The sequence below is a fragment of the Undibacterium sp. genome (genome assembly GCF_030683615.1).
In the GTDB taxonomy this organism is placed as follows: domain Bacteria; phylum Pseudomonadota; class Gammaproteobacteria; order Burkholderiales; family Burkholderiaceae_D; genus Undibacterium; species Undibacterium umbellatum.
Genome location: NZ_JAUXQE010000021.1, coordinates 403,700 through 450,094 on the forward strand (window position 1 = coordinate 403,700; position 46,395 = coordinate 450,094).

A 46,395-nucleotide genomic window follows, 5' to 3' on the forward strand; every position below is an offset into this window, starting at 1 on the left:
CACCAATTTTTGCCAGGATATAGCGAAGAAGATGGAGAAGAAGTCTTGATGAGTGAAACAACAGAACCAGCGGACGCCATCTTCCATCAGCAACTGACTGAACATGTGCGGCATGCAGTAGCGGTACTACGCCCTCATTATCGTGACGTGATTATTTTGTATGAATTGCAGGAACTGTCGTACGCAGAGATAGCCGTGATTTGCGACATAGATATAGGAACAGTTCGCTCACGGCTGTCACGGGCGCGGGCAGCGATACTGCAATACAGCGAAAGACTGGGCTGGCGACCCAACGTAGCGGCAAAAACCGGAACACAAAGATGAAAGACCTTATGAATACCCCACAGGACGCCAGCAATGGAGATGCCTTGCTGGATCAGCAGTTCAGTCTTTTGCGCAAAGATTTGCAGGAGCTGAATACGCCAATGGCTATAGAGCAGACTTTATTGCAAGCTTTTGCCAAACAACAGGCCAAGGATAAAAAGCAGGCACGCAGCAAACGCCTGCGCCCGTGGCTGGCAGGTTTGCTGACGCTGAGTGGCAGCTTTGGCCTAGTCATGCTGACGGTCATGTTTCCAGTATCGCAGCGTCAATTGACGCCGGACAGTACCACTGTTTCGACTACAGAGCTTCCTCCTTTCGTCGCTCTGGTGCCGCTGGAGCGCCTGAATAACGAAACACCAAGCATGCTGGAAGCAGAAGTCCCGGCAGCCTGGCTCGCCAGCCTGGGCATGCCAGTATCTCCAGAAATAGCCGGCGACATGGTGCAGGCGCAAATGCTGGTCGCTGCCGATGGTGAGCCATTAGCCATGCGACTCCTGAAATAAGCAATAAGCTACTCAATAACAAAGCAGCATAGAAAGACAAAAATGACACACAGAAAAGGACGCATCATGAAAACCAAACTCCCACTCTTCATATTGTTAAGCTCTGCCTGGGCAATGGCACATGCCAATAATACAGACGGTGCCACTGCAAACCCAGCCGAAGAAAAACCTGTGCGTCGCCACGTGGAAATCATACAAGTGCCTGCAGTACCACCGCTGCCGCCCATGCCACCGATGCCCTCAATGTCATCTATGCCACCAATGCTGGCACTGGCAGACATACCCGACTCAAAAAACATCAACAAAATCGTGTCTGACGCCATGAGCCAGGCATTTGTCAGCATGCAAGGCATGCACAGCATCCGGCCAATAAAAAATGCGCCGTACAGCGCAGAAATCGTCACAGAGAAAACCCAGACTCTGGCCGATGGCAACCAGATCAGCAACAAAACCACCAGCTTGAACTACAGGGATGCAGCTGGCCGCACCCGTCAGGAGATGCGCGATAGCAAGGGCAATGTTCAGCACATCGTCATCGTTGACCCGGTTGAAAACCTGCGCTACATACTCATGCCAGAAAAAAAGACAGCAACAAAAATGCATATGGGTAAAGACCTGGATGAAAAAATGGCGAGTGCCAGAGAGAAGCTTGATGCCGCCAAAGAAAAGCTGGACAAGCTGAAACAGGAAGGCAAAACAGTCAGCGTAGAAACCCAGCGCAATGGTGACGAAGTCATCGTCAAACGCATAGAACGCAAAACCAGCGGCGACAAGGCAGAAGGCAACAAAGATGTGCGCGAAGAAGTTCAGGTCAGGGTCATCCGTGCTGGCAACGCCAGCGACATGCCCGCACTGCATACCAGTCTGAGTTCTACATCAGGCAATTTCACCAGCCTCATGGCCCTGAGCCCCATGTCCATGGCATTCGTGGACAAGCACTGGACAACAAAGGGCAACACCAAAGACCTGGGTAGCCGTGACATTGATGGCGTACGCGCAGAAGGAAAAATGCGCTCTTACCAAATCCCTGCTGGCGAAGTCGGCAATAAAAACCCGATTACAGTCAGCTCGGAAAGCTGGTATTCACCAGACCTGCAAATGACCGTCTACGCAAAACAAACAGACCCACGCACAGGTGAATGGAATTACAAACTGAATAATTTAAAACGCACAGAACCAGCGGCGACATTATTTGCGGTACCTGAGGGTTATACTGTGAAAGAAATACATGCGACGCCAAGAATCGTTGTTGAGAGACGTGAAGAGAAGAAACCTTGAATCGCAACATTGCATCTTGAAACTGATCCTTAGTTAACCAAAGAATAATCAGATCAAATGGAAACTGCTCCAGTTTAGACATCACTTTACGAGCGATTTAATTTATCATCCAATTTTTAACAATTAATTTTACATCAACGAATGCTATCGACAGATATTCACTTGGACATTTCTAACCGCATTCGCTCTGGCGTAAGGCCATCTGTAGTTTGGCGTAATCTCATCGCAAGTTCGGCTGAGCCTGACAAAATGCAATTTGCTCGGGATCTCGCTCAGTCCTTTCCGAACCAAAAGCGCTGGTTGTTACTTAGTTCGGTTTTTGAATGGAAAGATTATAAAGAATCGGATGTTTGGGACCATTTTTTTGATTTTCAACTTATTCAACAGTTGTTGGAACATGGAGAAACTCTTCCTTGGACGCTGGACGAGTGTAAGCAAGAGCTTGAAAATATGAAACCTTCTCGTGACATATTGATCGCGGCAGAAAAACGGGAAGCAGATGAGGCAATGACGTTTGAGGCTCTCAAGGAAAAAATTTCTGGCTTCCCTGGTGAAATTTTATGTATTCAAGCCTTGTGGGATGGCGATTCTACTGGTTGGTTCATACGCATGATAGTAGCAATACTAAATGAATCTACGCCTGTCGAACGGTTCCTCGTAAAAGTGTCTATGGGTGGTGATATTAGACTATTTAACGGTCAAGTGCCGCCTTGGCCAGAAGCCGTGCATGCTGCTCTCGTAGGTACACAACTAGCAGAATACTTTGATGCTGAGTTTTACTTTCCTAGTCCAGACAAGACAGACGATACGTGTCCAACCTGGCTCGAAAAGAAATTAGAAATTTAAGCCAATGCTCATCATTCATCGCCATATTGTTTTCGAAGAGCGCTTGCCATACCCAGCAAGATCGGTTACAGTTTTCTCATGCACGCAATCACCCATCCCCTGCTGAACACGAATTTATGCGCAACTAATGCCGCATCTGCTGTCGTGCACGCGATTGCAATGCCTGCTGCTTCCATCTGCGACATTTCCATTATTCGAATTATTCCGGGTCGTTAAGCTACGGCGTATGCCGGTGCCTGGCGGCCCTTCAGCTCATCCTATTCTGATGTCCTGAGCGCTATTGCTGTAACTATCGCGCTCACGCCTTCTCTGATTTTTTCTGCTGATTTTTATTCTGGAGTTTTTATGTCCCATGTCGCTACAGACAGGCCTTTGCACGCCCATGCCTCTTCACCATCTACTTTATTGAGCCCAGATTTTCCTTATCCCTCGCTGGCAGATATCCGCAAGACAGCAGCCAGGCTGTCACAGCAGGTTTTGCATACCCCTGTCTGGCACTGGCAAACCGGGTCTGCGCTGGACAAGCTGGAACCAGATACCGAGGTCTGGCTGAAGCTGGAGCTGTTTCAAAAAACCGGTACATTCAAATTGCGTGGCGCTTTGAATTGCATATCTGCGCTGGATGAAGCTGCGCGTGAGCGTGGAGTGGTCGCTGTCAGTGCAGGTAATCATGCAATGGCGGTTGCTTATGCGGCCAAACTGGCGGGGGTGTCCTGCAAAGTTGTATTACCCCGTCATGCCAGCCCTACCCGCATCAAGGCCTGCCGACAGGATGGCGCGGAAGTGATACTGGAAGTGGACATGCACAAGGCATTCGCACTGGGGCAGCGCATCGTTGAAGAAGAACAGCGCACCATGATCCATCCTTATGATGGCCCATTGACCGCACTGGGTACAGCAACCGTGGGTTTGGAATTGATGCAGCAAGTGGTGCAACTGGATGCAGTGATCGTGCCCATCGGTGGTGGTGGTTTATGTGGCGGCATTGCTTCTGCCGTCAAACAACTGGCACCGCACTGTGCCGTCTATGGAGTTGAACCTTATGGTGCAGATGCCATGTACCGCAGCTTTCAGTCTGGTCAGCCAGAAAAGTTAAAGGTAGTTGATAGCATAGCCGACAGCCTGTGCGCGCCATATGCCATGGATTACAGTTTCAGGGTATGTCAGCGTTTTGTGGATGAGATTGTCAGGGTCAGTGATGATGAAATCTGTACTGCGATGTCGGATTTATATCATGACGTCAAGCTGGTGGCTGAACCTGCTGCAGCGGTTGCCACGGCTGGCTTGTTTGGCCCCTTGCGCCAAAGACTGGCTGGCAAACGGGTGGCTGTGATTGTCTGTGGTTCGAATGTGGACCCCGCCAGATATGCAGAATTGCTTGCCAGGGCTGGATCAGCAGCGCATGGGCTGGCCGCTTGAACTGATGTGTTCTCTGCTAAGTTTGCAACACGCATTGCATGCAAAGTCTGGCAATGCCCTACAATAGAGTTTCATTCAGGCATAAGGATATGCGGGATCTATTTGACCGTTCACTATGCTTGCTCAAGCATGATTACTAATGGAATTGCATATGCAACAAGGCTGGCTGACAGATTTTTTTCGTCAAAACGATAGTTTGATGGTGTTTGTCAACGTCTTGCTGCAGCAACTGGGCTTGCCTGTGCCAGCAGTACCGACCATGATGTTCAATGCCAGCCAGGCCACACAATCAGGGCAATTGCTGGTTTTGTTGATGGCAGCTGTGGGCGCTTCGCTGATTGCTGACCTGATCTGGTACCAGGCGGGGAAGAAGTTTGGCTATAGCGTGTTGAAGTTTTTATGCAAGATGTCGATCAACCCTGGTTCCTGTGTGAACCAGACGGAAGCAAGATTTCATCGCTGGGGTGTGTGGTCGCTGGTCGTGGGCAAATTCATCCCAGGTTTTTCTACCGTGGCACCACCTGTAGCTGGTGCTTTGGGCATGCCGCGTACATCATTCATGCTTGCCTCTGCAGCAGGTGCAGCTTTGTGGGCGGGCTTGGCCTTGTTGGCAGGCTTTGCCTTGCAGTCGCAAATTGAAGCTGGCCTGGTATTTTTGTCGGCGCAAGGGATACGTATCGCTGCAATCTTCATTGCTCTGGTATTGAGCTGGTTGGCCTGGAAATTCTGGCAAAAGAAACGCTTTGAAAAACTCGCATCCATTCCTCACTTCAGCGCGACTGAAATGTCAGACACGTTAAAAACCAGCGCTCTGCCCCATATCATCGATTTGCGCAGTCCGGCGCTGATTGCAGAAACCGGCACCATACCTCATGCCATGGTCAGCGAGGTCAAGCAGGTTGGTAATGCTGCCCAACATTGGCCACTGCATGAAATGATTATCACCATATGCGCCTGCCCTGGCGATGCAGGTGCTGTGCATGCAGCCCACACCCTGAGGCAATTGGGATTTAAAGATGTCCGGCCATTTGCAGGCGGTTTTGATGCATGGCAGGAATTATCCGCCCAGCATCCGCACTTGCTGGTCAAGCCTTGAGTACTTCATGCCTTTTGCAGCAGAGCCTGCAGTTCCTTAACCAGATGATCAAAGGTAGTACGGTAACGCTGGCTGGACCGTAGGTCCTCATGCATGACTACCCATACCGGAAAGTCAATTTGGAATTCATCTGCCAGCACGCGTTGCAGATAAGTATGCTGCTGAGCCAGGCCAACCTGGCAAATACCTATGCCATAGCCTTTGCGTATGGCAGAAAACTGCACCAGGTCGCTATCGGCACGTAAGGAAAAATCAGCACGCTGTACCTGCGGGTAACGTTTTTGCAAAGCCCGGATATAGGGAAATTCCCTGTCATAGCCGATCACGCTATGGTTTTTCAGCGCCATCAAATCGGCTGGCATACCATGGCACGACAGATAATCAGCGTGAGCAAAATAACCCAGGCTGATCGTACCAGCACGACGGGCAATTAATGCATCCTGCAAGGGCTCGGTATTGCGTATGGCAATGTCCGCATCACGCTTGAGCAAATCCTGAGTGTGGTTGGTTATTTGTAGTTCTATGCTCAATTGAGGATAGCTTTGCTGCAAGCCTGCCAGCATGCCTGGCAATATCTCTACTCCCATGACTTCTGATGCGGTAACACGCACTGTACCTCTCACCTCATTTGCTTCTGACGACACACTGCGCAACAAGGCGCTTTCGGTTGCCCGCAAGCTTTCTGCATAAGGTTTCATGGCCAGCGCGGCAATGGTGGGCGACAGGCCAGACTGATTGCGCACAAACAAACTGGTGCCCAAAGCCTGCTCCAATGCCTCGATATGCCGGCCTACTGTCGGCTGCGTCAAGCCCAGGGCTCGGGCTGCGCCTGATAGCGAGCCTTCTTCCAGCACCGCCAGGGCAGTACGGTAGTAGTCCCAGTGGATATTCTTGTCATCCATACAGAAATGTATATCACCTATGCAGTTTTAGAGAATTGTATATAGCTTGGCAAAGATACACAATGACTACATCAACCAAACATTAAGGAGTAACAAAATGAACCAGCAAACAGCCAGCAATCAAGCAAGTGCTCAAACCAATAAGCAAGCCCTGGTATTAGGTGCAACCGGTGGCGTAGGTGGTGAAGTAGCACGCTTGCTAATGCAACGCGGCTGGCAAGTCACTACCCTGCACCGCAATCCTGATCAAGTGAAAGATAAAACATCAGCGCATATCTGGATGAAAGGTGATGTCATGGTGCAGGACGATGTGGTGCAAGCTGCAGCAGGAAAATCTGTTATCGTCCACGCTGTCAACCCGCCTGGCTACCGTGACTGGGAAAAACTGGTGCTGCCTATGATAGACAACACGATCGCAGCAGCCCAGGCTAGCGGCGGACGCATACTGCTGCCGGGTACTGTTTATAACTACGGCCCCGATGCCTTCCCGCTGATTGCAGAAAATGCTTCACAGTTCCCTATCACTAAAAAAGGGACAATCCGGGTAGAACTGGAACATCGTTTGCGCCTCGCTGCCAGCAAGGGTGTCAAATCCCTCATCGTCAGGGCTGGTGATTTCTTTGGCCCCAAGGCAGGCAACAACTGGTTTTCACAAGGTCTGGTAACGCCAGGCAAGCCAGTGAGTGTAGTGCGCTACCCTGGCAGTGCTGGTGTTGGTCACCAATGGGCATACTTGCCCGACGTAGCAGAAACCATGGTGCGCTTGCTGGAACGCGAAAAAGAACTGGGTAATTTTGCCCGCTTCCATATGGAAGGCCATTGGGATCATGATGGCAAGCAAATGGTAGCTGCAATTGGCCGCGTCACTGCCCAGCCTACGTTAAAGGCGAGCTGGTTCCCATGGCCTGTATTCGCTCTGCTGGCACCTTTCCAGCAAACTTTGAAGGAAATGCTGGAGATGCGTTACCTGTGGCGCACTGAAGTCAAAATGTCAAACCAGGCTTTGGTAGATTTTTTGGGTGAAGAGCCACGTACACCGCTGGATGTGGCAGTTCGTTCCAGTCTGGCAGGCCTGGGTTGCATCAAGCGTAATGCTGGCTATGAATCAAGTGTTCCAGATGCGAGGAATTTTGGCATCACACCCAATCACGACAGGGCGTAAATGCTGCCACGTCCTTTGCATCCAAAGCCGGGCAACTTCACTGGAGTTGCCCAGGTAGCGTGCAACAATGACAGACTTCATTTGCGTGACGCCACATAGGGCGTCCGCTTCACGCTCAGACAACAAGGCAGATGTTTGCTCACGCAATGCCTGCAATTGTTCGCCAGACAGCATGGCACCAGAAGCCAGCACCATCGCCGACACAGATTTGCCATTCAAACCCAAAGGACTTTCCATGGCAGGGCTGCCACCTTGCAAACTGCCCTGTTCATGCCAGATCATCTTGTCGTCACGATAGATGCTGCAATGCTGTTTGATCCGGCCACTGTTATAGGTTTCGCCAGAGGCAGTGCGGCCAAAGCAGAAAATATCAGCCGCAATCAGCCTGGCATCCGCCGCCAGATGTATGGTCTGGTGCAAATCAACACAGGCATCGTCAAAAAAAATGGTCTCTTGCGGCAGCCATTCCAGCCTGGCACCTGCATCAAGTTTCAAATTGATATGTTGTGCGGATATGTAGCCGTTACTGCGATACCATTTCGCCGCGCCCGGTGTCGTCACCAGCGCATGAGTGTCAGTCGCCAACGCCACATCTATTTTTAGCTGGTCGCCACCGACTACGCCACCCGGTGGGTGGATGATGATGGCATGGCAGACTGCATCTCCTTCAGGATATAAAGGCTTTTGCACGCGCAAGGGGCCATTGTGTTTGCGTTCCGTCAGGCGCGTGACATCCCCATCCCTGCTAAAGCCCAGTTGCAGGCTGGCTTGCCAGTGGGATTTTGTGACGCTTGACGGTAGTGCCGGACTGCAGACATCCATATTCAGCTAGCGATAAGTAAAGACTGCACTATACCGCCAGATGCCGCTTGACGTCATCCCCATCCATCAATTCCTGGCCGCCATAGGCCACCACCTCACCACGCGACAGCACGACAAAATGATCTGCCAGTTCACGGGCAAAATCGAAATACTGCTCGCACAGCAAGATGCCGATATCGCCTCGTTCACGCAACAAGCGGATAACACGGCCTATGTCCTTGATGATGGATGGTTGTATGCCTTCAGTAGGTTCATCCAGGATGATGAGCTTGGGTTCTGCCAGCAAGGCACGGGCAATGGCGAGTTGTTGTTGCTGGCCGCCAGATAAATCACCGCCTCGCCTGTGCAGCATTTCTTTCAATACGGGGAAAAGCTGATATACCTCATCCTTGATTTTTCCTGCCTTGCGTGCAGGCAGGCTGGCCATACCCATGAGCAGATTTTCTTCGACGGAGAGGCGCGCAAAAATCTCACGGCCTTGCGGCACATAGGCTATTCCTGCCCTGGCTCTGTCATGCGGCGAGAGTTTGTTGATGTCGCGGCCTTCGAAAGTGACAGTACCTTCAGTGACAGGCAATACGCCCATCAGGCATTTCAGCAAGCTGGTTTTACCAACGCCATTACGGCCCAGCAAGGCCATGCATTCACCTTTTTTCAGTGACAGTGAAATGCCACGCAAGGTGTGGCTGGAACCGTAATGCTGGTGTAAATGTTTGACTTCAAGCATGCTCAACCCTCATTCGTATCCCTTAGCGTCCAAGATAGACTTCAATGACGCGATCATCTGCCTGCACTTGCGCCATCGTGCCTTCTGCAAGTACAGATCCTTCATGCAATACCGTGACTTTGCCCTGCTGGGCAATTTCAGTGACGAAACCCATATCATGCTCGACCACCATGATGGAATGCTTGCCACGCAATTCATTGAGCAATTCAGCAGTGCGTGCAGTCTCTGCATCCGACATACCAGCCACCGGCTCATCGAGCAAGATCAGTTGTGGTTCCTGTATCAGAAGCATGCCAATTTCCAGCCACTGCTTTTGGCCATGTGATAGTAAACCTGCCTGCCTTTGCTCTTGCCCATCCAAGCGTATCAATTGCAGGATGGCGGCTATCTTGTCTTTTTGTTCGCTGTTCAAACGGGCAAACAGGGTGGTCTTGACGCGCTTGTCCATTTTCATGGCCAGTTCAAGATTCTCAAACACGCTGTGCTGCTCGAACACTGTTGGTCGCTGGAATTTGCGGCCAATGCCGGCATGAGCGATATCGACTTCGCTCATGCGCGTCAGGTCCATGGTCTGCCCAAAGAATGCGGTGCCGGATGTGGGTCGGGTTTTACCGGTGATCACATCCATCATCGTGGTCTTGCCAGCGCCATTGGGGCCGATGATGCAACGCAGTTCACCCACCGAGATATCCAGGTTCAGATTATTGATGGCCTTGAAACCGTCAAATGACACTACGATGTCTTCCAGATAGAGGATAGCGCCGTGGGTGGTGTCAACACCTTCCTGCTTGATACGGCCATAAGAAACACCCTGATCGCCGGTAGCACTTTCGTACTGCTGCCCTGGTCGCAAGACGCCACTCATCATGTAAGAGGTCATGCTGGCTCCCGCTGTTTTTTGAATTTACTCACCAGACCCAGGACACCCTGTTGCATGAACAAGGTCACCAGGATGAACAGCAGGCCCAAGGCATACAGCCACAAATCCGGGAAAGCCGCAGTGAACCAACTCTTCAAACCATTGACAGTAAATGCACCGATGATAGGACCCAGCAAAGTACCGCGCCCGCCTACTGCTGCCCAGATCACCATTTCTATGGAATTGGCTGGCGACATTTCAGACGGGTTGATAATACCTACCTGAGGTACATACAAGGCACCGGCAATGCCACAAAGTATGGCGGACAGCGTCCAGACAAACAGCTTGAACCACAAGGGGTTGTAACCGATGAACATCAGCCGCGATTCTGAATCTCGCACAGCCTGGAGAACGCGCCCCAACTTGGAAGTGACTATCCAGCGACACAGGAACAAAGCCGACAGCAAAATCACCAAGGTGGTCAGGTACAGCGCGGCCTTGGTACCAGGAGCAGTGATCGTAAAACCTAGAATACGCTTGAAGTCGGTAAAGCCATTATTACCACCAAAGCCCGTGTTATTGCGGAAGAACAGCAGCATGAAGGCAAACGTCATGGCCTGGGTGATGATGGAAAAATACACACCTTTGATGCGGGAACGGAAGGCAAAGAAACCAAAAATAAAAGCCAGCACCCCAGGCACCAATACAACCAACGCCATGCAATACCAGAAGCTGTCGGTCATAGACCAATACCAGGGATAGGTTTTCCAATCAAGGAAGACCATGAAGTCAGGCAGGTTGCTTTGATAGACACCATCACGGCCAATAGCACGCATCAGATACATGCCATGTGCATAGGCTCCCAGCGCAAAGAATACCCCATGACCCAAAGATAAAATGCCGGTGTAACCCCAGACCAGATCAAGTGCCAGTGCTGCCAGGGCATAGCACATGAACTTGCCAACCAGGGCAATCGTGTAGCTGGAAATGTGCAGGGCATGTCCGGCAGGAAAACTCAGGTTAAGAATTGGTAACAGTACAGCAATCACTGCGCACACCAGTATGCCTGTCCATGCATGTCTGGAAAACATATCTTTGATTGTCGTCATACTTGAACTCATTCCACACTCCTGCCTTTGAGCGCAAACAAGCCTTGCGGTCTGCGTTGTATGAAAATGATGATGAATACCAGAATGACGATCTTGGCCATGACGGCACCTGCCACCGGTTCCAGGAATTTGTTTACTTCGCCCAGGCCAAAAGCCGCAATCACGGTGCCAGCCAACTGCCCTACCCCGCCCAGCACCACTACCATGAAAGAATCAACGATATAGTTTTGCCCCAGGTCAGGGCCGACATTACCTAATTGTGACAAGGCCACGCCACCGAGACCTGCAATGCCAGAACCTAGGCCAAAAGTCAGCATGTCTATCTTGCCGGTTGCCACACCTACGCAATCAGCCATGCGCCGGTTTTGAGTCACGGCACGCACGAACAGGCCCAGGCGTGTCTTGTTCAATATGAGCCAAACTGCCAGTACGACAAACAGGGCAAAGAAGATAATGATAATGCGGTTATAAGACAACACCAGCGAACCCAACACAGTGATACCGCCCGACATCCAGGAAGGATTGGCGACCTCGACATTTTGCGCACCAAAAATCGAACGCACTGCCTGCATCAGTATCAAGCTGATGCCCCAGGTACATAACAGGGTTTCCAGCGGGCGACCATATAACCAGCGGATCACCGTTCTTTCCAGTAAAATACCAACCGCGGCAGAGACCAGAAAAGCGGCAGGCAGAGCCAGCAACAAATAGGCATCCACAGCACCAGGCATGAATTTGCGGAACAGCATCTGGCAAACATAGGTGGTGTAAGCACCTATCATCAGCAATTCGCCATGCGCCATATTGATAATACCCATCAGGCCAAAGGTGATTGCCAGACCCAGTGCAGCCAGCAACAGCACACTGCCCAGCGATACTCCGTAAAACAGATTGCCGACAAATTCCATGCGCGCCAGACGCCCATCGATGGCATTCAGAGTATTGGCTGCCTCCAAACGTATGCTGGCATCAGCTTCGTTGTAACTACCATCAGGATTTTGTGCCAGCATTTTTTGCAGCACAGGTTTTAAATTGGGGTTGGGACTATCCAGCAAAGCCTTGACTGCGGCCTTGCGCACTACCGGGTCACTGGCTTGCAAATTGGCGGTGGCAATCAGCATTTGCAGACGGGATTTGATTTCGCTGTCGTTTTCTTTCAGATAGGCTCTGTTCAGCAAGGGCAATTGCTCTGGCGTTGCTTCTTTTTCGAGCGCAGTTGCTGCGATGAGACGAGTATTCTTGTCCGGTGAAAATAATCTCAGGCCTGACAGTGCACTATCCAGTGCGGCACGCAGGCGGTTATTGATGGTGATTGCTTCTGCATCGTCCGGCAGCTTTTGCATTTTTCCAGTGCTGAGGTCCCTGGCCTGCTCACCATCGACAAGATAGACAGCAACATCCTTGGCAAACAAAGTTTCATTTTTCAGTGCAGTCAATACTTCCACCGCCTCTTCATTACCCTGGGCCGCGATGGAGTTGACGGCGGTAATACGCGCATCAGGATCATCACCCGCCAAAGCCTGCAAGAGCTTGCCATCGATAGCCGCTTGCGCTGTCAGGCTGAACACGAACAAGACTATGCTCACGCAAATTTTACGAAATATCATAGGCAACCAGGTCAGGAATGGGAAATCCGGAACAGCACTCAGGACGTCGTCATAGAAGTCCTGAGTGTCTGCATCACTGCTTAAATATAACTTCTTGAATTACAGCTTCTGCTTGCCTTCATTGCCAGGGATGTAAGGGCTCCAAGGTTGCGCACGGATAGGTGTCTTGGTTTTGTAGACTACGCTAAACTGACCGTCAGCCTTGATCTCACCAATCATGACTGGCTTGTGCAAGTGGTGATTGGTTTTATCCATCGTCAATTCAAAACCGGATGGTGACTTGAAAGTCTGCCCGCCCATGGCGGCAATGACTTTGTCAGTATCTGTGGATTTGGCTTTTTCAACGGCCTGCTTCCACATATACATACCTACATAAGTCGCTTCCATTGGATCGTTAGTCACAACTGTTGCGGCATTAGGCAGTTTTTTGGCGGCTGCATAATCTTTCCATTTTTTGATGAATTCAGTATTCACCGGATTTTTTACAGACTGGAAGTAATTCCATGCAGCCAGATGGCCGACCAGCGGTTTAGTATCGACACCGCGCAATTCTTCTTCACCGACAGAGAATGCAACGACAGGCACATCCGTTGCCTTCAAGCCAGCATTGCCGAGCTCTTTATAGAACGGGACGTTGGAATCGCCATTGATAGTGGAGATGACCGCTGTTTTGCCGCCCGCGGCAAATTTCTTTATATTGGCAACGATGGTCTGGTAATCGGAGTGGCCAAATGGGGTATACACTTCATCAATGTCCGTATCCTTGACACCCTTGCTATGCAAGAAGGCGCGCAGGATTTTATTGGTGGTACGTGGATACACATAGTCAGTTCCCAGCAAGACAAAGCGCTTGGCACCGCCCCCCTCTTTCGACATCAGGTATTCAGTGGCTGGGATAGCTTGCTGGTTAGGCGCAGCGCCTGTGTAGAAAACGTTTTTCTCCAACTCTTCACCTTCATACTGTACCGGGTAGAACAGCAGGCTATTGAGTTCCTTGAAGACTGGCAATACGGATTTGCGCGATACCGATGTCCAGCAACCAAACACGACGGATACTTTGTCTTGAGATACCAGTTGGCGGGCTTTCTCTGCAAAAAGCGGCCAGTTGGAGGCCGGATCAACGATCACCGCTTCCAGTTTTTTGCCCATGACACCGCCCTTGGAATTGATTTCATCTATCGTCATCAAGGCCACATCTTTGAGCGATGTCTCCGAGATTGCCATAGTGCCAGACAGGGAATGCAGAATGCCGACCTTGATGGTATCGGCGGCCTGTGCCTGCGTAAGCCAGCCAGAAGCGGCCAAAGTCATTGCGGCGACAGCAGTTGCTTTCAAAACAGTACGACGTGACATGTTTTCTCCTGATAGTGGTGAGGTCATTGAACTGAAAAACCGAACTTCCACCAAGGCAGATAGCAGATAACGTGCCAACTGTAAAAAACAAAAAAAGAATCCTCAATTTCACTAACTAAATAGTTGCAATTTTGGTGTGGATAGATGCACGCAACATCGTCAATGACTTCAATGAGATAAATTTACCAACTATTCCAGTGCATGCAACAGACAAACACATCAGGAAAAATTGACAAAAATGATGCAAAACGATCCTATAAATATACCAACTCCACTTTTCAGTGCATCTTCGCGCTTAAATTGTGCGAAAAATCAAATCATCACCTGCTGCATGGCTTTGCTTGCCGTCTGAATAAAAAACAAGGTCCGATTTCAAAACATATCAAAAAGCAACAATTTATCAAAAAAAATAATTTTCTTGGATATCACCTAAGCCGATGTTTTATTGGGTTTAATTTATGAATCTTTAGCAAAAAATGCGCAATTTTCAGACTATTCGCCATATGCAGAGCTAAAACATATAAAGCCTTTTTGAAAAAAATAGCACTTTATATACTTGTTGCTCTAATATGTAGTCATAAGGGAATTTAAAAAAAACAATATTTCTATTGATTTTTTCCTAATGGTGGTCATGGTGAATCAATTTGATGAATTCAGTGTTGTGCCAGCAGTCAACACTGCTCCTCTGCCTGCTTCAGCCATCGGCATCTCCACGGATGCCAGACTGCAATACCTGATCGACAATACTCCCGCAATCATCTACAGCAGTGTACCCACGGGTGATTTCAAAATGACTTTCGTGAGTAACAATGCCTTGCATGTACTTGGCTACCATCCTGATGAAATGGTTGCTGACCCAAATTTCTGGTTTGAGCATATACACCCCAGTGATGTACCCGAGATTTTCTCCAGCATTGCCAAATTGTTTACCGAGGGTGAAAGAGCCTACGAATATCGCTTCATGAGCCGTAGCGGCCAGTATGTTTGGATGCATGACATGCTCAGGTTGATACGCGACAAGGATGGCAATCCTGTTGAAGTTGTGGGTTCATTGACCGACATCACCAAACGCAAGGAGATGGAAGCCGCCCTGTTCAAGAAAGGTGAAGAACAACATCTTTTGATCAAAAAACTTCAAGAAGCCCACGAACAGTTATTGCAATCAGAAAAAATGGCTTCGGTTGGCCAACTGGCCGCTGGTATTGCGCACGAAATTAATAACCCCATAGGTTTTATCAATTCAAATATCGGCAGTTTGCAAAACTATGTAGAAAAATTATTTGAAGTCATTAATCAGTATGAAGATTTGATACAGCAACAGTCCCCACCAGCTGCGGTCAGCAAAATGAATGAGTTAAAAGAAAAGGCGGATCTGGAATTTTTAAAGGAAGACATACAGGATCTGGTGCGCGAATCCATGGATGGGCTCAAACGCGTGAAAGAGATCGTGCAGTCTTTGAAGGATTTTTCCCACGTCGGTGAAACAGACTGGCAGGAAGCCGATTTGCACCAGGGAATAGACAGCACCCTCAACATCGTCAAAAATGAAATTAAGTACAAAGCCAACGTCGTTAAAGAATATGGTCAGGTACCACTGGTGAAATGTATTATTTCCCAGGTCAATCAGGTAGTCATGAACTTGCTGGTGAATGCCTCACATGCCATCAAAGAAAACGGTATGATCAAAATCAGTACAGGGTGCGAGAAAGACATGGCATGGATCAGGGTATTAGATACTGGCTCCGGCATCCCACAAGAAAATCTGAATCGCATCTTCGAACCCTTTTTTACCACTAAACCCATAGGTAGTGGCACTGGCCTGGGTTTATCACTTTCCTACGGCATCATCAAAAAACATGGCGGACGCATAGACGTACAAAGTGTCGTAGGAAAAGGGACTTGCTTCACCGTCTGGTTACCTTTGTATCAGACAAAAGCATCGACTGAGTCATGATACTGCTCTCAATTAGTCAGTCTGCAGCATCGCATACAGCTTATTGAAGACCATATTGAAGAACAGACAGGGCTATCGCCATGAATACGGTAGAACAAGACAGTATCGATATAGAAGCTGAGCTTAATTTCGCCATTGATACCAGTGCATTGCATTTGCACTATCAACCTACGGTCGATTTGCAGACAGGGCTTGTGGTTGGAGCAGAAGCATTGCTACGCTGGCAGCATCCCATCCATGGCAGGATCCCGCCTGCAGTACTGATCCCGGTTGCCGAAAAATCTGATCTCATCGTGCGCCTGGGCGAATGGATAATCAAGCAGGTGTGTAAAGATATCGCACATTGGAATTTGGCAGGACTGACTCCGCCCTGTATTGCCATTAATATCTCTCCCATACAATTGCAAAGCAATGACTTTAACAATCGACTATCTGGAATACTGGAAAGTATGACTGTCACTCCAGATAAAGTATCACTGGAAATAACGGAACAAATACTGATGTACCGTAGTGATAGCATAGACAAAGCATTCAGCGATTTCAAAAAACAAGGGTTTATTCTGGCCCTGGATGATTTTGGCACCGGCTATTCTGCACTGAGCTATCTGAAGCATTACCCGTTTGACTATGTCAAGATCGATCAATCTTTTGTTCAGGAGTTACCGCACAATCTTGATGACGCATCCATTACCAGGGCAGTAATATCCATGGCGCACAGTCTGGGTATCAAAGTCATTGCTGAAGGAGTCGAGACTGAAGCCCAATGCAAATTCCTGAGCGATAATATGTGTGACCAGATACAAGGGCATTTCTTCGCCAAGCCCCTGAGCTCAGAGCACATGCAACTTTTCCTGCAAGAGAAACCCTTTCTGGACAAGCATCTGCTACGTTTGGGTAAACCTGATCGTACCCTGCTCCTTGTCGATGATGAACCTAATATACTGAGTGCCCTCAAGCGCCTGTTACGCAGAGATGAATACCGCATTCTAACCGCAGGCAGTGGTCATGAAGGTTTGGAAATTCTGGAAAAAAACCGGGTCGATGTCATTATTTCTGATCAAAGAATGCCCATCATGACAGGCGTTGATTTTTTACGCGGTGCCAAACAAAAATATCCCGATACTATCCGTATCATTCTGTCCGGCTATACCGAACTTCAATACATCACTGACGCTATCAACGAAGGTGCAATCTTTAAATTTCTGACCAAACCCTGGGATGACGAGCAAATACGTGCAAATATACGGGAAGCGTTTCATTACAAGGAAATGGAAGATGAAAATCGGCGGTTGACCTTACAAGTTCAAACAACCAACCAGGAATTGATCAGGACCAACAAACTACTGGCTGAAATGCTGGAACAAAAACAAAAGCAAATCAGTCGCGATGAACTCAGCTTGAGCATAGTACGCGAAGTTTTGCAATATGTACCCTTGCCCATTATTGCAGTCGATGATGAAGATATGGTGGTGTTTATCAATAGCTCGGCAGAAAAAATCATCCCGCCATCGAGGCTGGAGCTTGGATGTCAGATCGATGACATGATAGCCGATGCAGGTCCGGGAATACGCGAATTTTCTGAAGGGCTATGGTTTCCCGTCAAGGTGCATGGGCAGCTCTACAATGCGCAATGGAAAAACCTGGGGGCGGCGCAAAAATCAACTGGGAAAATTGTCATGCTCATTGATGACCGTCATCGCCACTAAGATTCAGTAAAATTCAGGATATTCAATATACAAGGCTTATTACAATACTTCGGAGTCCGGGTAAAATAATGAATAAAGAGTATTCCCTGTCAGAGAAGAATGATTTGCCTGCACCTGTGGCAGTAGCCGCTGATGCTCAAATGCATGTTTCCCACACAGAGCAAAAGAAGATAGAAACTGCCCCCCCTTTGCTCAACAAAATGGGAATAGAGCTCGCCCAGTTCCTGGACAGCAGCCCCGTGCCAACTTTTGTCATTGACTCTGATCATGTCATTACCCATTGGAACAAGGCTTGCGAATTTGTACTTGGTTATTCCGCAGCCAGCATGGTAGCAACCCGCAATCAATGGAAGCCTTTTTACCGCGATAGTCGTCCTGTGCTAGCGGACCTAGTTTTGTCAGGGCATGACGATATTGTAGTTCACAAGTTTTACCACAATAAATTTTCACAATCTCAATTGATACGTGGAGCTTACGAAGCCATAGATTTTTTTCCCGACTTGCATGAACATGGCTTATGGCTGCACTTTACAGCTGCCCCGCTCTACAATAACGAAGGGGAAATTGTAGGCGCCATAGAGACCCTGGAAGACATTACCGAACGTTATGACGCAGAAAATGCCCTGCGCCAGGCGCATAGCAATTTGGAAAACCTGGTAAAGAAACGCACCTTACAACTGGCAGAAACAAATAACAAGCTCGAAGCTGATATCAAACAAAGAGAATCAGTAGAAAACGAGCTGGTGCGCAGGAATACTGAACTCACTGAACTCAATGCCAAGTTATCCATGGCACAAGAGCAGTTACTGCAATCAGAAAAACTGGCCTCGATAGGCCAGCTTGCTGCAGGTGTGGCACATGAAATCAATAATCCCATAGGCTACATTTTTTCCAATTTTGCGACTCTTGAAAATTATATTAAAGACTTGTTTTCCATCATCCAGGTCTATGAGGCATCTGAGCAGCAAATCGGCTCTGCAAGTATCAAGAATGAACTCACGGCCATCAAGGAAGAAAAGGAATTGTCTTTTCTCAAGGAAGATATTCCTGAGCTGGTTCAGCAATCGCGTGAAGGCATAGAGAGAGTACGCAAAATAGTGCAGGACCTGAAAGACTTTTCCCGGATCGATTCACAGCAGGAATGGCATTGGACCAATCTCCATCAGGGCATAGATTCCACCCTCAACATCGTCAACAATGAAATCAAGTACAAGGCAGATGTCATCAAGGAATACGGTAAGATTCCTGATATTGAATGCTTGGCCTCGCAAATCAACCAGGTCATCATGAATCTGGTGGTCAATGCCTCTCACGCCATCATTGCCGAGCGCGGTAAAATCACAGTACGCACAAGTTGTGATGATACCCACGTGTTTATTGAAGTTGCAGATAACGGCAGTGGTATCCCAAAAGAGATTATCAACCGGATTTTTGATCCTTTCTTCACGACCAAATCAATAGGCAAAGGCACAGGCTTGGGACTTTCACTATCTTATGGCATCATACAAAAACACCACGGCAAAATCACAGTAAATAGTGAAGTTGGTAAAGGAACCAGTTTCCTCATCAGCTTACCCGTCAAGCACATAAAGCAATCCCAAGAGGATGGCGGTGACAATCAATGAGCACAGAATCAGTACCAGAAGTGATGCCTGTATTGCTCTTCGTTGACGACGAGCCGAACATCCTTTCATCTCTGCGCAGACTCTTTAGGCAACACTCTTACAAAATACTCATCGCAAATGGTGGCCAGGAAGGCCTGGAGATACTGGAGAAAGAGACCATTGACCTGGTTATTTCCGACATGCGCATGCCAGTCATGGACGGTGCAGTATTTTTGACGCATGTGAAAGCCAGATGGCCAGATACCATACGTCTGTTATTGACAGGCTATGCCGACATACAATCGACAATTGATGCCATCAACCGAGGAGAAATCTACCGCTATATTACCAAACCCTGGAACGACAATGACATTTTGCTGGTTGTCAAACAGGCGCTGGAGCGAAAATCACTGGAGATAGAGAAAAAACGACTGGAAGAATTGACCCAGCGTCAGAACGAGGAACTTAAATCTCTGAATGCCAGCCTCGAAATCAAGGTGGATGAACGCACCGCAGACCTGAAAAAAGCCCATGCGTCCCTGTTACATGCCAACGATAAATTAAAAAGCAATTTCCTGACATCGATCAAGGTTTTTTCCAATGTCGTCGAAATGCGCGGGGATAAACTGGTGGGGCATTCACGGCGTGTCGCCGATTTGTCCAGGAAAATCGCAAAAAAACTTAATCTGGATACACGCGAGGCGCAAGAAATCTTTGTCGCGGCTTTGTTGGCCGACATAGGTAAAATAGGTTTCTCAGATGAATTATTGGCAACGCCAGTCAATCAAATGAATGGTGAGCAATTGGGGCACTTTCATAAACATACCATGCGCGCAGAACAATTATTGATGCCGCTGCAAGATTTACAAGGCGCGGCAAAAATCATACGTGCGCAGCATGAACGCTTTGATGGGAGAGGCTTCCCTGATGGCCTGGTCGGTGAAAATATTCCCATAGGAGCACGCATATTGTCACTGGCAAGCGATTATGACAATCTGCAAAACGGTAGCTTGGTTCAAAAACGCGTGTACATGGAAGATGCACAGGCTTTGATCATACGTGGCGCTGGCAACCGTTATGATGAAAAGGTCGTTGCTGCTTTTAAGCAAATCATCAGTAATCAGGTCGAAGAAATTGACGATAAAGAAATTGCCATAACCCACTTGCAACCTGGCATGATACTTTCAACTGACCTTATTTCCAAAGAAGGTATGCTGCTTCTGCCTGCCGACTATGTTCTGGATCAGCACGTCATCGACAAATTGGCATTGTTCGAGAACCCCGCTGGTACTAAATTAATCATACGTGTACACAGTAACAGGAGAAAATAATGTATAAAATATTATTGCTCGACGACGAACAAAATGTTTTGCTTGCGCTGCAAAGAAGCTTGAAAAGCGTCGCAAAAGAGATGGAAATGACGATGGAATTGTTTAATTCCCCTCAGGAAGCGATAAAACGCCTCAGCAATACAGCTTTTGACTTTATCATCTCTGATTACCATATGCCTGGCATGAACGGCATACAGTTCTTGTCCATTGCCAAAGAAATGCAGCCCCATGCAATACGCCTCATGCTCAGCGCCTCTGCCGAATTCAAGACCATACTGGGTGCCATCAATGATGCAGAAGTGTTTCGCTACATAGCAAAACCCTGGAATCAGGACGAATTACTTGAAACCATACAACTGGCAGCAACACGTCGCCAGCAAATCATGGAAGACCAAACACTGGCAGACGAATTGCGCCTGCAACGTGGCGTGATAACCCCGCAAGAACATGAGTTGAAGAGACTGGAAGAAACCGAGCCAGGGATTACCAAGGTAAAATGGGGGCCGGATGGCTCGGTATTACTGGATTAATTCAAGCTTCATTTCATCGCAGAGATGACATAGGCTATTTGAGCATCCCTTTGGATTTTCCTCCTTTGAATTTTCTGTACATCTGCAGATTTACAGGGCTTTAACCGGGATACACAACAAACAAGAAAACATTCCTGTCTGTGGGTCCAAAGCAGAATTCGGCAAAAACTGCTCAAAACAGGGCCTGTCATCACATTGCATGCCACTGGCTGGCAAGTATTCGCGCATCAACTCCATCCATGCATCATTCACAGCCGTCATAGGCCCATTGAATGTGGCAACTGCATAAGCACCACCTGGCAGTGTTTTGATATTTGCCTGGGTACCTGCCACGAAATTCTCTGAGATAGTGACACAGGCATCATAGCGACATTTGTTAGCAGTCGTAACGCCAGGGTCATCATGGCCTATGCCATAGCAGATTTGATCCTGCAAGCCATGAACTTGCATCCATGGCGCCACTTTACTACGCCAGAACTCTGTGACACCAGGTCCATAAGGACCTATATAACGTTGATAAGCGACTCGTACTACAGGTAATTGAACAATATTTACTTCCATAAGATACTTTCGAAGTGGTTGATGAGAGCCACCATCTTCGCAAATACCGCTCACGTTTACCTGATCAGGATTGCTGAGTATCTGACTCAGATTGCTGTCTTGCTTTGCCCGCTTTTCGTAAGCAGCACGCACCAGCGTCAGCCTGCGCTCATCACGACTGGTACGCCATTGACTTGGAGTAGAGTCAAAACGGATCTTGAATGCGCGGGCAAATGCTTCGCCAGAAGCAAAGCCGCAGGCCAACGCAATATCCAGTACTGATGCCTGCAGATCACAGGACAAACGCCAGGCCGCAGTTTCCAGGCGTCGCCGACGGAGGTAATCACCCAGCGTTTCGCCCATCCAGGCCGCAAACATTCTATGGAAATGAAAGCGCGAAAAATGCGCTATTTCGGCCAGTTGTTCTAGTTCCAGGTAAGCATCCAGATGCTGGTCTATATGATCAAGAACACGGTTCAGGCGTCTGGCGTATTCGGCCTGATGAACATGGGCGTTAACCCTGGAATTGGTTTGAGATAGTGATGCAGGGAATGCGTTCATGCTTTGGTTTCTGACGTAAACCGTAGAATATCGTTGACGACTTCATCTGCTTTCGTCTGCAATAAAAAATGGGGAGCATCATATTTGCATGTTTCCATTTCATGCAATTTCCTTTTGATGTCTGCGTGGGCAGATGCTGGCACCAGCCTGTCCCTTGTAGCTTGCAGATAAAGTACCGGCACTTGGATGGCTTTGAGTTTTTCTGTGACATCGCAACTCAGTACTGCATACAGGCGCGCCTTCAAACTGATGGGACTGACCTGTACCAACGCGTCTGCCAACTGCGTGCGCAATTCTTTACTGGAAAATCGACCCAACAGCAAATGACTGAATACACTCAAAAGTGCCAGCCTGGTTGGCAAATAAGGCAGGGCATACCTGGACGCAGCCAGAAAAGGATGAGGATTGCTGGCAAAAGTCGCGCAAAGTATTAATGCTTTTAGCCGCAATGGTTGCGTGGCAGCGATGGAGATAGCAATCGGCCCTGAGAACGATTCTCCCAGCAAAATATAGTCTTCATCCTGTGGCAGTTGCGTCTGAACCAGTGCTTCCAGTTCTGCATAGCCCAGTGCTTGATCTAGCGGATATGTCAGTATCAGTAACTTGCATTTACCATCCAATGCCGCATGCAAAGGTGCGTAAAGTGTGCCTGTGCCATCCATGCCAGGCAAAAGAACGATGGTCATCATATTGGCAATCATAGCAGATCTGGCACTACCATGCAGCATCAGTGCATTTTTGGGTATCCAGTAATTTGCTGTATCTCTTGATACAAAGGCTGTAGACGGGCATACATTTTTTTGTAGATGCGGTGATACAGCTCATTGTAGATCTGGTGATGATGAGCAATTGGTTCAAAAGTTTTGCCTATGCGTGTCATCTCTTTGATGGCGACATCAAAGCTGGGATGCAAGCCCAGCCCTACAGCAGCATCAATCGCTGCACCCAGGCCCGATGTTTCATATATATGTGGACGTGATGTCGGCAAGCCGAAAATATCTGCCGTCAATTGCATGGCGGCGTCACTTTGTGAGCCACCGCCCGATATACGCAATTCAGTAATCGCTACACCGCTACGTTTTTCTATACGCTCCTTACCTTCACGCAAGGCGTAAGCCAGACCCTCCAGTATTGCGCGGTACATATGTGCGCGCGTATGCACATCACCAAAACCGATGATGGCGCCTTTGGCTTCTGCACCAGGCACCTTGATACCGGGCGTCCAGTAAGGTTGCAGCATCAGCCCCATGGAACCGGGCGGTACAGCATTCACCAGTTCATCAAACAGTGACTCAGGCAAGACACCCTGCTCTGCCGCCTGCAGTTTTTCATGATGACCAAATTGTTCCTTAAACCAGTTCACCATCCAGTAACCGCGGAAAATCTGTACCTCGGTACTATATGAATCAGGTATCGCAGCAGGATAAGGCGGTATGAATGGCGTCACTTCCACATACTTTTTACTGGTGGTATTGATGGTGGCAGTAGTGCCATAGCTGAGGCAACCGATGTTAGGCTGCTGGCAGCCTGCCCCTATCACTTCGCAAGCCTTATCTGCAGCTGCCGCAAGTAACGGAGTGCCTGCCAGTATGCCCGTCGCTGCTTCTGCCGCCAGATTGATATGTCCCATCACTGTGCCAGGCGGCACCAGTTCTGGCAAGGATTCTGCCTTTACCGCCAACGCCTGCCATTTCCAGTCCAGCTTGCCTGCCCATTTCAAACCCTTGTAATCAAATGGCAGATAACCAACTTGCGAACCTATGGAATCGATGAAATTGCCGCACAGCCGATAATTCAGATAGCCAGACAGCATCAAGTATTTGTCCGTCTTGTCCCAAATTTCTGGTTGATGCGCTTTGATCCAGTTGGCTTCGGCCTCACCACGAAAAAAATTGATGGTGCTGGCGACGCCTGCCAGCTTGAATGCCGTCATCCACAAGGGATTGACGGGTGGGACAATATCGGTGCGCCTTTGATCCAGCCAGGTAATTGCCGGGCGCAAGGGCTGCCCCTGTTTATCCAGATTGATCATGGTGCCGCGCTGCGTAGTCACTGCTACACCGTGTACCGTAGCAGGTGAAATCCCCTGTTCATTCCATAAACGGCGACATGCTGTGCACACCGCTTGCCAATAATCTTCAGGATGATGCTCCGCCCAACCCGGATGATCTGAGAAATAAGCTTCCAGATGCACCTGGGATTTGGCGACGATATTGCCGCGCAAATCAAACAGGATAGCCCTGACGCTTTGGGTGCCGTTGTCGATGGAGAGGATATATTGTTTGGACATGATTTTTGATTTTATATAGGCTGCCGCTGATTTCGCCAATCAGGAATGTTTTCCCTGTCTGGCAAAGAATAATACCTGTTCCACAATTGCAGATAAGCTGCTTGTTCGTACTCCCATCGCTCATCATCCCATTTTAGTTCAGGCTGGCAGATAGCACGAATGCGAGGTAGCAATGCCAGGCCACCTTTGCGAAGCAATAACCCCAGTCTGGTTCTGCGTAACATCAAGTCTTCCAGATGCTCAACCTCTTCAAATCGTGCCGCCCAGCGCAATTCTACCCACATGGTCAGCGTTCCTGGTATGTAATCCAGTTCACCATCTTGGGCTATCTGGACAATTTCAGCAGCGGACTCACCATAGTGTCCTTGTAGTCGCGACTTCTGCGTATGACTTAGTTGCTTTACATTCGATAAATCTGAAGGGCGGGTAAACAAGCTATCAGCTTCATGATCAGCCTGATGATCAGGAAATAAATGATTGATGTGCTTCAATGCATCTTGCGCTATGAGTCTGAAAGTCGTCAACTTACCGCCTGTGACTGTCAGCAAACCTTTATCCAGCCAGATGGCATGATCACGCCCTTCCTTGGATGGATCGGCCTTGCCTGTATCAATTACAGGTCGTATGCCTGCATAGCTGGCAATGATGTCGTCCAGCTTGAGTTGCAATTGCGGGAATTGGAAATCCATGGCCTCCATCAGGTAAGCAACTTCGTCCGCAGTGATAGCGGTCTCTTGCTGCATGTCAGCACCATGATCTACATCTGTGGTGCCCACAAGGCTGACGCCCTCCCAAGGGTAAACAAAGACAGGTCGCCCATCACGGGGGTGCATGAGGCTTACCGCCTGCGCCACTGGCAAGCGCCAGGCAGGTAATAGCAAATGGCTGCCACGCAAGGGACGCAATCTCGCACTTGCCCCTTGTTGCTGGCGTAGTGCATCAGCCCAGGCACCGGTTGCACTGATGATGACTTTTGCATTAACTTGATACTCTTGCTTGCTCACAGCATCTTGCAAGACAACGCCACTGGCCAGCTCATTTTCATACGTGACACTTTTTACCGCAAGATAATTCAAGGCGGTCGCACCAGCAGCACGTGCTTCCTGCAAAACCCTGAGCACCAAACGGGCATCATCAGTTTTGGCATCCTGATAGCAAGAACCGCCTTTCAAATCAGCCGCAGCTATATGAGGTGCCAGCATCTGAAAGTCCTGTGCCGAAAAATAATGCTTGCCACGCAAACCAGCCAGAAAATCATAGATTACTAAGCCGATAGCAAACATCCAGCGCCCCGGCTTGCGGCCCTGATAGTCGGCAAATGCAAAACTCTGCGATTCTACCAAGCCTGCCGCAGCGCGCATCAATTGCTGCCTTTCGCGTACAGAATCCCGGGTCAGGAGAAATTTACCCTCTTTAATATAGCGCAAGCCACCATGCACAAGTTTGGATGAACGACTCGATGTTCCCCATGCAAAGTCTTTTTGCTCGACCAGCAAAGCGTTTAAACCGCGTCGTGCAGCTTCCAGCAATATGCCAGCACCGGTAATCCCGCCTCCAATGACGATGATGTCCCAGTTTTGCTCATGATTGGCTAATTCATTGAGCGAGTCGGCACGTGATCTGTTTTTTTTCATCGCGTTACAACTTCTACAGGCAACAACTTGCCCGGATTCATGATGCCTTGCGGGTCGAAATGCTTGAACAGATGACGCATGCCGGATATTCCCAAACTGCCTTTTTCTGACTCCAGGTAAGCTGCATGGTCACTCCCCACTCCATGCTGGTGGCTGATGGTGCCGCCATTAGCGACGATGGCAGCAGACACTGCGGACTTAAGCCTGCGCCAACGCGCATGGTCTTGCTCATAATCACCAGTCAGGCGATACACAAAAGTCGAATACACACTGGCACCTTGACCATACAAATGGGACAAATGCGTATAAGCGTGCACCTGTTCATTTTCTGTTGCCATGGCATCCCGCCCGGCTTGCTCTATATTCAGCATCATGGTCTTGACCCTGGACCAGTCGCAGGCTGTCTCTACGGTATCTATGGCATAACCTTGCTGCCAGGCGCTATTGCGTAGATATACATTCCTGAAACGCCCCTGTTTCCATTTCTCACCCATGATCTTACCAACATGCACACCGCCTTGTTGGCCTGCGACTTTCAATGCAAATTTGATTGCATGACTCACTTGAGACTTTTCGCCGCTGGCACCAATGAGCAACACACACTTAGCTTCATCACAAGCACGCAAGCGCAGGTAGGATTCCAGTAAGCCTATCAGCTTCTTGTGTCCTGCCAGCGTCAGGCTAGTCAAGGTTTCGGTTGCATTTGACAAGCGCAACATAGATAGACCTGGCTTGGTTTGGACGATAGTTCTGACCGCGGTTTGCGCCGCATCCCAATCAGGGAAAAACACGGCATGAAATTCCTCAAGTGCCGGCAAAGGTGTAATACGCACCGTCACTTCCGTCAGTATGCCCAAGCGCCCTTCCGAACCCAACAGCATTTCCCGCAAGTCCAGCCCGGCAGCGGAGGCGGGAAAAGTCTTTATATCGAATCGCCCAGCGGGAGTCTCTACTCTCGCCCCTGCCAGCAATTGCTCTATCCTGCCATACCGCAATGACTGCTGGCCTGAAGAGCGCGTAACCACCCAGCCGCCCAGCGTCGAATATTCGAAAGATTGCGGGAAATGCCCCAACGTATAGCCATGGGCGCGCAATTGTGCTTCCAGGTCTGGGCCAAAGACACCAGCACCAAAAGTCGCCAGTTGCGACTCCTTGTCCAGGTTTATCAGTTGCGACATGCGTGACATATCGACTGACAAAACCGGTTGCACACTCTCAGTAACAGCCAGATGTCCAACCACGCTGGTGCCGCCACCATAAGGTATTAGGGCGATGTTGTGCAATGTGGCGAAATCCAGCAAGCTGCGCACATCTTCAGCACTTTCAGGATAAGCCACGCCATCAGGGAAATGGCTGATCTTGCCAAAACGCATTTTGAGCCAGTCTGGCAGACTCTGCCCCAGGCTGTGCCTGACACGTCCCAAAGCGTCTGTGTCTATCAAAGGATGAGATGGCAAGCGGCTGGCTGGCACCTGCTGACAGACCTGATTTAGCTCGGCATCAGTCTGCGGTGTACCCTTCCCTATTCGTTCCTGCAAAAAACTCAGGGCATCTGCATTGATCGCATAAGTAACACTGTCATCTCCCCAACCATTCCAACGTCGCATTTTTTCTATCCCTGAATTTAACCCGAGCTTGATATACTCACAAATTGACTTGTAGCTTAATCAAGTGTCACCTCCAGGTATTGCGCTTTCATGACAAGGTTCTTGTTTTAATATGCCAAATTCACATACAGGTTCAGTCGCAGGCAACCGTGCCGCTGGACGGGTCGCTGTCGCCTACCTGCAACCCTTGCTTGAACTGGCGAATGAATGTGGTTTGGATTTGCGTACATTAGCAACCATGGCAGGCATGGCTGAAGATGCGCTAAGCACGTTGCAAGAAAGCATAGCAGCTGCAGACTATATACGTTTGCTAGATGCCGGCGCAGAGTTGAGCAAAGACCCGCATTTTGGCTTGCATGTAGGCGAAAGAGTAAAGCTCGGCACCTACAATGTGTATGGCATGATACTCATGAGCTGCAAGGATTTTGAGCAGGCCTTCCAGCAAACCATGCGTTATGAGGGGCTGGCACATGATCTGGGGCGCTCGGCACTGGTAGTCGATGATGTAGCGACAGAATACCAGTGGCATAGCCATTATCCGCAGGCCAGCAGGCACCTGGTAGAAAGCGTGTTCGCTGGCATACGCGTATTTGGCAACTGGTTTGCTGGCACTATCTTGCCTGACGCTCCGGTTCATTTCAAGCATGCGTCACCAGAAGATTTGGGAGAACATCAGCGTCTGTTTGGTGCTGAAGTATATTTTGATGCAACTATCAACTGCGCCCGCTTCCCTACTGCCTTACTGAGTTGGCCTGTGCCCAATGCCGATGTCAGCATGTACCCGGTTTTGCAGCGCCACGCCGAACAACTACTCAAACAAAAGCAGCAGGCCCAGCAAGATGGCGGCATCGTTGCGCAGGTCAGGGCTGCTATCAGCAATAATATGGCGCAAGACCAGGCTAGATTACCCCTGATAGCACAAGAATTATTACTGAGTCAGCGCACCTTGCAGCGCAAATTGAGCGAGGCTGGCATCAGTTTCCAGCAAATTCTGGATCAAACCAGAAAGGACACTGCCATCGATTACCTGCAGAAGACCGGTTTCAGCCTGGCGGACATCGCCTTCCTGCTTGGCTATCAGGAACAAAGTGCTTTCAATCATGCCTTCAAGGAATGGACAGGCACAAGTCCAGGTGCATACCGGGAAAAACGTTTCTCACGCAAATGAAAAAATGCGGGGGCCATTTACACGGCTCCCGCATTTTACAAATTCCGGACGGTGGCTTGTCCGCTTAAATGCGAACCAAGCACACCTCACTACCGTCATACATATCGGTTGTATGTACAGCAGCTAGGAATACTATAACCCAAAATTATGACGGCTGCATGAATTGCTATTTGAGTTACATCAAACTCACAATATAAGCTTCATGCGCTTGTGCTCATGCAGGCGCATCAGCCGCAGCTTCAGTGACTGGAATGCTTTCAAAGCGAAACAAGTCTTGCACCGAACAATTAAACAGCTCAGCAAAGGCTTCTATGAATTCGACCTTCCAGTGTTCTGCCTTGTTATCGACGATACGTAATAATTGAGAATGCGAGACAGTTACCCGTCTTGCGATCAGCAGGCGGTGCAAGGCAGAAACCGAACGGATCTTATGCTCAACCATCAACTCACGGATTCTGAGCTCGGCTTTTATTTTGTGTCCGGACATGGGGGAAATTATTGTTACTGGGTTTGTAGTAAGCGTGATTGAACTTCAATCAACGGCTGCGATGATACAGGAATTAAGCATTTTTTGCGGTCACCGCATAAAAACAACATGAAACATTCTATTTTCTCCACGCCATGCTGGATTTTTTCTGAAAGCTGTGGCAAGATCATTTCATCGAATTTGGCAAGACTTTTTAAACATTTTTTATTTAGGAACAATACGTGAAATCTACCTGGCTCCCACAACTGCAACAAGACATGTGCTTAACAGCACAGGACTTGCTGTCAGCATTGTCGGCCAAGGCAGTGGCGGGATTGGGCTATCGTGATGCGCCAACAAAACTGGCAACAGCAGCTGACGCAATATCCAAACGTATAGATACCAATCGCATTATTCGCACAGTCGCCAAGCATGTGAGTACCCGTAACGAGCAGTTCAATCCAGTTAATTTTACGCTTAACCCTAAACAAATCAACCGCATCCGAAGGTCAGCCCTTCAGGTAGCAGGAGCAAATTAATAATAGCTCCTCCCCGCCTCAAGCTGAAAAGCCCGGATGCCCTAAAAAGCTCCGGGCTTTTTGTTTAATCATCTGCTGCTTTTGTAAAAAGCGCAGATCCAGCAGTAAAACCCGCGCAAGCGGTCGTGGCCAGCAATAAGGTCACGGAAACACAAGTAAGGCACGACACAAGCTAAATTTGATCAAGTTTATTCAAGTGCATCTTAGTCAAAAGAAGAAGCAAAAGCCAAGGGGAAGTCCCCTAGCTATTTTTTAATATCAAGGAAGGGAGGTAAACATGTTTGCTGTATTCTGGATAGAAATCCACAAGCAAATAAAGATGTCTCATTGCAGAGAATTTGATACCGGCAACATGATTGCCGCCCTCAAATTTGCTGACAATCTGAGACAAAGACAAGCCGCAGGAGAATATATACGCCACATCAGCATGTCGTCAGAAAATACCAATTCTGTCGGCGTTCCAAGTGCGGCTATAGACTATCACTGGGCTGAACACAAGATTGCTGCATGATATCGCACAACACATCAAGGCAATCATCCATATGATCCTCAATATGCAAAGACCTGAGCAAGCTCAGGTCTTTTCATTTATAGCGTGTGCTCAGAATTAATTGTCTGTGCAGTGATACAATTTTTGCCTGCTATTTACTGCAATTGATCCACGATGCCAGCGGGTGTGAAGAAGTTGGTTCTTGCACTGAATAGTGCGGCACTTTCACTACATCACCTTGATCCTGGACTGCTTTGGATGCCAGTAAATTACTGATATTTTGAGACAACTTCTCCCGATGATTTTCTTTCAGCCATGTCACCAGTTTGTGGCCAGAATCAGTATCCATCGTCATCAAGACCCGGGCTGACTCAAAAAGAGAATTTTGAATCGGTATCTCTTCGCAACGTCCTGGGCCATTCACGGCCAGCTTGTAATTGGTTTGGATCGAATTGACAAATCTATCCAGTTTGATGAGCTGGTTATCGCGATGGGATTCGTCACGATATTCATCGATACTGCTCTGCTGTAAAAATGCATTGCGCTTACGTGGGCTGCCTTTTTTTGTCAGTTCCAGCAAGCGATCCAAACCTATATGCCACACCGCACAGTTAGCATGATTAATCGAGCGACCCACAGTCAGGGCAGGAACCTCATCTTCAGCAAAATGACGCCCGCGTGCCATCAATTTTCCAGCCCCGGAGTAAGCATAATTCTTCAAAGGTATATTGACGTTGGGATTAAATCTGTAAGACTGGTCACTTGCCAAAGGCACGCCAAGAATATCCAACTGCCCTTCCCTGCGTTGTTCAAGCAAGGAATCAAAGGCCCGGTAGATGGAAGGGCTGATGACATAATCAATCATACTGCTTCGCGTATCTGCCAGTGATCCGCTCAAATCGCCCCTGTCACTGACATGCGCGTCAACCAAGATCAACAAGCATGACAAATCCTGGGTACCCACCAAAATTTCCGAGTAAGCACGAATCAAGGCGTCCACACCCAAATTATCTGATGAACCGGCATCATACAAATGCAAAAACTTGGGACTGGGATGATGATAAAGCTGGCTATCCGCGTTAAAGTTCTTCAAGGCCAGCGGCACAAACAAACCTGGGTAGGCAGCAGAAGCCGCAACTGCATCTGCGACACGCAGTTGTTTCAAATCCGAACCAATTTCCTTAAACGCTGCGTCAGTGAAAGTAAAGCCCTGCAAACTTGCTTCAGAAGAATTCAATCCTCTGGTCGTCAAGGTATCCGCCCCGATAAAGCGATGCGCATGTGAACTATTAATATACAAAGAGGGCCTGCCTGGCTTGCGGTCGCCCAAATCGCCATAGACTGCACCTTTGTATATCCCGGCATCAAATACATCTGCCAGTATCCTGGTCGCATTCTTGCCAGAAGTCAGGGTCGGCACAAAATTAATTGGATTAGCTGAACGATATACCCAGGAAGATAAATAATCCTTGCGAAGCTGGGCCGACATTACATCAAAATCGGCCTTGCTTTCAAGTGGTTTCAGGCTTACCGCGGCGGCAGTCAAAGAACCACCGGACACAGAGGACAACGCAGTGACTTCATCAAACAGCCCAAAATTACGCAACTGCGCAATCACTCCCAAGCCAAAATTTGCTGCCCGCAAACCTCCCCCGGAGATCGCCACGCCAACAAACATGGGATGACGACAGGGATCATTCTCAGCCACAGCGGCGCTTGCACAGCCCAAGCTGGAAGGATAATTCGCTCGTGGCACACTGGTATCTGCGCTAGTCGCCTTCAAGTTTATATGAGGATTTCTTTCGTCAAGCTGCAAAGTAGCACAGCCTGACAAAAACATCGTTGCCCAGATCGAAGAGCCAATGACGGCATTTTTTATCGGGGAAATATTCAACATCCAGACTCCATGATTCACTAAAAATTTTGAATTCGCTGCCTGGCATCTCCGCAGGAAATTCAACAACAAGCTTAATAGACTATTAATTATTGCAGAGGTTCCACACTATCTCACAGTGTTGCTGCTGGCGTGCGGCTTACATGCAAAACCGCAAAAACACCTGAATACAAATATTGAAATAAGTTTGTCTTTTTAATCATTGTCGACTAAATTGTCAAATTGAAATTTCAATGAAATAGCAATGGCGATAGCTATACGCCCGAGAACTTACGAAGCCACTCAGCCCCAATTTTTAGGAGAAAGTCAGCATGAGCACGACCATATGCAATCCATCCTCCCCTAATCCCGGCCTGGCCATGACACTTGCGGCAACCGCATATTGCACAGATCCTGTCACGACACTCAATAACCTGAACAATGGCTGGACTGCCGTCTGGGTGGCCACGACCGATATCAATGGCAATATCGCCTTCATCGCCTACAACGGCAGCTCGCAATATGTCGTGGCCATACGCGGATCACTACTCAACTTCAGTTGGCAAGCCTTTGACAACTGGTTTGTTCAAGATTTGAACGTCTACAAACAGACTGCCTGGATATATCCTGCCAGCGATGCACAACCCATGATCTCGCAAGGCTCATCTGACGGCCTCAACGACCTAAGCCAACTCGTTAGCGCAACCGGGCAAACGATCTATCAATACCTGGCAGCAAATGCAATCGGCAACGACATCTCTATCGGCGTCGTCGGCCATAGCCTGGGCGGCAACCTCGCCACCGTATTTGCGCCCTGGCTACTGTATCAATTACAGCAAAATAAACTCACGCCCCCTGCGCTCTTCCCCGTGTTGACATTCGCTGCGCCAACTGCTGGCAACCAGGCTTTTGCAGAAGCCTACGATAAAAGTTTTCCGGCATCGTGGCGCTACTATAACGAGATCGATCTCGTCCCCATGGCATCGGACTCCCTACGCTCCGCCGAACAGCTCTACTCTCCAGCACCAGAGGCCAGCAGCATAGAAACCACTTACGGCAAAGTCACCGTCACACTCCAGAAAGCGATTGGACTCATTGCAGATTCCATTGACATATCTGAACTCCATTATGGTTCATATTATGCGCAAACAAATCAATCCAATGGCAGCATCGCGTTGAACACATCAAAGACCTTGAATCCAGTAGATACCAGCAAGCCCCTCATCGAACAATGGTTTGACCAGGTCGCCTCGCAACATGTCCAAAGCACATATCTGTCTTTCTTTGGACTATCACCAGTGACATGTGCTTCGACCTAGATGCAGACAAGCCGCCCACAAAAAACTTGAGTATAAAAAAATGCGCAAACACTTGATGACCAAGAGCTTGCGCAATTTTGAAGGCTGATTCAACCATAAACACAAACAAGCTGAAAGCCGTTCTTTCCCACTCAGTTACTTCATTGAAGTGCAGGAACAAGAAATACAGCCTGCACACCACCCGCACCGCCTCACGCTCGTTTGAATACGCCTATGTCCTCAACATCATCGTCACCGACTACAGCGGTGAAGAAGACGCCCTCATCCTCCCCCTGCTCGATTGGCTGGCAACCCACCAGGCAGACCTGCTCGGCAACGACGACAAAGCCAAAGGCATACGCTTCATGGTTGACTTCAACAACCACAACAGCGTCGACATTAGCCTCGAGATAGACTTAACAGAGCGCGTCATCGTCAAACAAACCGGCACCCGCCTAGACATCACCCACGCAGGCGAAGTCACCCCCACCCCAGACTACACCGCCCCCTGGTGGCAACTCTACAACGGCACCAAGCTGCTGGCAGAGTGGCAGGTACAACCCATACCACCCGTATAGAGCAACACCATGCAAGACGACCTCACCGCGCTAGAAACTTGGGCCAGCACCCTCCTGGCCAAGCTCGCCCCCGCCGCCCGCCGCAAATTAACGAACCAGGTAGCGCAAGACCTGCGCCGCCAGCAACAAACCCGCATCCAGGCACAACAAAACCCCGACGGCACCCCCTACGCACCGCGCAAACAACGCAAAAACATCAGGGATAAGCAAGGCCGCATCAAAAAGCAAAAAGCCAGCATGTTCAACAAGCTGCGCACAAACACCCACCTCAAGGCAAAGGCAGACGGCAACGGGCTGGAAGTGGGTTTCTATGGCCGGGTAGCCCGTATTGCGCGGGTGCATCAATACGGGCTACGGGATAGGGTTGTGGCGGGTGGGGGTGATGTTCAGTATGAACAGAGGCGGGTTTTGGGATTAAATTTTGAACAAGATATTTATTCATTTAAAATCTTGAATAATATTTTCATTTGACTGAACCATATATCAAATCCCTATTTTCTTTTGTGGCAATCGAAATATCCGTCAAATACTTTTCCTCCTTTTTCGATAGAGATTACCTCGAACTGGAAATCAAAAACGGCTTTATGCTTCATATTTCCGATATCTAAATACTCTACATTAGCCACAAGTGGAGGCGCTTTATAATTCCATTCATCCGCGTTCCTTTGGGTTTCCAGAAAAACAAACGCAGAATATAACTGAATAAAAGTATCCGGCACTTGAACCATTATCGCTGAACGCTGCGTCGATACTGGCAAAACATAATCGAAGTGGAGATTGCGTTGATTTTCCCAGTAAGAAATATGTCGAGCCTCACCAACGGATTTAACTAGCTTTCCGTCTTTGAATACAAATGCTTCTGATGCATTCAATTTTTTACAGAGCGCATTCACTTCATCAACAGTTTTCTCTAGAGGGAAAGACCAGGATATAGAAACAGATTTAGCAGCTCCTAGTCCAACGTTTTCCATAGGAATTTTAAATCCGGGATCGAAATTTTTCTTAGTGACTTCCTTACTATCTTTTGGTACCCATTTGCAGGGAAAGCTTTTGTCTTTTGCAACATCGCAACGGGCATCGAAGTATATCTGCGAAAATGCCAATTCTGGTCTGTACATCGCATTTCGTTGATTTGCAATTTGACGAACTGTCATAAATGTAGCTACTGCTGAGAGGCACGTTCCTATACTAGCGACTAACGCTATTGTTTGATCTGGGCTCATATTTTTTAAACAGAGTTAAAATAAAACGACTGTCTGGCATTTCACAAATCGGCACTCTGCATTGCTTTCACAATTATTTGAGTTGCGACTTCCAACTCTGCAGAGGTCGAAACACTCCATGTGCAGATAGTTTTTAATGCGTCATTGCATGCTTCTAAAGATTCGATGTCAGCATCACTATTTCGCATCAAAAACCCTTTTCGCCCCTTCAGACTGCCCTTTAATTGTTTCCAACGAGACGGCTCCCCACTTTCAACCGTCCACAATGAATGAACAACTCGATTTCTAAATTCCTCCCCAGCGTAAAGAGCTTTTCTAACAAGTACGATATCAACCTTTGGCAACTGCGGATTTCTACGTCTAGGATAAAGCTCAACCAATAAATCTACCTTTTGCTTGAAGCTCATTGCCGCCGACACTACAAATTGGTCCTCAATCTCTTTCATCACTAGCATGGACGCAAGTTCTTCCGCAAGCCAGTGCTCTACTTGTTGAAAGCGGACCACTGTGTGACCAATTGCCCGAAAGAGCTTGGCCGTATCCTCTACTATGTTTGTCTTTTCTATCATAGTTGACCTTGATATCTTTGAAAATTAATGCTCATCATCAATAACTAATTCTCCAGCCACGGAGAACCTACTTATAACTACATTTAGCTCATATTAAATTTTCCAGCGATTTAGATGCGACAGCCTCAGACCGCATAAGGACAATTAGCCCTCCGTATTCTCACACTTGATCTTGCAATGATTACGATATTTTTACAGACTCTGCACGCGTGCGATTACGTAACTTTAATCATATCTACGCGAGCTTCTTAGGAAATTCATTCATTGAATTGGTTTTATCAATAGCTTTCATAGAGATGGCTCACACAAACTCCACAAACGGCGCGCCCCATTACGGCGCATTCTATACGTGCCTTATTCTCGTCGTAGCACGCGAAAATATTTGCCGCGTTTTCCCCCCTATCCATTTTTTTGCAAATGGATTTTGGTGCCGATGTGCAGCCTTTATCTTTCATGTCACCTTCAAATAAATGAAGCTCATCTGTGTCACCATCTTTTTTGAGTGTGTATGCTTTCAATTTGTATCCCTCTGAGTTTTCGCCTTGCTAGTCTCCAAGTCAAAATGAATTAGGGCTATGCTGAACAAGTATCCGAATAACGACATTACCTTTGATAAGTCATTGATTCACAAAGAGGTAAAATTTACGAGCAGGACTTAATCAGCGTAGCCTTAGAATCAAGGCGAATACAATTAACTAATTTATATTCAAATTTTGCAAATGAATTATGTGTCCTAATGGTTAATTGTTGTTAATTGATTACCACTACGAAACTTTAGTGTTCATAACCATACACATTGCCAAAACACCCAAACCTGCGCTATCCTTGCGCCAGGTGCTCAACACACCTAATCCCGTCAGCGGCCAACCACCCGCGCCCGAAAGTCGTGGTTTTTTTACGTCCATAGGTTTCCCTATGGCCGGGTAGCGCGTAACGATACAAGACCCGCAAGGGGAAAGTTGCGGGCCGTCTGACGGCGGTGTTGAAGTACCCGGCCACCCTCTCAACAGGGGTGAAATTCAACGTAGAAACCGTCAGGAGGCCATCATGGCTGCTCATACCCCTATTGCGTCTGTAATAGCTGCATCATCACAACCCTCTTTTGCCTTTTCCAAACTGCAAGACCTGCGCGCCAGCTTTGAACGCCTCCGCGGCCTGCAAATCGACGCCCTCAAAGCCATGGGCTTTGACACCCTGCTCGACGACCTTGCCAGCATCTGCGACGCCCTAACCGAGCTAGACCGCATCAACGCCGACATGGGCGTCACCGACAGCGCCCTCACCATGCTGCTGCATCGAAGCTGTAGACGTCGACAGGTGCGCCCTGCTGGGCTATCCATCGCCAACGCAACTTAGGCACTGATGCAATACACCAGCCAGACACAGACAAAAACCTGTGTCTGGTGTTGGTATTGATACAATGTGGCATTGAGCCAAGAAAATTGGTGGCCACATCAGGACAAACATGACCTCAACCGTCGTTTTCGACATCACACAAGCCGGATATAAATCCTATACTTTTCCAGCGTTCGGGCTAATCTTTGTTGCCATTGGTGCAGTGATACTGTTTTTTCACTTCATCAACAAACGCAAAACCCCACCCGGATCAAAAACCAAACTTTCTGGGAAAAGACCTTGGTTTTTTTATTTCTATTTTGGGTTTTCCTGTATATGGACTATTACCTCATTCCACAGCACTTACTCTGACTACAGAGACTTGCGCACTGCCTACGAACATGGTCAATGCAAACTCGCAGAAGGCCGGGTCGAAAATTTCAAGATAGCGCCTAGAGAAAAAAGAAAATCGGACGAATCGTTTGATGTAGGAAACGCCCATTTCTATTACGCAAATCACAATGTCTCCGCAGGCTTTAACACATCTTCTATTGTCGGCGGCCCCATGAAAGAAGGCCTGTATGTACGGATACATCATTGCGGCAACGATATCGCAAGGCTTGAAATTGTCGATGATGTAAAACCAAAGAATTAGCCCAGGTAGGTGCGAATAACCCAGCGTTTTCGCACGCATGATTTAGTGGTGGTTATAGATATTTTCAGTCTCGACATGCGTGCGATTACGTTTCACTTGTTCAAGAACAAGACCGACTTTAATCCTGATCTGATCACAATAAAAACTTGACGGGAACCATAGAATCTAATCGCACCTACGCAGGCTGGTGTTGGTATTGATACAATGTGGCATTGAGCCAAGAAAATTGGTAGCCACATCAGGATAAACATGACCTCAACCGTCGTTTTCGACATCACACAAGCCGGATATAAATCCTATGGTTTTCCAGCATTCGGCCTATTCTTTGTTGTATTAAGTGCGTGGATGCTGTTTTCATTTTTAGATCAAAAGCGCAAAAATTTCCCAAACAAATCAATCCGGTTCAGAGGGAAAACTTGGAATTTTTATTGTCTTTTTGGATGCACCTGCTTATGGACAATTTTTACCTTCAAGGGCACATATACCGACTATAGAAACTTGCGCACCGCCTACGAACAGGGCCAATGCGAACTTGTAGAAGGCCGGGTCGAAAATTTCCAGAACGTCTCTCAATCGAAACCCAGGCCCGAAGTCGAGAACGACTCTCGATCGAAACCCAGGCCCGAAGAACAATTCGACGTTGGAAACACGCATTTCTTCTATTCAAAATCTGTTATCACCGCAGGCTTTAATACATCTCTTGCTGCTGGCGGCCCCATGAAAGAAGGCCTGTATGTACGGATACATCACTGCGGCAACGATATCGCAAGGCTTGAAATTGTCGATGATGTGAAACCAAAGAATTAGCAAGCCTAGCTGCGAATAGCCCCACGTATATCTTCAAGACGAATTAGACCGCGTAGGTACGAGTTCAAAAACATGACACAAATAATTACCAATCCCGAAATAGTTGACGAATTAAGAAAACGCCATGCATCAGGCGAAAAACCTTCTGCACTGTTGAAGTACCTTAAAAGCACACACCCTGGTGATGGAGGACTTGGCTTTACAGCGATGAAGTATTTTAGAGTAGCCTTTGATCTTTCTCTTAAGCCGGTGCTGCCTATTCCTGGCTGGACGAGAGGTGAACTATCAGACGAAGCAATTGATTCATTCCTTTCGAGCGAACTTCCAGTAAGCCCGCGTAGGTACGAATAGCCCCGCGTATTCGTACGCATGTTGCATCAAAATATCTCACACCCCTCGCGCACGCGTAAACGCCATTGAGTTACTAAACCCCATAGCAACCCCTCCCCGCGTGACTGGCTAGCCCGGTCACGTCACCATAGACGGCATGGAATTCACCCTTGCCGACCTCTCCCGCCGCCTGCAAAATCTCGTCCGCTTTGGCACCATCGCCGAAGTGAAGCACAGTCGCGTACCGCAAGTGCGCCTGCAAATTGGCGATATCAAAACCGGCTTCTTGCCCATGGCAACCGCGCGCGCTGGCAAAACAAAGACATGGAACCCGCCCACTGTTGGCGAGCAATGCGTTTTGCTTTCGCCTTCTGGTGAATTTGCGTGCGGCGTGGTCTTGCCAGGCATTGCCAGCAATCACAACCCCGCACCAGACACCAACCCAGACAACACCCGCACCGAGTACCCAGACGGCGCGACGGCTGATTACAACCACGCAGAGCATCACTACATCATCGCTTTGCCAGCAAAAAGCAGTAACGGGAATTGCAGGTATTGGTGATACAAGTAAGTTACTGAGCAGGAAGTCACGAAACAGGTTTATCGAAGGCTTGTTGAAGAGGTAAAGCCTACCTTGTAAACCTGGGAGTTGCGGAAGTAGTTTCCGCAACTCGTGCCATTTTTCATATTTGGCGTGGTCGTTTCTACAAGATAAAATCGTAGCGCAAATAAAAAAGCCCTTGATTATCAAGGGCTTTTTCGTATTCGTTGGCGGAAGCTGTGAGATTCGAACTCACGAAGGCTATAACACCTCGCCAGTTTTCAAGTTCTACTCATAAATCAATCAAATCAAGCACGTAACAAAAAATCGTATCCATTTGCTCTTCTTTGTCGAAATTTCGTCTCTACTATGGCAACATAGATATGAAATTCCTACTTGCGGAAACGATTCCCTACTATCCAAATTGCTACGGCCAAGATGATTAGCATCGTTTCAAATTTATTTCTCAATAACTGAAAATGAACAAATACAACAAAAAATTAACTTTACTCTGGGCACCCTGGGTAGAAAAGAACTATTCCGAACTCAAGGAAACTATCAAGCATGACGTGTCGCAATACCTTAGTGATTTACGACATAACCATCCCAATCAAGATTTTTATGGCTTTTCCTTGCTCACGTACAATGGCTTTCCATCAATTTATCCGGTATTGAATACGGTAGAGCAGCTAAAGAAACATACTGTCGGCGCGCCTGTGAAATACGATCAATATTGTCCTGATGAGTGGGTTTATCGGGAGAAAAACTCTCCATTCGACAAAGCCAACAAATACATTGCTACATTGCACAAGGAATTTGATGCAATCAACGAGCAATATGAAAACCTTGAATTTGAAACTGTAAATTCCCTAGATGATGAAATTGCAACATATTGGAAGAAGAATGTAGAGCGCATTTTTGAAACTGCCGTTGATGCTCTCGCCGAGCTACAAAGTGAAGGGCATTTCTCTTGGATAAAAAATGAGCCATCGGCGTTACTGATGATCTGGTTTCCTGACGCTTCAACCTGGGAACTAAATATGTCAAGAGAATCGGTAAGGCGGCTAAATACAGAATCAACATACCAGGAATTTTGCGAAGTTTTCGAGCTGAATGAAAATGAAGTACCCCTCGGGAAAAAGGTAACTTAGGTAATTTATTTTATCAAAACCGTGGAAACCCTTGATACATAAGGCTTTCAAGCGAATTGCAAAAGGTAATAATTAGGTAATGTAAAGGTATTCTAGTTACCTATATAAATGGTATTTTCTTCTTTAGTAAATATCCTTATAAATCAATGATTTAAGAATTAATTACCTTTTACATTACCTAAAGTTACCAAATAAAGTAACCAGATATCCCTATATAAATCAAACACTTAGAAATGAATAAATGATGTCATTACCTTAGTTACCCTTTTCCCGAGGCCTCCCCAAATCTCAGGAAAACTAGGTGTTTCCCTTTGTATGGCCGCATGCAGTTATCACCATCATGGTGACAGGTGCGACTTTGCATGAAATCTGCGTCAAACTGCGTCAGCTTTTGGGGCTATCAGAGCGGCCGCAAACGTAAGCCGGGCCTGCTTGTAACCAGTGACGCATATTTGAGTCAAAAGAGCTCCATTTAGCGGGCAGGCGTGGTGGGGGGATGTCTGCGCGCCACAGGCTCCAGTAGATAAATAAATATTCAAATTACAACAATCACCATTTATTGCTGCTATATGCCTTAAAATGAACTAGGCATCTTTCCGAAGTTATAAACGTGGAGACTAAAAATGGACTTAGAGAATGCAGTCGCAAAACACTCCGAATGGAAAACAAAATTCCGAGTGGCAATTACAAAGAAGGAAACAATGGATGCCGCAACTATAGGCAAAGATAATTGTTGCGATCTTGGAAAATGGCTTCATGGTGAGGCAAAGGCGGCCCATAGCAAACTGGCGTCATATACTGACTGCGTAGCGAAACACGCTACCTTTCATAATGAAGCAGGCAAGGTCGCTACCGCCATCAATGCCAAGAAGTACGAAGAGGCCGAAAAAATGATTGGTGCGGGCACACCATACAGCAGCGCGTCATCTGGCGTAGGCGTCGCAATAATGAAGTTAAAAAAAGAGGCTGGCATCTAAACTAACAATTACATGCCACATTGATGCATATAAAGCCGCGCAAGGCGGCTTTACAGTGCTTCTGAGGTGTGAAGCGCTAATGTGTATGTTTCCAGCAGATCGGCTACGCTAGTGTTTAAACTCTTTCCTGATGCCTCTGCGTATATAGCAGCTCTTGCGTGCGTTTCTGGTGAAATTCTCAGACGCAAATTGCCGGAATATGGTTTCTGTGCTGGTCTGCCGGTTTTCTCAGCAACAGCCGAACGGCGCACCAATTTTATAAAGACCGGCGGCCATTCCTTATCATGGCCGCTTGCTCCTTGTCAAAATCATCCCTGCAATCTGTATTGCAAAATTGTTCCTCGTGATTGATGACCTCATCACAGAACAAACATCGGCCATTACTATAAACGTGCTGGATACGGCTGGCCTGGGCGATTGCAGCAGCGGTAAAAGTCTCTATCAATTTATCTGAAGCATCAGCAATATCACTCATTTTGTAGCCCCTCCCGTATCACCTAAAGAATATGGATTGAAGCGGATTACTTCCTCGCCCAGCCACTCGTTACACTCTCTGAAGCGCGCCTGCAGCGGCTCAAGCTCATTCATGGCAAACACCTTGGCCGCTGGTTCAACAGCGCCAAAGCCGCCCGTATTGTTCGGCACCAGCCCCAGCAACTGGGGCGGTACCCGGTGTGCAGCCAACATGTCATCGCGGGTCACGTTCTTGATACTGAAAAACTCATCCTTGGCCGCCACCTCAGACACCGGCAATATCTGGATGCCGTCTTTCTTGCCGTTCGGCGCATACATGAACACATTGCGGAAATTGCCCGGTCCCTTGCTGTCGCGCAGCGCTTGGCGCATGTTGTCGACATCGCTTTGATTCTGTGCCGGGTCGGTCATGTACAAGATGAAGCCAGCATGTGAGCCGTTCTTGTAATACTTGCGGCGGAATAGCGTTGCCGCCTCGTTCAACCAGGCAGAGTGCAAGGCGCTCAGGTATTCCGGCAGGCCGTACACCTCCTGATTGATGTCCGGCTCCATCAAATGGAAAATCGCCCCAGACTCAAACACATGATCTTCCTGCCAGCCACGCACAAAGGCGTATTGGTTCAAGTCATCACTGCAGCGGCGCATGTACTTGGCCAGCGCCGGTTCAAGCTGCAAAGGCTTGCCGGTGCGGCTTTTACGGTTTTCCAGATAGGCATTGCCAAACACCAAAAAATCCAGCGCAAACCGGCTAAACGCCTCGCGTGACAGCAACCGGTGCGGCACAAAGGTGGCCGCCAGCAAGTTACGCTTTACATAGATCGCCGTTGAATGGTGCACGCTGGCCCTGAAAGACTTAGCCAGGCCGTCCCAACTAATAGGCGGCTCGTAATACCGCCCATTCGTCCAGCACTCGATATAGTCCAGAATTTCAGCCCGGTCTAATACCGGCGTAGGGTCACCAAAGCTGAACACCTCAGCACCTGGCAAAGCCGGTACCGCCTCCGCCTGGCTTTCTGACGCCGCCTTGAATGGCCCACGCCGCTTTCTCTTGCTCATGAATACACCTCCATAAATGATTGATTGCTGCCTATGCCGCCATCTAGCGGCTCATGATCCAGCGCATGCATACAAGCCCAGGCAAGGTCTGCATGCCCGGTTTCTTCGCTACGGTCTGCCACATAGGTCACATGCTGGCCGCTGGCCGTCAGCGTCTTTTTAATCGTCATGAATGCCTGCGCCAGATCCGTGGCCCCGGCGTCAAATTCCAGACGGCCCTTGCTGATCACATCGCGGGCTTTGATGACCATGCGGCTCTTCACAGCCGGGTCATAGTTGATCTTGGTTACATTGGGATAGAAGTTCTTCACCAGCTGGTGCACGCCTTCACCCATACCCGTCGCATCAATACCTATAAAGGCGACGTGGTAGCGAATAGTGGATTGCCGTATCTGTTCCGCCTGGGCCGCAAAGTCCATACCCCTGAACTGCATGCGCTCCAAGACCCGGAACTTGCCGCCGGGCGTGCGCGGTGGCGCAAGAATCACCAGCCCGGCACTATCCCCCGTAAATGCCGGGTCATACCCTATCCAGACCGGGTTATCCCCATAAGGCCGCGTCGTAAATGGCTTAAAGTCTGTCCAATCAACCCAGGCATCCACCATGCACTTTTGCAGCTCCTGCAAAGGGAACACAGAGGCTGTGTCATCAATAAACTGACACATCAACAGGTTTTCAAACTGGTCCGGGCTGTACTCATAGGTGCGCAGCTCGTCGATATCAAACAGATCACAGCCACCGGCCTGAGCGTCCAAGATCGTGACGATCTGCCGCCACATCTTGTCTTCGCCCGTAAAGCCAGAGGCAAGCCGCTTGTGGCTGACATCAATATTGACCTGGTCTTTTTTTGGCCGCCGCTTATTGAACAGCTCCCCCGTCCAGAATGGGTAAGCCTCATGCGTGATGCTCGATGGCGTAGAAAAGTAAGTCTTGCGCCACTGCTTATGCAGCGCCATGCCAGACGCCACCTTGTTCAATTCCTGAAACTTATGCGTCCAGAAAAATTCATCAAAATAGAAATTGCCGTGATACCCCTGGGCCGTGCGCGCATTCGTCCCCAAGAAGTAAAGATGTGCGCCATTAGGCAACACAATGGGATCACCGGCCAGCTCAATCCCCGCCGCCTCCTTGGCAAACTGAATGATGTATTGCTTAAAAACGTGCGCCTGTGCTTTGGATGCAGATAGAAAAATCTGATTGCGCCCGGTTTCCATGGCATCGGCCAAGGCCTCCCGCGCAAAGTACCAGGTAGCCCCAATCTGTCGCGATTTCAAAATCACCCGCGTGCGCTCGCCCCCATTACGCAGCCACACCTTTTGATAATCAAACAGCGAATCCCTAAACGCCTCTAAGAGTTGGTCGCGCTGCTCATCACTAAAATCATTGCGCGTCGGCTTTTTCTTAGGCCCCGCATTGCGATTTGCCAGCTTAGGATTCAAATCCACCTCATTGCCGCCCGGTGCCTCATACCGCCGCACCCGCGCCGTCTGCACTGCCTGGCGCATCAGCAAATCTATTTCTTTAAAGTCGCCGCCAGTCTTAACCTCCTTGGCAATCAACTGCACCAGGCGCGTTTCAAGACTCGCTTCAATCTTTTCTATGAACGGCGTGTCGTCCCATTTCTCCCGGTCGCACCAGCTCTGCACAGTGGTGCGCTTGATATCCAGATGTCGGGCAATAGATGAAATACGCCAGCCCTGCCAGTACAAGGCCTGCGCGTGTTTCTTCAGGTCGTAAGTAGGCGCGACTGTTGCGCCATCAGCAGGCGCATCAAGTTGGTTATCGGGGGAAATTTCAGACGTGTCATCGTCGGCAAGATCAATCATGCCGCCAGATTACGGGCTTCGCGCCCGCGCAGGCACTCCCGGCAAGTTGATATAAATCTTATCAACTCCGTGCTGATTGAAGGGAAAACCCACAGAGCGGACTATGCCAACTGCACAGCCAGAAATCAATTCTTGACACCGACAACCTACACCATCAAACCATGAGCAAAAAATTCAAATCTAAATTTTTCCGTGTGGCGCTCGAAGGCGCAACAACTGACGGCCGCAAAATCGAACGCAGCTGGATTCAACAGATGGCTAAAAACTTCGACCCGCAAAAATACGGCGCACGCATCTGGATGGAACATATACGCGGCACGCTGGCCGATAGTCCATTCCGTGCCTATGGCGACGTGACCGCCGTCAAGGCCGAAGAAGTCACCATCGACGGCAATAAAAAACTAGCGCTGTTTGCCCAAATTGAACCGACAGACGACTTGATCGCAATGACCAAGGCCAAGCAAAAGATTTACACCAGCATAGAAATCAATGACAAGTTTGCCGACACCGGCGAAGCCTATCTTGTCGGCCTGGGCGTCACCGACAGCCCGGCCAGCCTTGGTACTGAAGTTCTCAGCTTTGCGGCCAATAACCCCACCGCGAACCCATTTGCAGGCCGCAAAACCAATCCTGAACACCTGTTTTCTGCTGCTATTGAAGCCGATCTTGAATTTGAAGAAATCAACACAGAAACCACCGGCCTGGCCGCCAAAGTCAAAGACCTACTCAAAGTCTTCAATAGCAAAAAAGGCGGTGACGATGCCCGCTTTGACGATCTCGGCCAGGCAATCGAAACCGTGGTGGAACACACCGCAGACCAGGAACAGCGTTTTAGTGAATCAACCAAACGCATTTCCGAACTGGAAAAAAACCTCAAAACCGTCACCGACAATTTCAACAGCCTGAAAACCCAGCTCGACAAAGAACCCGGCAACCAGACCACCAGGCCCACTGCCACAGGCGGCAACGGCACAGAACAAACAGACTGTTAAGCCTGTAAGCGACAGCAACTCACCACGACACCAACACACACAAAACACGGAGTAAGCACGCATGAGAAACAATACCCGCCTGGCCTTCAATTCCTTGCTGGCCCGCCTGAGCGAACTCAACGGCGTCGATGACGCCACCAAGACCTTTAGCATCGCACCGACAGTGCAACAAAAGCTGGAAACCAAGATACAAGAATCCAGCGAGTTCTTAAGCAAAATCAACATCATCGGCGTGACCGAGATGGAAGGCGAAAAGCTGCACCTCGGCATTACCAGCCCGGTC

General features: G+C 48.5%; 49 protein-coding genes (1 of these 49 running past the window's edge). 28 read left to right on the forward strand and 21 right to left on the reverse strand.

The features are described 5' to 3' along the window. From Q8K39_RS11380 to Q8K39_RS11405, 6 genes are all read left to right on the forward strand, one after another. Positions 1-324, forward strand: partial view of an RNA polymerase sigma factor gene (locus Q8K39_RS11380; protein ID WP_305260216.1) — the 3' portion only. It extends 279 nt beyond the left edge of the window; the window shows 324 of its 603 coding nt (coding positions 280-603); its start codon lies off the left edge, out of view; it ends in the stop codon at positions 322-324. 8 nt (positions 325-332) lie between these two features. Next, positions 333-827 (forward strand): hypothetical protein, encoded by a 495-nt coding sequence (locus Q8K39_RS11385; RefSeq protein WP_305260218.1) that lies wholly within the window; start codon positions 333-335, stop codon positions 825-827. 66 nt (positions 828-893) lie between these two features. Continuing rightward, positions 894-2,105: a hypothetical protein gene (locus Q8K39_RS11390; RefSeq protein WP_305260220.1), complete on the forward strand. Its 1,212-nt coding sequence runs from the start codon at positions 894-896 to the stop codon at positions 2,103-2,105. Between the two features lie 162 nt (positions 2,106-2,267). Continuing rightward, complete coding sequence (locus Q8K39_RS11395) at positions 2,268-2,951, forward strand: hypothetical protein (RefSeq protein WP_305260222.1); 684 nt, start codon at positions 2,268-2,270, stop codon at positions 2,949-2,951. 345 nt (positions 2,952-3,296) lie between these two features. Further along, positions 3,297-4,370, forward strand: coding sequence for a threonine/serine dehydratase (locus Q8K39_RS11400; protein ID WP_305260224.1), 1,074 nt, complete (start codon positions 3,297-3,299; stop codon positions 4,368-4,370). A 151-nt stretch (positions 4,371-4,521) separates the two neighbouring features. Further along, entirely contained in the window at positions 4,522-5,466 is a 945-nt protein-coding gene (locus Q8K39_RS11405; protein WP_305260227.1) for a VTT domain-containing protein, read from the forward strand. Positions 5,467-5,471: 5 nt separating this feature from the next. Here Q8K39_RS11405 and Q8K39_RS11410 read toward each other — a convergent pair whose 3' ends face one another. Then, positions 5,472-6,368, reverse strand: a complete 897-nt coding sequence (locus Q8K39_RS11410; protein ID WP_305260229.1) for a LysR family transcriptional regulator — start codon at positions 6,366-6,368, stop codon at positions 5,472-5,474. Positions 6,369-6,465: 97 nt separating this feature from the next. Here Q8K39_RS11410 and Q8K39_RS11415 point away from each other — a divergent pair, with 97 nt between their 5' ends. Continuing rightward, entirely contained in the window at positions 6,466-7,530 is a 1,065-nt protein-coding gene (locus Q8K39_RS11415) for an NAD(P)H-binding protein (RefSeq protein ID WP_305260231.1), read from the forward strand. Here the strand turns inward: Q8K39_RS11415 and Q8K39_RS11420 are convergent. The 6 genes from Q8K39_RS11420 to urtA form a co-directional block, all read right to left on the reverse strand. After that, positions 7,474-8,352 (reverse strand): urease accessory protein UreD, encoded by an 879-nt coding sequence (locus Q8K39_RS11420; protein ID WP_305260233.1) that lies wholly within the window; start codon positions 8,350-8,352, stop codon positions 7,474-7,476. The genes Q8K39_RS11415 and Q8K39_RS11420 overlap by 57 nt on opposite strands. Before the next feature lie 28 nt (positions 8,353-8,380). Then, a complete protein-coding gene (gene urtE / locus Q8K39_RS11425) occupies positions 8,381-9,079 on the reverse strand; it encodes an urea ABC transporter ATP-binding subunit UrtE (protein WP_186951226.1) in 699 nt (232 codons plus the stop codon). Positions 9,080-9,101: 22 nt separating this feature from the next. Then, positions 9,102-9,944, reverse strand: coding sequence for an urea ABC transporter ATP-binding protein UrtD (gene urtD, locus Q8K39_RS11430; protein WP_305260330.1), 843 nt, complete (start codon positions 9,942-9,944; stop codon positions 9,102-9,104). Positions 9,945-9,955: 11 nt separating this feature from the next. Next, the gene (gene urtC, locus Q8K39_RS11435; RefSeq protein WP_305260236.1) at positions 9,956-11,047 is read right to left on the reverse strand and encodes an urea ABC transporter permease subunit UrtC; all 1,092 of its coding nucleotides are present in this window, start codon (positions 11,045-11,047) and stop codon (positions 9,956-9,958) included. A gap of 8 nt (positions 11,048-11,055) precedes the next feature. Beyond that, complete coding sequence (gene urtB / locus Q8K39_RS11440; protein ID WP_186951224.1) at positions 11,056-12,654, reverse strand: urea ABC transporter permease subunit UrtB; 1,599 nt, start codon at positions 12,652-12,654, stop codon at positions 11,056-11,058. 99 nt (positions 12,655-12,753) lie between these two features. Then, complete coding sequence (gene urtA / locus Q8K39_RS11445) at positions 12,754-14,007, reverse strand: urea ABC transporter substrate-binding protein (protein ID WP_305260239.1); 1,254 nt, start codon at positions 14,005-14,007, stop codon at positions 12,754-12,756. Positions 14,008-14,638: 631 nt separating this feature from the next. Here urtA and Q8K39_RS11450 point away from each other — a divergent pair. From Q8K39_RS11450 to Q8K39_RS11470, 5 genes are all read left to right on the forward strand, one after another. Then, the gene (locus Q8K39_RS11450) at positions 14,639-15,961 is read left to right on the forward strand and encodes an ATP-binding protein (protein ID WP_305260240.1); all 1,323 of its coding nucleotides are present in this window, start codon (positions 14,639-14,641) and stop codon (positions 15,959-15,961) included. A gap of 80 nt (positions 15,962-16,041) precedes the next feature. Then, positions 16,042-17,667: an EAL domain-containing protein gene (locus tag Q8K39_RS11455; protein ID WP_305260242.1), complete on the forward strand. Its 1,626-nt coding sequence runs from the start codon at positions 16,042-16,044 to the stop codon at positions 17,665-17,667. Between the two features lie 68 nt (positions 17,668-17,735). Beyond that, on the forward strand, positions 17,736-19,292 hold the full coding sequence (locus Q8K39_RS11460; RefSeq protein ID WP_305260244.1) for an ATP-binding protein: 1,557 nt from the start codon (positions 17,736-17,738) through the stop codon (positions 19,290-19,292). After that, a complete protein-coding gene (locus tag Q8K39_RS11465) occupies positions 19,289-20,602 on the forward strand; it encodes an HD domain-containing phosphohydrolase (RefSeq protein WP_305260245.1) in 1,314 nt (437 codons plus the stop codon). The genes Q8K39_RS11460 and Q8K39_RS11465 overlap by 4 nt, the downstream gene beginning before the upstream one ends. After that, positions 20,602-21,132: a response regulator gene (locus tag Q8K39_RS11470; RefSeq protein WP_186951218.1), complete on the forward strand. Its 531-nt coding sequence runs from the start codon at positions 20,602-20,604 to the stop codon at positions 21,130-21,132. The genes Q8K39_RS11465 and Q8K39_RS11470 overlap by 1 nt, the downstream gene beginning before the upstream one ends. A 90-nt stretch (positions 21,133-21,222) precedes the next feature. Here the strand turns inward: Q8K39_RS11470 and Q8K39_RS11475 are convergent, their stop codons facing one another. From Q8K39_RS11475 to Q8K39_RS11495, 5 genes are read right to left on the reverse strand one after another with little or no spacing between them, the layout of a single operon-like run. Continuing rightward, positions 21,223-22,233: a GyrI-like domain-containing protein gene (locus tag Q8K39_RS11475; protein ID WP_305260249.1), complete on the reverse strand. Its 1,011-nt coding sequence runs from the start codon at positions 22,231-22,233 to the stop codon at positions 21,223-21,225. Beyond that, positions 22,230-22,922 carry an alpha/beta fold hydrolase gene (locus tag Q8K39_RS11480; protein ID WP_305260251.1) on the reverse strand — a complete coding sequence of 231 codons (693 nt, stop codon included), beginning with the start codon at positions 22,920-22,922 and terminating at the stop codon, positions 22,230-22,232. Before Q8K39_RS11480 ends, Q8K39_RS11475 begins: the two co-directional genes overlap by 4 nt. 38 nt (positions 22,923-22,960) lie before the next feature. Continuing rightward, positions 22,961-24,523: an FGGY-family carbohydrate kinase gene (locus Q8K39_RS11485; RefSeq protein WP_305260253.1), complete on the reverse strand. Its 1,563-nt coding sequence runs from the start codon at positions 24,521-24,523 to the stop codon at positions 22,961-22,963. Between the two features lie 11 nt (positions 24,524-24,534). Beyond that, entirely contained in the window at positions 24,535-26,157 is a 1,623-nt protein-coding gene (locus tag Q8K39_RS11490) for a glycerol-3-phosphate dehydrogenase/oxidase (RefSeq protein WP_305260255.1), read from the reverse strand. Next, complete coding sequence (locus Q8K39_RS11495; RefSeq protein ID WP_305260256.1) at positions 26,154-27,764, reverse strand: FAD-binding oxidoreductase; 1,611 nt, start codon at positions 27,762-27,764, stop codon at positions 26,154-26,156. The genes Q8K39_RS11490 and Q8K39_RS11495 overlap by 4 nt, the downstream gene beginning before the upstream one ends. A 112-nt stretch (positions 27,765-27,876) precedes the next feature. Between Q8K39_RS11495 and Q8K39_RS11500 the strand changes: the two genes are divergently transcribed. Further along, positions 27,877-28,932 (forward strand): AraC family transcriptional regulator, encoded by a 1,056-nt coding sequence (locus tag Q8K39_RS11500; RefSeq protein WP_305260259.1) that lies wholly within the window; start codon positions 27,877-27,879, stop codon positions 28,930-28,932. A 214-nt stretch (positions 28,933-29,146) separates the two neighbouring features. On the opposite strand, the gene Q8K39_RS11505 is transcribed toward Q8K39_RS11500, so the two are convergent. Then, positions 29,147-29,419 (reverse strand): helix-turn-helix transcriptional regulator, encoded by a 273-nt coding sequence (locus Q8K39_RS11505; protein ID WP_305260261.1) that lies wholly within the window; start codon positions 29,417-29,419, stop codon positions 29,147-29,149. 221 nt (positions 29,420-29,640) lie between these two features. Between Q8K39_RS11505 and Q8K39_RS11510 the strand changes: the two genes are divergently transcribed. Both Q8K39_RS11510 and Q8K39_RS11515 read left to right on the forward strand, forming a co-directional pair. Continuing rightward, entirely contained in the window at positions 29,641-29,937 is a 297-nt protein-coding gene (locus Q8K39_RS11510) for a hypothetical protein (RefSeq protein WP_305260263.1), read from the forward strand. A 277-nt stretch (positions 29,938-30,214) separates the two neighbouring features. Next, positions 30,215-30,448 (forward strand): hypothetical protein, encoded by a 234-nt coding sequence (locus tag Q8K39_RS11515; RefSeq protein ID WP_230413528.1) that lies wholly within the window; start codon positions 30,215-30,217, stop codon positions 30,446-30,448. Positions 30,449-30,578: 130 nt separating this feature from the next. On the opposite strand, the gene Q8K39_RS11520 is transcribed toward Q8K39_RS11515, so the two are convergent. Further along, positions 30,579-32,324, reverse strand: coding sequence for a patatin-like phospholipase family protein (locus tag Q8K39_RS11520; RefSeq protein ID WP_305260268.1), 1,746 nt, complete (start codon positions 32,322-32,324; stop codon positions 30,579-30,581). A 308-nt stretch (positions 32,325-32,632) separates the two neighbouring features. Between Q8K39_RS11520 and Q8K39_RS11525 the strand changes: the two genes are divergently transcribed. From Q8K39_RS11525 to Q8K39_RS11535, 3 genes are all read left to right on the forward strand, one after another. Next, the gene (locus tag Q8K39_RS11525) at positions 32,633-33,619 is read left to right on the forward strand and encodes a lipase family protein (RefSeq protein ID WP_305260270.1); all 987 of its coding nucleotides are present in this window, start codon (positions 32,633-32,635) and stop codon (positions 33,617-33,619) included. Between the two features lie 77 nt (positions 33,620-33,696). Then, positions 33,697-34,176, forward strand: a complete 480-nt coding sequence (locus tag Q8K39_RS11530) for a phage tail protein (protein ID WP_305260272.1) — start codon at positions 33,697-33,699, stop codon at positions 34,174-34,176. Positions 34,177-34,185: 9 nt separating this feature from the next. Next, positions 34,186-34,647 carry a phage virion morphogenesis protein gene (locus Q8K39_RS11535; protein WP_305260274.1) on the forward strand — a complete coding sequence of 154 codons (462 nt, stop codon included), beginning with the start codon at positions 34,186-34,188 and terminating at the stop codon, positions 34,645-34,647. 20 nt (positions 34,648-34,667) lie between these two features. On the opposite strand, the gene Q8K39_RS11540 is transcribed toward Q8K39_RS11535, so the two are convergent. The 3 genes from Q8K39_RS11540 to Q8K39_RS11550 all read right to left on the reverse strand — a co-directional run bounded on the left by Q8K39_RS11540 (position 34,668) and on the right by Q8K39_RS11550 (position 36,486). Further along, on the reverse strand, positions 34,668-35,330 hold the full coding sequence (locus tag Q8K39_RS11540) for a hypothetical protein (protein ID WP_305260275.1): 663 nt from the start codon (positions 35,328-35,330) through the stop codon (positions 34,668-34,670). Between the two features lie 110 nt (positions 35,331-35,440). Continuing rightward, positions 35,441-35,968 carry a hypothetical protein gene (locus tag Q8K39_RS11545; protein ID WP_305260277.1) on the reverse strand — a complete coding sequence of 176 codons (528 nt, stop codon included), beginning with the start codon at positions 35,966-35,968 and terminating at the stop codon, positions 35,441-35,443. 278 nt (positions 35,969-36,246) lie between these two features. Continuing rightward, the gene (locus tag Q8K39_RS11550) at positions 36,247-36,486 is read right to left on the reverse strand and encodes a hypothetical protein (protein WP_305260279.1); all 240 of its coding nucleotides are present in this window, start codon (positions 36,484-36,486) and stop codon (positions 36,247-36,249) included. Between the two features lie 259 nt (positions 36,487-36,745). Between Q8K39_RS11550 and Q8K39_RS11555 the strand changes: the two genes are divergently transcribed. The 8 genes from Q8K39_RS11555 (at position 36,746) to Q8K39_RS11590 (ending at position 41,764) form a co-directional block, all read left to right on the forward strand. Continuing rightward, the gene (locus Q8K39_RS11555) at positions 36,746-36,895 is read left to right on the forward strand and encodes a hypothetical protein (RefSeq protein WP_305260280.1); all 150 of its coding nucleotides are present in this window, start codon (positions 36,746-36,748) and stop codon (positions 36,893-36,895) included. A 120-nt stretch (positions 36,896-37,015) separates the two neighbouring features. Then, positions 37,016-37,324 (forward strand): hypothetical protein, encoded by a 309-nt coding sequence (locus Q8K39_RS11560; protein WP_305260282.1) that lies wholly within the window; start codon positions 37,016-37,018, stop codon positions 37,322-37,324. Between the two features lie 109 nt (positions 37,325-37,433). Next, positions 37,434-37,958 carry a hypothetical protein gene (locus Q8K39_RS11565; protein ID WP_305260283.1) on the forward strand — a complete coding sequence of 175 codons (525 nt, stop codon included), beginning with the start codon at positions 37,434-37,436 and terminating at the stop codon, positions 37,956-37,958. A 249-nt stretch (positions 37,959-38,207) separates the two neighbouring features. Continuing rightward, complete coding sequence (locus Q8K39_RS11570; protein WP_305260285.1) at positions 38,208-38,765, forward strand: hypothetical protein; 558 nt, start codon at positions 38,208-38,210, stop codon at positions 38,763-38,765. A 72-nt stretch (positions 38,766-38,837) separates the two neighbouring features. Next, on the forward strand, positions 38,838-39,116 hold the full coding sequence (locus Q8K39_RS11575) for a hypothetical protein (RefSeq protein WP_305260287.1): 279 nt from the start codon (positions 38,838-38,840) through the stop codon (positions 39,114-39,116). 136 nt (positions 39,117-39,252) lie between these two features. Next, entirely contained in the window at positions 39,253-39,657 is a 405-nt protein-coding gene (locus Q8K39_RS11580) for a phage baseplate assembly protein V (RefSeq protein WP_305260288.1), read from the forward strand. A gap of 458 nt (positions 39,658-40,115) precedes the next feature. After that, the gene (locus Q8K39_RS11585; protein WP_305260290.1) at positions 40,116-40,787 is read left to right on the forward strand and encodes a DUF4303 domain-containing protein; all 672 of its coding nucleotides are present in this window, start codon (positions 40,116-40,118) and stop codon (positions 40,785-40,787) included. A gap of 623 nt (positions 40,788-41,410) precedes the next feature. Next, a complete protein-coding gene (locus tag Q8K39_RS11590; protein ID WP_305260292.1) occupies positions 41,411-41,764 on the forward strand; it encodes a CZB domain-containing protein in 354 nt (117 codons plus the stop codon). Positions 41,765-41,814: 50 nt separating this feature from the next. On the opposite strand, the gene Q8K39_RS11595 is transcribed toward Q8K39_RS11590, so the two are convergent. The 4 genes from Q8K39_RS11595 to Q8K39_RS11610 are packed head-to-tail and all read right to left on the reverse strand — an operon-like array spanning position 41,815 to position 45,120. Further along, positions 41,815-42,015 (reverse strand): toxin-antitoxin system HicB family antitoxin, encoded by a 201-nt coding sequence (locus Q8K39_RS11595; RefSeq protein WP_305260294.1) that lies wholly within the window; start codon positions 42,013-42,015, stop codon positions 41,815-41,817. Positions 42,016-42,020: 5 nt separating this feature from the next. After that, the gene (locus Q8K39_RS11600; RefSeq protein WP_305260295.1) at positions 42,021-42,239 is read right to left on the reverse strand and encodes a DUF2116 family Zn-ribbon domain-containing protein; all 219 of its coding nucleotides are present in this window, start codon (positions 42,237-42,239) and stop codon (positions 42,021-42,023) included. Then, the gene (locus Q8K39_RS11605) at positions 42,236-43,294 is read right to left on the reverse strand and encodes a phage portal protein (protein WP_305260297.1); all 1,059 of its coding nucleotides are present in this window, start codon (positions 43,292-43,294) and stop codon (positions 42,236-42,238) included. Before Q8K39_RS11605 ends, Q8K39_RS11600 begins: the two co-directional genes overlap by 4 nt. Then, a complete protein-coding gene (locus tag Q8K39_RS11610; RefSeq protein WP_305260299.1) occupies positions 43,291-45,120 on the reverse strand; it encodes a terminase ATPase subunit family protein in 1,830 nt (609 codons plus the stop codon). The genes Q8K39_RS11605 and Q8K39_RS11610 overlap by 4 nt, the downstream gene beginning before the upstream one ends. A 161-nt stretch (positions 45,121-45,281) precedes the next feature. Between Q8K39_RS11610 and Q8K39_RS11615 the strand changes: the two genes are divergently transcribed. Together Q8K39_RS11615 and Q8K39_RS11620 are read left to right on the forward strand one after the other, a co-directional pair. Then, the gene (locus Q8K39_RS11615) at positions 45,282-46,112 is read left to right on the forward strand and encodes a GPO family capsid scaffolding protein (protein ID WP_305260301.1); all 831 of its coding nucleotides are present in this window, start codon (positions 45,282-45,284) and stop codon (positions 46,110-46,112) included. 61 nt (positions 46,113-46,173) lie between these two features. Continuing rightward, on the forward strand, positions 46,174-46,395 hold a 222-nt coding region (locus Q8K39_RS11620), incomplete at its 3' end, for a P2 family phage major capsid protein (RefSeq protein ID WP_305260303.1).

Coding starts and splice junctions, on each gene's coding strand:
- Q8K39_RS11580 (WP_305260288.1), top strand. CDS start 39,253: ATGGAATTCACCCTTGCCGACCTCTCCCGCCGCCTGCAAAATCTCGTC.
- Q8K39_RS11585 (WP_305260290.1), top strand. CDS start 40,116: ATGAACAAATACAACAAAAAATTAACTTTACTCTGGGCACCCTGGGTA.
- urtC (WP_305260236.1), bottom strand. CDS start 11,047: ATGACGACAATCAAAGATATGTTTTCCAGACATGCATGGACAGGCATA.
- urtD (WP_305260330.1), bottom strand. CDS start 9,944: ATGAGTGGCGTCTTGCGACCAGGGCAGCAGTACGAAAGTGCTACCGGC.
- Q8K39_RS11410 (WP_305260229.1), bottom strand. CDS start 6,368: ATGGATGACAAGAATATCCACTGGGACTACTACCGTACTGCCCTGGCG.
- Q8K39_RS11540 (WP_305260275.1), bottom strand. CDS start 35,330: ATGACAGTTCGTCAAATTGCAAATCAACGAAATGCGATGTACAGACCA.
- Q8K39_RS11525 (WP_305260270.1), top strand. CDS start 32,633: ATGAGCACGACCATATGCAATCCATCCTCCCCTAATCCCGGCCTGGCC.
- Q8K39_RS11545 (WP_305260277.1), bottom strand. CDS start 35,968: ATGATAGAAAAGACAAACATAGTAGAGGATACGGCCAAGCTCTTTCGG.
- Q8K39_RS11490 (WP_305260255.1), bottom strand. CDS start 26,157: ATGAAAAAAAACAGATCACGTGCCGACTCGCTCAATGAATTAGCCAAT.
- Q8K39_RS11455 (WP_305260242.1), top strand. CDS start 16,042: ATGAATACGGTAGAACAAGACAGTATCGATATAGAAGCTGAGCTTAAT.
- Q8K39_RS11390 (WP_305260220.1), top strand. CDS start 894: ATGAAAACCAAACTCCCACTCTTCATATTGTTAAGCTCTGCCTGGGCA.
- urtA (WP_305260239.1), bottom strand. CDS start 14,007: ATGTCACGTCGTACTGTTTTGAAAGCAACTGCTGTCGCCGCAATGACT.
- Q8K39_RS11420 (WP_305260233.1), bottom strand. CDS start 8,352: ATGGATGTCTGCAGTCCGGCACTACCGTCAAGCGTCACAAAATCCCAC.
- Q8K39_RS11535 (WP_305260274.1), top strand. CDS start 34,186: ATGCAAGACGACCTCACCGCGCTAGAAACTTGGGCCAGCACCCTCCTG.
- Q8K39_RS11505 (WP_305260261.1), bottom strand. CDS start 29,419: ATGTCCGGACACAAAATAAAAGCCGAGCTCAGAATCCGTGAGTTGATG.
- Q8K39_RS11520 (WP_305260268.1), bottom strand. CDS start 32,324: ATGTTGAATATTTCCCCGATAAAAAATGCCGTCATTGGCTCTTCGATC.
- Q8K39_RS11600 (WP_305260295.1), bottom strand. CDS start 42,239: ATGAGTGATATTGCTGATGCTTCAGATAAATTGATAGAGACTTTTACC.
- Q8K39_RS11605 (WP_305260297.1), bottom strand. CDS start 43,294: ATGAGCAAGAGAAAGCGGCGTGGGCCATTCAAGGCGGCGTCAGAAAGC.
- Q8K39_RS11475 (WP_305260249.1), bottom strand. CDS start 22,233: ATGAACGCATTCCCTGCATCACTATCTCAAACCAATTCCAGGGTTAAC.
- urtB (WP_186951224.1), bottom strand. CDS start 12,654: ATGATATTTCGTAAAATTTGCGTGAGCATAGTCTTGTTCGTGTTCAGC.
- Q8K39_RS11610 (WP_305260299.1), bottom strand. CDS start 45,120: ATGATTGATCTTGCCGACGATGACACGTCTGAAATTTCCCCCGATAAC.
- Q8K39_RS11560 (WP_305260282.1), top strand. CDS start 37,016: ATGGCTGCTCATACCCCTATTGCGTCTGTAATAGCTGCATCATCACAA.
- Q8K39_RS11415 (WP_305260231.1), top strand. CDS start 6,466: ATGAACCAGCAAACAGCCAGCAATCAAGCAAGTGCTCAAACCAATAAG.
- Q8K39_RS11565 (WP_305260283.1), top strand. CDS start 37,434: ATGACCTCAACCGTCGTTTTCGACATCACACAAGCCGGATATAAATCC.
- Q8K39_RS11570 (WP_305260285.1), top strand. CDS start 38,208: ATGACCTCAACCGTCGTTTTCGACATCACACAAGCCGGATATAAATCC.
- Q8K39_RS11385 (WP_305260218.1), top strand. CDS start 333: ATGAATACCCCACAGGACGCCAGCAATGGAGATGCCTTGCTGGATCAG.
- Q8K39_RS11450 (WP_305260240.1), top strand. CDS start 14,639: ATGGTGAATCAATTTGATGAATTCAGTGTTGTGCCAGCAGTCAACACT.
- Q8K39_RS11515 (WP_230413528.1), top strand. CDS start 30,215: ATGTTTGCTGTATTCTGGATAGAAATCCACAAGCAAATAAAGATGTCT.
- Q8K39_RS11615 (WP_305260301.1), top strand. CDS start 45,282: ATGAGCAAAAAATTCAAATCTAAATTTTTCCGTGTGGCGCTCGAAGGC.
- Q8K39_RS11590 (WP_305260292.1), top strand. CDS start 41,411: ATGGACTTAGAGAATGCAGTCGCAAAACACTCCGAATGGAAAACAAAA.
- Q8K39_RS11480 (WP_305260251.1), bottom strand. CDS start 22,922: ATGATGACCATCGTTCTTTTGCCTGGCATGGATGGCACAGGCACACTT.
- Q8K39_RS11575 (WP_305260287.1), top strand. CDS start 38,838: ATGACACAAATAATTACCAATCCCGAAATAGTTGACGAATTAAGAAAA.
- Q8K39_RS11470 (WP_186951218.1), top strand. CDS start 20,602: ATGTATAAAATATTATTGCTCGACGACGAACAAAATGTTTTGCTTGCG.
- Q8K39_RS11400 (WP_305260224.1), top strand. CDS start 3,297: ATGTCCCATGTCGCTACAGACAGGCCTTTGCACGCCCATGCCTCTTCA.
- Q8K39_RS11465 (WP_305260245.1), top strand. CDS start 19,289: ATGAGCACAGAATCAGTACCAGAAGTGATGCCTGTATTGCTCTTCGTT.
- Q8K39_RS11405 (WP_305260227.1), top strand. CDS start 4,522: ATGCAACAAGGCTGGCTGACAGATTTTTTTCGTCAAAACGATAGTTTG.
- Q8K39_RS11460 (WP_305260244.1), top strand. CDS start 17,736: ATGAATAAAGAGTATTCCCTGTCAGAGAAGAATGATTTGCCTGCACCT.
- urtE (WP_186951226.1), bottom strand. CDS start 9,079: ATGCTTGAAGTCAAACATTTACACCAGCATTACGGTTCCAGCCACACC.
- Q8K39_RS11500 (WP_305260259.1), top strand. CDS start 27,877: ATGCCAAATTCACATACAGGTTCAGTCGCAGGCAACCGTGCCGCTGGA.
- Q8K39_RS11485 (WP_305260253.1), bottom strand. CDS start 24,523: ATGTCCAAACAATATATCCTCTCCATCGACAACGGCACCCAAAGCGTC.
- Q8K39_RS11495 (WP_305260256.1), bottom strand. CDS start 27,764: ATGCGACGTTGGAATGGTTGGGGAGATGACAGTGTTACTTATGCGATC.